Source organism: Alteromonas alvinellae (assembly GCF_902705805.1).
Genome location: NZ_CACSIH010000221.1, coordinates 1 through 57,671, shown reverse-complemented (window position 1 = coordinate 57,671; position 57,671 = coordinate 1). Strand labels below are relative to the sequence as shown.

At 45.6% G+C, this 57,671-nt stretch carries 45 protein-coding genes (1 of these 45 running past the window's edge); 21 read left to right on the top strand and 24 right to left on the bottom strand.

The annotated features are described in order from the left end of the window. Positions 1-485 carry the final stretch of a DEAD/DEAH box helicase gene (locus ACX5KA_RS17175; protein WP_458731744.1) on the top strand. The gene continues 940 nt to the left of window position 1, outside the view, so 485 of the gene's 1,425 nt are visible here — the last part of the coding sequence; its start codon lies beyond the left edge, outside the window; its stop codon occupies positions 483-485. Between the two features lie 182 nt (positions 486-667). Here ACX5KA_RS17175 and ACX5KA_RS17170 read toward each other — a convergent pair whose 3' ends face one another. The 3 genes from ACX5KA_RS17170 to ACX5KA_RS17160 form a co-directional block, all read right to left on the bottom strand. Next, positions 668-1,486 carry a thioredoxin family protein gene (locus tag ACX5KA_RS17170; RefSeq protein WP_156086933.1) on the bottom strand — a complete coding sequence of 273 codons (819 nt, stop codon included), beginning with the start codon at positions 1,484-1,486 and terminating at the stop codon, positions 668-670. An 83-nt stretch (positions 1,487-1,569) separates the two neighbouring features. Beyond that, positions 1,570-3,135 carry an ATP-binding protein gene (locus ACX5KA_RS17165; RefSeq protein WP_458731743.1) on the bottom strand — a complete coding sequence of 522 codons (1,566 nt, stop codon included), beginning with the start codon at positions 3,133-3,135 and terminating at the stop codon, positions 1,570-1,572. Beyond that, a complete protein-coding gene (locus ACX5KA_RS17160) occupies positions 3,135-3,791 on the bottom strand; it encodes a response regulator transcription factor (protein ID WP_049588829.1) in 657 nt (218 codons plus the stop codon). The genes ACX5KA_RS17165 and ACX5KA_RS17160 overlap by 1 nt, the downstream gene beginning before the upstream one ends. A gap of 278 nt (positions 3,792-4,069) precedes the next feature. On the opposite strand from ACX5KA_RS17160, the gene dld reads away from it, so the two are divergent. Further along, positions 4,070-5,803 carry a D-lactate dehydrogenase gene (gene dld / locus ACX5KA_RS17155; protein WP_370135859.1) on the top strand — a complete coding sequence of 578 codons (1,734 nt, stop codon included), beginning with the start codon at positions 4,070-4,072 and terminating at the stop codon, positions 5,801-5,803. A 122-nt stretch (positions 5,804-5,925) separates the two neighbouring features. Here the strand turns inward: dld and lldD are convergent, their stop codons facing one another. Then, a complete protein-coding gene (lldD, locus tag ACX5KA_RS17150) occupies positions 5,926-7,059 on the bottom strand; it encodes an FMN-dependent L-lactate dehydrogenase LldD (protein WP_061095850.1) in 1,134 nt (377 codons plus the stop codon). Positions 7,060-7,162: 103 nt separating this feature from the next. On the opposite strand from lldD, the gene ACX5KA_RS17145 reads away from it, so the two are divergent. Together ACX5KA_RS17145 and ACX5KA_RS17140 are read left to right on the top strand one after the other, a co-directional pair. Next, a complete protein-coding gene (locus ACX5KA_RS17145; RefSeq protein WP_458731742.1) occupies positions 7,163-8,062 on the top strand; it encodes a LysR family transcriptional regulator in 900 nt (299 codons plus the stop codon). 215 nt (positions 8,063-8,277) lie between these two features. After that, positions 8,278-10,314 (top strand): BCCT family transporter, encoded by a 2,037-nt coding sequence (locus ACX5KA_RS17140; protein ID WP_458731741.1) that lies wholly within the window; start codon positions 8,278-8,280, stop codon positions 10,312-10,314. A gap of 148 nt (positions 10,315-10,462) precedes the next feature. Here ACX5KA_RS17140 and mmsB read toward each other — a convergent pair whose 3' ends face one another. After that, on the bottom strand, positions 10,463-11,338 hold the full coding sequence (gene mmsB, locus ACX5KA_RS17135; RefSeq protein ID WP_458731740.1) for a 3-hydroxyisobutyrate dehydrogenase: 876 nt from the start codon (positions 11,336-11,338) through the stop codon (positions 10,463-10,465). Positions 11,339-11,352: 14 nt separating this feature from the next. Continuing rightward, entirely contained in the window at positions 11,353-12,852 is a 1,500-nt protein-coding gene (locus tag ACX5KA_RS17130) for a CoA-acylating methylmalonate-semialdehyde dehydrogenase (protein WP_014999516.1), read from the bottom strand. Between the two features lie 98 nt (positions 12,853-12,950). Between ACX5KA_RS17130 and ACX5KA_RS17125 the strand changes: the two genes are divergently transcribed. From ACX5KA_RS17125 to ACX5KA_RS17090, 8 genes are all read left to right on the top strand, one after another. Continuing rightward, positions 12,951-13,835, top strand: coding sequence for a LysR family transcriptional regulator (locus ACX5KA_RS17125; RefSeq protein WP_014950688.1), 885 nt, complete (start codon positions 12,951-12,953; stop codon positions 13,833-13,835). A 277-nt stretch (positions 13,836-14,112) separates the two neighbouring features. Continuing rightward, positions 14,113-15,429, top strand: coding sequence for a methyl-accepting chemotaxis protein (locus ACX5KA_RS17120; RefSeq protein ID WP_458731739.1), 1,317 nt, complete (start codon positions 14,113-14,115; stop codon positions 15,427-15,429). A 180-nt stretch (positions 15,430-15,609) separates the two neighbouring features. Continuing rightward, complete coding sequence (locus ACX5KA_RS17115) at positions 15,610-16,869, top strand: sensor histidine kinase (protein WP_458731738.1); 1,260 nt, start codon at positions 15,610-15,612, stop codon at positions 16,867-16,869. After that, positions 16,866-17,543, top strand: a complete 678-nt coding sequence (locus ACX5KA_RS17110; protein ID WP_458731737.1) for a response regulator — start codon at positions 16,866-16,868, stop codon at positions 17,541-17,543. Before ACX5KA_RS17115 ends, ACX5KA_RS17110 begins: the two co-directional genes overlap by 4 nt. Before the next feature lie 142 nt (positions 17,544-17,685). Continuing rightward, positions 17,686-19,203: an acetaldehyde dehydrogenase ExaC gene (gene exaC, locus ACX5KA_RS17105; RefSeq protein ID WP_239259479.1), complete on the top strand. Its 1,518-nt coding sequence runs from the start codon at positions 17,686-17,688 to the stop codon at positions 19,201-19,203. Positions 19,204-19,243: 40 nt separating this feature from the next. Beyond that, entirely contained in the window at positions 19,244-21,340 is a 2,097-nt protein-coding gene (locus tag ACX5KA_RS17100) for a 4Fe-4S binding protein (protein WP_458731736.1), read from the top strand. Further along, positions 21,309-22,499 (top strand): nitric oxide-sensing protein NosP, encoded by a 1,191-nt coding sequence (gene nosP / locus ACX5KA_RS17095; protein WP_458731735.1) that lies wholly within the window; start codon positions 21,309-21,311, stop codon positions 22,497-22,499. The genes ACX5KA_RS17100 and nosP overlap by 32 nt, the downstream gene beginning before the upstream one ends. Continuing rightward, complete coding sequence (locus tag ACX5KA_RS17090) at positions 22,486-24,999, top strand: hybrid sensor histidine kinase/response regulator (RefSeq protein ID WP_458731734.1); 2,514 nt, start codon at positions 22,486-22,488, stop codon at positions 24,997-24,999. The genes nosP and ACX5KA_RS17090 overlap by 14 nt, the downstream gene beginning before the upstream one ends. A 56-nt stretch (positions 25,000-25,055) precedes the next feature. Here ACX5KA_RS17090 and ACX5KA_RS17085 read toward each other — a convergent pair whose 3' ends face one another. From ACX5KA_RS17085 to ACX5KA_RS17015, 15 genes are all read right to left on the bottom strand, one after another. Next, positions 25,056-25,715: a response regulator gene (locus tag ACX5KA_RS17085; protein WP_014999507.1), complete on the bottom strand. Its 660-nt coding sequence runs from the start codon at positions 25,713-25,715 to the stop codon at positions 25,056-25,058. Between the two features lie 271 nt (positions 25,716-25,986). Continuing rightward, the gene (locus ACX5KA_RS17080; protein WP_458731733.1) at positions 25,987-26,847 is read right to left on the bottom strand and encodes a hypothetical protein; all 861 of its coding nucleotides are present in this window, start codon (positions 26,845-26,847) and stop codon (positions 25,987-25,989) included. A 198-nt stretch (positions 26,848-27,045) separates the two neighbouring features. Then, positions 27,046-28,275, bottom strand: a complete 1,230-nt coding sequence (locus ACX5KA_RS17075; protein WP_014977371.1) for a porin — start codon at positions 28,273-28,275, stop codon at positions 27,046-27,048. Positions 28,276-28,555: 280 nt separating this feature from the next. Beyond that, positions 28,556-31,045 carry a TonB-dependent receptor gene (locus ACX5KA_RS17070; protein WP_458731732.1) on the bottom strand — a complete coding sequence of 830 codons (2,490 nt, stop codon included), beginning with the start codon at positions 31,043-31,045 and terminating at the stop codon, positions 28,556-28,558. A 120-nt stretch (positions 31,046-31,165) separates the two neighbouring features. Continuing rightward, positions 31,166-33,022, bottom strand: a complete 1,857-nt coding sequence (locus ACX5KA_RS17065) for an insulinase family protein (protein WP_458731731.1) — start codon at positions 33,020-33,022, stop codon at positions 31,166-31,168. Between the two features lie 74 nt (positions 33,023-33,096). Then, on the bottom strand, positions 33,097-34,257 hold the full coding sequence (gene pqqE, locus ACX5KA_RS17060) for a pyrroloquinoline quinone biosynthesis protein PqqE (RefSeq protein WP_458731730.1): 1,161 nt from the start codon (positions 34,255-34,257) through the stop codon (positions 33,097-33,099). Continuing rightward, a complete protein-coding gene (gene pqqD, locus ACX5KA_RS17055) occupies positions 34,247-34,636 on the bottom strand; it encodes a pyrroloquinoline quinone biosynthesis peptide chaperone PqqD (RefSeq protein WP_458731729.1) in 390 nt (129 codons plus the stop codon). Before pqqD ends, pqqE begins: the two co-directional genes overlap by 11 nt. Further along, a complete protein-coding gene (gene pqqC, locus ACX5KA_RS17050) occupies positions 34,636-35,391 on the bottom strand; it encodes a pyrroloquinoline-quinone synthase PqqC (RefSeq protein WP_458731728.1) in 756 nt (251 codons plus the stop codon). The genes pqqD and pqqC overlap by 1 nt, the downstream gene beginning before the upstream one ends. Positions 35,392-35,393: 2 nt before the next feature. Beyond that, on the bottom strand, positions 35,394-36,314 hold the full coding sequence (gene pqqB / locus ACX5KA_RS17045) for a pyrroloquinoline quinone biosynthesis protein PqqB (protein ID WP_039225988.1): 921 nt from the start codon (positions 36,312-36,314) through the stop codon (positions 35,394-35,396). Between the two features lie 72 nt (positions 36,315-36,386). Further along, positions 36,387-36,458 (bottom strand): pyrroloquinoline quinone precursor peptide PqqA, encoded by a 72-nt coding sequence (gene pqqA / locus ACX5KA_RS17040; RefSeq protein WP_071953288.1) that lies wholly within the window; start codon positions 36,456-36,458, stop codon positions 36,387-36,389. 104 nt (positions 36,459-36,562) lie between these two features. Then, complete coding sequence (locus ACX5KA_RS17035; protein ID WP_458731727.1) at positions 36,563-38,431, bottom strand: leucyl aminopeptidase; 1,869 nt, start codon at positions 38,429-38,431, stop codon at positions 36,563-36,565. Further along, positions 38,428-39,210 (bottom strand): ABC transporter permease, encoded by a 783-nt coding sequence (locus ACX5KA_RS17030; RefSeq protein WP_061095573.1) that lies wholly within the window; start codon positions 39,208-39,210, stop codon positions 38,428-38,430. Before ACX5KA_RS17030 ends, ACX5KA_RS17035 begins: the two co-directional genes overlap by 4 nt. Beyond that, positions 39,210-39,932 (bottom strand): ATP-binding cassette domain-containing protein, encoded by a 723-nt coding sequence (locus ACX5KA_RS17025; RefSeq protein WP_202941942.1) that lies wholly within the window; start codon positions 39,930-39,932, stop codon positions 39,210-39,212. The genes ACX5KA_RS17030 and ACX5KA_RS17025 overlap by 1 nt, the downstream gene beginning before the upstream one ends. Next, complete coding sequence (locus ACX5KA_RS17020) at positions 39,923-40,906, bottom strand: PQQ-dependent catabolism-associated beta-propeller protein (protein WP_202941943.1); 984 nt, start codon at positions 40,904-40,906, stop codon at positions 39,923-39,925. The genes ACX5KA_RS17025 and ACX5KA_RS17020 overlap by 10 nt, the downstream gene beginning before the upstream one ends. Further along, a complete protein-coding gene (locus ACX5KA_RS17015; RefSeq protein WP_458731726.1) occupies positions 40,903-42,252 on the bottom strand; it encodes a type 1 periplasmic-binding domain-containing protein in 1,350 nt (449 codons plus the stop codon). The genes ACX5KA_RS17020 and ACX5KA_RS17015 overlap by 4 nt, the downstream gene beginning before the upstream one ends. A gap of 184 nt (positions 42,253-42,436) precedes the next feature. Between ACX5KA_RS17015 and ACX5KA_RS17010 the strand changes: the two genes are divergently transcribed. The 3 genes from ACX5KA_RS17010 to pedF all read left to right on the top strand — a co-directional run bounded on the left by ACX5KA_RS17010 (position 42,437) and on the right by pedF (position 46,305). Then, positions 42,437-43,345, top strand: coding sequence for a substrate-binding periplasmic protein (locus ACX5KA_RS17010; protein WP_458731725.1), 909 nt, complete (start codon positions 42,437-42,439; stop codon positions 43,343-43,345). 380 nt (positions 43,346-43,725) lie between these two features. Continuing rightward, the gene (locus tag ACX5KA_RS17005) at positions 43,726-45,513 is read left to right on the top strand and encodes a PQQ-dependent methanol/ethanol family dehydrogenase (RefSeq protein ID WP_014977357.1); all 1,788 of its coding nucleotides are present in this window, start codon (positions 43,726-43,728) and stop codon (positions 45,511-45,513) included. 294 nt (positions 45,514-45,807) lie between these two features. Beyond that, positions 45,808-46,305 carry a cytochrome c-550 PedF gene (pedF, locus tag ACX5KA_RS17000; RefSeq protein ID WP_014950662.1) on the top strand — a complete coding sequence of 166 codons (498 nt, stop codon included), beginning with the start codon at positions 45,808-45,810 and terminating at the stop codon, positions 46,303-46,305. Positions 46,306-46,449: 144 nt separating this feature from the next. Here pedF and ACX5KA_RS16995 read toward each other — a convergent pair whose 3' ends face one another. Next, positions 46,450-47,382, bottom strand: coding sequence for an AEC family transporter (locus tag ACX5KA_RS16995; protein WP_458731724.1), 933 nt, complete (start codon positions 47,380-47,382; stop codon positions 46,450-46,452). Positions 47,383-47,566: 184 nt separating this feature from the next. On the opposite strand from ACX5KA_RS16995, the gene ACX5KA_RS16990 reads away from it, so the two are divergent. From ACX5KA_RS16990 to ACX5KA_RS16975, 4 genes are all read left to right on the top strand, one after another. Next, the gene (locus ACX5KA_RS16990; protein ID WP_458731723.1) at positions 47,567-47,917 is read left to right on the top strand and encodes a hypothetical protein; all 351 of its coding nucleotides are present in this window, start codon (positions 47,567-47,569) and stop codon (positions 47,915-47,917) included. Further along, positions 47,914-49,125: a sensor domain-containing diguanylate cyclase gene (locus tag ACX5KA_RS16985; protein ID WP_458731722.1), complete on the top strand. Its 1,212-nt coding sequence runs from the start codon at positions 47,914-47,916 to the stop codon at positions 49,123-49,125. Before ACX5KA_RS16990 ends, ACX5KA_RS16985 begins: the two co-directional genes overlap by 4 nt. A 105-nt stretch (positions 49,126-49,230) precedes the next feature. Then, entirely contained in the window at positions 49,231-50,349 is a 1,119-nt protein-coding gene (locus ACX5KA_RS16980) for an adenosylhomocysteinase (RefSeq protein ID WP_458731721.1), read from the top strand. A 188-nt stretch (positions 50,350-50,537) separates the two neighbouring features. Then, positions 50,538-51,743, top strand: coding sequence for a M24 family metallopeptidase (locus ACX5KA_RS16975; protein ID WP_039223681.1), 1,206 nt, complete (start codon positions 50,538-50,540; stop codon positions 51,741-51,743). A 26-nt stretch (positions 51,744-51,769) separates the two neighbouring features. On the opposite strand, the gene ACX5KA_RS16970 is transcribed toward ACX5KA_RS16975, so the two are convergent. After that, positions 51,770-53,479, bottom strand: a complete 1,710-nt coding sequence (locus tag ACX5KA_RS16970; protein WP_458731720.1) for a protein adenylyltransferase SelO — start codon at positions 53,477-53,479, stop codon at positions 51,770-51,772. 270 nt (positions 53,480-53,749) lie between these two features. On the opposite strand from ACX5KA_RS16970, the gene ACX5KA_RS16965 reads away from it, so the two are divergent. Then, entirely contained in the window at positions 53,750-55,423 is a 1,674-nt protein-coding gene (locus ACX5KA_RS16965) for a Na/Pi cotransporter family protein (RefSeq protein ID WP_039223465.1), read from the top strand. A gap of 1 nt (position 55,424) precedes the next feature. Further along, entirely contained in the window at positions 55,425-56,840 is a 1,416-nt protein-coding gene (locus tag ACX5KA_RS16960) for an MBL fold metallo-hydrolase RNA specificity domain-containing protein (protein WP_039223463.1), read from the top strand. A gap of 26 nt (positions 56,841-56,866) precedes the next feature. Here the strand turns inward: ACX5KA_RS16960 and ACX5KA_RS16955 are convergent, their stop codons facing one another. Next, positions 56,867-57,424: a DUF1439 domain-containing protein gene (locus tag ACX5KA_RS16955; RefSeq protein WP_458731719.1), complete on the bottom strand. Its 558-nt coding sequence runs from the start codon at positions 57,422-57,424 to the stop codon at positions 56,867-56,869. Between the last annotated feature and the right edge of the window lie 247 nt (positions 57,425-57,671).

Here is a 57,671-nt window from a genome sequence, read left to right as displayed (position 1 = left end):
TTGTTGTTAACTTAGACTTACCTAATACACCTGCCGATTATGTTCACAGAATTGGTCGCACAGGCCGTGCCGGCGCTAGCGGACAGGCTTGGTCATTTGTGTGTGCCGAAGAGCTACAAAATCTGAAAGATATTGAAACGCTTATTCAAAAGCTGCTGCCGCGTGAAACGTTGGAAGGTTTTGAGCCACAGCAGGCCGTGCCTGCTACCACGCTTTCTAAGCCGAAAAAAACTAAAAAGCCGAAAAAGCCGAAAGCACCACAAGGTGAGGACCTTAGTGAAGGCAAAAGAAGTGGCGATAATAAGAAAGCGGGTCAACGCCAAGGCAACCGTGGCGGAAATGGGGACTCGCGTACCGGTAAACCGAATTCGCGCAACAATAATGGTGGAAAGCCTGTAGGTCAAAGACGTTCAGGTAGCGAAGGTAATGCGGCTAGACGACCAGCTAAACGCAGAAGTAATCCGTCAAATAACGCAAAAGCGTAAACAGTTGAACTGCGCTTCATAAAACCGAGTTTATTAAAAAAGGGCCGTTGGAAAGGCCCTTTTTAATGTCCGTATTCTTTGTTGCGTCACCTTGATGTAGAACCACTATACTTGCGATAACACGCCGCGATTACGAACATCTTAAATCTCGCTGAGTAGGTAATGAATTATGTGGACTGGTATTAATTATGTTCCCACGAAAACGGATTGTAGTGTCGCAATGCTGGCGTGGTGTTGACTCCGTTGCCATTCTCAGAATCTAACGTAAGCTCGGCGCGCTTTATCAGCGTTTTTTGCAGTTCAGTGCGAAACCCTTTGGTCTCTTTCCATAGCTCGTTTAGCCCTTGTGGGGTATTACCTTGTAAATCTAGCGCAAGTAGCGGACCGAGTTTGTCATAAGCGCTTTGTAATCTGAGTGCTTGCTCTTTATTGTAAGCTTCTTCTTCATCTGTCGCTTCCCAGTTAATAAACGGGGCTTTTTGCGCAGTTGTCATTGCAGGAAAGCGAGAGAAATACTGAATGTACTCCCATAAGGGAATGCTGTCAGCGCGCCCCCATATATCCATTGACGTTCTGTTTAACAATGCGCTGGTTTTAGGTTCAACCACCATTACTGTTGGTGTGGCGTAATAAATGGGGTAGTCAAATCGCTCGGTTATATTTCTTCTGTCTTCAAGTGTTCCCACATCAACAAATACGGTTTCATAATGAGCGCGTAGAATAAGGTCCATTTCCTTTGTCGCAAAACGCTCAGCTAAGCCAGTACTGTCGTGGCACCACTGAGCACCCAGAACAACCAAAAGTAATTTGCTTTGTTCCACAGCTCGCTGCTGTGCATTGACCACATCTTGATAGGGTGATGCAGACGGAGCGTAAGTGTAAGGACTTTCATTTTGAGTACTTACACAGCCATTTAACGTGGTGAAAGTGGCAATTAGGACAGCAATGTTCAGGCACTGTCTAAAAAAACGGGCTCGGCGAGTAATGAAATTTTTTTGCATACGGTTATCAAAATAGTAGTTAAATCAACAGCAATGTAGCATAAAAAGGATGCAGCGACGCACCTAAAACGCAGTGGAGTAACTTAAGCACTGTAGGGCAAAGTCAGGCAAACTCGGGTGCCTGTTGGTTTGTTCTGGGAAATATCAAACTCACCATTTATCAACTTTGCGCGTTCTCTCATCGACAGCAGGCCGAGTGTGGGTTCAGCGTTTGCTAAGTGGGCAAAATGCTCAGGGATGCCGCCGCCGTCGTCAGTGACGATAAACACGGCACTGTGTTGCGCATAGTTGATATCAATACTGAGCGACGTCGCATTGGCATATTTTATACTGTTTGTCACCGCTTCCTGCACAATGCGATAGATATGTATTTTCTGGTCTGAATCGAACGGTACTGGCGTGCCGCTAACGTTAAACGAATAGTCTATGTTTGCGCGCTTGAGCGTGGTAATGATCTCTGAACGTTGGATCACGCTTTCAATGGGAAGTGTATCAATACCGGACGGACGTAATCCTCCTAAGCTTTTCTTCATTGCGTGGTATAGAGCATCTATCTTATTGAGCATCATGTCGTTGTCGCTTTCTCTGCTATCTAGCGACAGTTGAAGTTTCAAATCGACTATGCGGTGACCAAAGTCGTCGTGTAAATCCCGCGATAAGCGCTTTCGTTCATCTTCTTGCACTACCACTAATTGACTGGCCAGTGCCTGAGCGCTTTGCACCGATAGTTCAAGAGCCTCGTTTTTCTTCGCAAGCTTCATATTCAGCAAGGTAGATTGGTTAATTGACGCACCCAATATGAGGCAACTTGTACATGATGCTAAGATGTAAAACTGATGCTCAATGGGAGGAAGTGCGCTCTGGCTTGCCACCACGAACGCAGTAATACCTATGAGTAAACACGAAAACGCACTGCCAACTATGGCATAGCGATACGATAAAAACAGCGCGGGGAAAACCGCTAGATACTTAACCTGATAGCTGATGTTAATTTGTTGGGAGTAGGCATAGCTGCTCAGCATCAGCAAAACTAGCCAAGCGATTGTTGTAAGGTACAGTACTAAGTGACTCTTAGGGATAGATGGCCGTTTATATAATGCGAAAAGAAAAGGACAAAGAACGACAATTCCTACAAAGTCACCTAATGAAAAATCAAACAAAATAGAAAGAAAAACCTCTATGCCTGTTTGCAGTTCAATAGCCCTTCTGCCCAAAAATACCGCCCCAAGAGCAACACTTATAAGAACACCAAAAGCCAACGTGGCAAGGGTGCTGGAAACATTGTCTATATAAGGTGCGCTAAAGCGACGTCTGAATAAATAAACGCATGTACAAATTACCGCGGGTGACAGCACTAAATGGACTAAATACCAACCTATGGTTCCACTTAAAAACGCCGTATTGTCGAGAATGCCACCGGGGTGAAATAAAATGAAGTGGGTTGATTTTTCTGCGATGAGTAGCAGTGGCCAGCTGTAAATTGGCAGTAGTAAAAACGCCGCCAGGCGAACTCCAGCAGGCAAATACCAGCTCACCGTACCTGAAATAATTTCAAATTGGGTGCTGAACAACCACACGCCGTGAAATAGCGCGGTATAACCTAATCCCATGAGTAAATAGGTAACGTTGAAATACCGCGTTAAATTCATCAATTTGCTTTGACTAGCGTGTCGTCGTAGATAACGTCAGAAACGTCGAGGTACCCAGTTTCTAACGCAATTCTAAGTAAACCAAATTGGGAGGTTACATTGAGTTTCTTGTAAATATTAGTTCTATGAACCATCACTGTTTTCGGGGCAGTATCTATGTAGTAAGCAATCTGTTTTGGCTGGAATCCTTTTGCTAACAGTAAGAAAATTTCCTTTTCCCTTTCAGTAAGGATAGAGGTTAGCTGTTTATCACCGAAAGCTAACTTTTTACTAATATCAGTGCTTAGATAATTCTCGTCTTTTTCTAGAGCTTCCAACGCGTCCATTAACTCTTTGGTGGCGGCATTCTTTGTAACGTAGCCATCGGCGCCGAGCTCAAGCGCTTTACTAATATAGCCTACATGATCATACATGCTCAGCATTAAGCACTTTATAAACGGCGCGTCTTTCTTGATTTTTATCAGCGTGTCGAAACCACTTTCCTGTGCTAATGAGATATCTAGAATGGCAACGTCAATATCGTCTAACGTAGCGAAGGAGGGAAGAGCATCCAGAGAGCTTACTGCGTAAGAAACATGCCAGCCATACTCTTGCTCGATGAGTGTTTTAATGCCATCCCTTACAATTTCGTGATCGTCAATAATGAGTATGTGCATGAAAAAAATGCTTATTATTTCTTAATGCATCAAGTGCACGTTGTATTTGGCTTATAGTGAATAAGCCGATGGCTTAGAGTTGGGACATATTTGTTGAAATACGACGGTTAATATCGTTTTGTAATGTGCTAAAAATAGCCGATTTATAAACGTTCAGTAAATTAAATATAAGTAAATTATCTCGATAAAAGCGGCTTACCCCCTTTGTTAATAATGGTGTTAGTGTATAGTTCAACACCAAGTCATTCCTTCCATTATTTCAACACACAGAGAGAACCATGACCGTAAACGTTGACACTCAGTCTTTGATTGCATCAATGCGCGATGTAGTAGGGCAGGCCTATTTGTTAACTGATAAAGCGAAGAAGCAGCCTTACACTAAAGGGTTTCGTTTTGGTGCGGGCGAAGCGCTTGCGGTAGTGCGCCCAGGAACGCTTGTCGAAATTTGGCGAGTGCTAAAGCTGTGTGTTGAAGCAGATGTTGCGGTTATTATGCAGGCGGCCAATACAGGGTTAACAGGCGGCTCTACGCCAGATGGTAAAGATTACGACAGGCCTCTCGTTATTATCAGTACTATGCGTATTGATGATATTCAGTTAGTCGACAATGGAAAGCAAATTGTTGGCTTGGCTGGGAGCACCTTGTTTGGATTGGAAGAGACGCTTGCGCCTTATGGTCGCGAACCTCACTCTGTGATTGGTTCTTCATGTATTGGCGCATCGATCGTGGGCGGAATATGTAACAATTCAGGTGGAGCTTTGGTCAAGCGAGGCCCTGCCTATACTGAACTAGCGCTTTTTGCCCAAATTGACGCCAATGGCAATCTATCTTTGGTAAACAACCTGGGGATTAACCTAGGTAGCGAGCCAGAAGAGATTCTGAATAATCTTGAGAACAAACGTTACAAACAAGCTGACGTTCAGCACCCTGACGCCCGTGCATCAGACAACGAGTATGATGCACGAGTTCGAGACGTTGATTCAGACACACCTTCGCGCTTCAACAATGACGGCAGAAGACTTCATGATGCTTCAGGCTGTGCAGGTAAGCTTGCCGTGTTCGCAGTGAGGTTAGACACCTTTCCTATTCCTGAGAAAAAGCAGGTATTTTATGTGGGGTCTAACGACGCCGCAGTGTTTACCAAAGTGCGTCGCGACATACTTTCTACTTTCAAGAACTTGCCTGACTCGGGTGAGTACCTTCACCGTGACTGCTACGACGTATCAAAGAAATACGGTAAAGATATGTTTATCGTTATCAGCAAGCTTGGCGCCAAGTTTATTCCTAAGCTGTTTGCATTTAAGCGCAAATTTGACGCATTTACTGACAAACTGGGCTTCTTACCCAACAAGATGTCAGATCGCGTTATGCAATATATGAGCTACGTTTTTCCTAACCACTTGCCTAAGCGAATGGAAGAGTACAGAGACAAGTATCAGCACCATTGGATATTGGAGATGAGCAATGACGGGGTAGATGAGGCCAAAGCCTACCTTGATGCTTTCTTTAAAACCAATGAAGGTAGTTATTTTGAGTGTACAGAAGAAGAAGCTAACAAGGCTATTTTGCATCGCTTTGTTGCTGGAGGCGCGATAGGTCGTTACCACGTGATGCACAGCAAAGACGTGGGCGCTATGATGACCATCGATGTTGCACTTCGCCGCAACGATCCCGACTGGTTTGAAGTGCTGCCTAAAGAAATAGACGACCAGATAGACACAAAACTGTATTACGGCCATTTATTCTGCCACGTAATGCACCAGAATTACGTGTTGAAAAAAGGGGCGGATGCCAAATTGTTAAAGGGTAAAATTCTGGAAACTTTTGATGCGAGAAGCGCTGAATATCCAGCAGAGCACAATGTGGGACACGAGTACTTTGCAAAAGATGCGCTGAAAAACTTTTACCGAGAATTAGACCCAACCAATAGTTTTAACCCGGGAATAGGCAAAACCACCAAACTTAAAAATTGGGCTGAGCATGATGGAAGTTGTTGTGGTGGGCATCATTAAGCGCAACTAACGCTTCCAGCCACTTGTGCATTGATAAAAGAGCCATAAAAAATGAAGTGACCCCCAATAGTTGGACTATCCAATTACTGGGGGTCTTTTTAGTGGCCTTGGTGCCAGCGATACTAAAAAGCGAGAGAGTCGAGGTTAAGTTCACTGACTGATTTTGCACCGCATAGTGTCATCGCGACATGCATTTCCTGTTTGTACAGCTCGAGTAAGGTCTCTACCCCTTGTTGGCCTTCAGCAGCAAGTGCATAAATAAAAGAGCGCCCTAGTAAAGTACAATCGGCACCTAGTGCCAGCATTCTCACCACGTCCAAGCCGTTACGAATACCTGAGTCTACGAAAATACTTAGATCGCCTTTCACCGCGCTAGCAATCGCTGGAAGGGCTTTAGCGGTGGACAGCACGCCATCTAGCTGACGACCGCCGTGATTGGATACTACAATGCCTTCTGCGCCAAAACTCAGCGCATCTTTGGCATCTTGTTCAGTTAAAATGCCTTTGATAATCATTGGGCCGTCCCAAAACTCTCTGATCCATTCTAAGTCTTTCCAACTGATAGACGGATCGAAATTAGCGCCCAACCAGCCAATATAGTCTTCCAACTGGGTCGGTTCGCCACGATAAGTAGAAATATTGCCAAGATCATGAGGCTTACCGAATACGCCTACATCAAATGCCCAACGAGGATGAGTCATCGCTTGCAGTACGCGACGGCTTGCAGCAAATGGCCCACTCATACCTGAGTGTTTATCGCGATAGCGAGCCCCTGGTACAGGCATATCTACGGTAAAAACTAACGTTGTTACACCCGCTGCTTTGGCGCGCTCTAGAACATTCTTCATAAAGCCGCGATCGCGAAGTACATACAGCTGAAACCACATTGGACGTTCAATGGCTGGTGCGACTTCTTCAATAGGACATACTGACACCGTCGACATGGTAAACGGTATGCCTTTGTTTGCTGCCGCTTTAGCAGCTTGCACTTCGCCACGTCGCGCATACATTCCAGTTAATCCCACGGGAGCAAGGGCAATAGGTAAAGCCAATTGTTCACCAAAGACCGTTGTAGAAAGGTCAAGCGACGACATATTTCTCAGCACTTGCTGCTTTAATGCAATGTCAGCCAAGTCAGTTTCATTGCGTTTAAGTGTATGCTCTCGATAGGCACCACCATCAATGTAGTGAAATAGGAACGGCGGTAATATTTTTTGCGCAGCGCGTCGATAATCAGTCGGCGATGAAATAATCATGTCTTTAATCGATTGTAATTAACTTGGTAAAAATATAACGTTTCTCGCCTTAGGGATATACGGCAACAATGAAATTTATCTTTTCCAAAAGTGAAGTAATAACGTGAGAGCAGACGATTTAATTCTCTTTGCACAAATTGCGGAGATGGGCAGTTTTAGCAAAGTGGCAGAGGCGAACAACATTACCAACTCGGTAGTCAGTAAGCGCATAGCAAAGCTTGAAAAAGAGCTGGGAACGCAGCTTTTGTATCGCACTACTCGCAAACTCACGCTTACCGAAGCGGGTCAAGCTTTGAAGCAAGGCGCCATGAATGTAAAGGCGTCCACGCAGGAAGCTATCGACACAATTTCTGGATACAGTGAACAAATATCCGGACACATTAAAATGTCGGTTCCAACTATTTCGGGCGATTTACTGTTAGCCGATGCGGTAGCTGAGTTTTGTACCCTTCATCCAGGGCTAAGCGTTGATATGTCTATGGATAATCGATTTGTGAATTTAGTCGAGGAAGGGTTTGATCTCGTTATTCGAACGGGATATTTGGAAGACTCAAGTCTAATCGCGCGGCACTTTTTAGATTCCCATTGGGTGGTTTGCACATCGCCAGATTACATTAGACGAAAGGGCAGGCCCAAAGCACCTGAGGATTTGAGCTTTCACAACTGTTTGTTGTATTCCTATCACACATCCGGCGCAAGGGAGTGGGAGTTTACGTCGTCTCAAGGCAGTTACACCATTACCGTAGATGGCGCATTTTCAAGTGACAACGCAGGGGCGCTTCGCAAAGCAGCCCTTACTGGTAGAGGTATTGCCTACGTACCTAAATGTTTGGTGTTCGAAGATTTATGTAATGGAACACTGGTCGATTTGTTTCCAGAGCGGGTAGGTAAGGTGTTAGGCGTTTATGCCGTTTATCCTTACAGCCGCCAGCCATCTCGAAAAATTAAGCTGTTAATTGAACATATCAGGCAGCGCTATTTATCTATGTCTGATTATTTTTGATAAGCCAGAGGCAATCACGCCCGTTAATCTCTTTTTTCAGATCAGGTCGTTGCCGCTTGGAGCGCCTTATTTACTTGAAATCACGGTCTGTAGCGCCAAAAAAAGAATATATCTGGGTAATTATCTGAACCAAAGCAAATCCTCACTAGTAGAAAAAAGCAGCTTTTAAGTTTTCGCAGGGTTTCAACTTACCTGTCAGTGAAAAGGGATTTGCTATGAAAGGCCAAAAAAACAACTCAACCATACTTATTCCGGTATTTCTCCCCGCCGTTGCCATTATTTTGCTGTTGGTCATCGGTACAATAAGTAACCCGGAACTTGCCGGTGAGGCGTTCGATAGTACGTTGGCTTGGATAACGGAAAGTTTTGGCTGGTTCTACATGTTGTCAGTGGCCATCTTTTTAGTGTTTATTGTATCGGTGGCCTCATCAAGTTGGGGGAACATAAAATTAGGCCCTGATCACGCAGAACCCCAATACAGTTTTCCGGAATGGTTTTCCATGTTGTTTTCGGCAGGTTACGGTGTTGCGCTGCTTTACTTTGGTGTAGCAGAGCCGGTACTGCATTACTCATCGCCGCCTGCTGGGGCTGCTGAAACTGTTGATGCGGCAAAGCAGGCAATGCAAATTGCGTTTTTTCACTGGGGTTTTCATATTTGGGCCATCTATGGCTTAGTGGGCTTAGTCCTTGCCTATTTCGCATTCCGACACGGTCTTCCGTTATCCATTCGCTCAGCTTTGTATCCGCTCATCGGAGATAAAATATATGGTCCCATTGGTCACTCGGTAGATGTTTTCGCGATTTTAGGTACCTTATTTGGCATCGCTACCACGCTTGGCCTGTCTGTTACCCAAATTAATGCTGGGCTTAACTATCTTTCCGGTGACATCCCCATCGACATTATGGTGCAGGTAGGCACTATCGCTATTGTAACCTTAGCGGCAACCATATCGGTGATTGCAGGTATGGACAAAGGCATCAAGCGCCTTTCTATTCTGAACATGCTTTTAGCGGTATCGCTGATGGGCACAGTCTTTATCATGGGAGAAACCGTACACATATTAGAGACCTTCCTGCAGAACACGGGAAGCTATGTTAACGGTATTATCGAGCGCACGTTCAACCTTCAGGCGTACAGTCGCAGCGATTGGATTGGGAACTGGACGCTGTTTATTTTTGGTTGGACTATCGCATGGGCTCCGTTTGTGGGCATGTTTATCGCCAAGATAAGTCGGGGCAGAACTATCAGACAATTCGTGTTTGGTGTGATGCTGGTGCCTACAATGTTCACTTTCCTTTGGTTCTCAGTATTTGGTGATACAGCCTTAAATGCCATTATGAACCAAGGCGTTTCGACGCTTATCAATGATGTTCAGGAAAACGAAGCCGTTGCTTTATTTAAGCTTTATGATTTGCTTCCTGGCTCATCCATTATGTCTGGCTTAACTGTACTGTTGATCATTACCTTTTTCGTCACCTCATCTGACTCAGGGTCGCTGGTTATCGACTCGCTTGCCTCTGGTGGGAAAGAGGAAAGCCCGGTATGGCAGCGTATCTTCTGGGCGTGTTTGGAAGGAACCGTTGCAGCAGTGTTGCTGTTGGCTGGTGGACTGAATGCCCTACAAACCATGACCATTGCGAGCGCATTACCATTCGCCTTCATTATGCTAGCGTCTGCAGCAGGTCTATGGCGTGCGCTTGTCATTGAAGGCTATCGAAATAACAGTTTGAAGGCGAATACACTGAATCGAAACCACGGTCGCTCTGCAAGCCTAAAAGGGCGTCTCGCAGCCATGGTGGATTACCCCAGCCGAAATGAGGTGCATGAGTTTATTGATAAAACTGTGATTGCAGCGATGAAAGACGTACAGGCTGCTTTGAAAGCGAGAGAGTGGGAGGCGTTTGTCAAGCTTGATGAGGAAACGGGAAGGGCCATCTTCACTGTTGAGCGTCACGATCACATGGATTTTATCTACGATATTCGTATGACCGAGTATTTAGTCCCAGGCTTTAGCTACGCAGAACTGCGTTCAGAAGAAGACGAGTCAGAAAAATATTTTCGTGCTGAAGTATTCCTTCGCCGCGGAGGACAAGCTTACGATATTTACGGATATGACAAAGAGAGTATTACTAAGGACATCTTAGATCAGTTCGAAAGTTATCTGCACTTCCTCGATACCAGCCCAGGCGAACTGCCTTGGGAAATGGATGCGTATGATGACATGTTGACGCAGCCTAGAGGAAATGATTAAACCGCGGATGGCTTAGAAAGAAAATCGGAGAGAAAAAGCGTAGACGCAGTTTGTTTAAAAAAAAGAGCGAGTAAAATCCTTTACTCGCTCAGTAAGAAGGCCACCTCTTCTGAGGGAAAGTAGCCGTCGGAGAACTGTTAGTTTTCTCTTACGCTAATCGGTTGATTATTGAAGAGAAATCCATCCCTGCATTGCCTTCTTCGCAGTGCATTTCAAACCACTTTGCAGCAAGCTCACCCATAGGTACTTGCGCGTTGACGCCCTTCGCGCCTTGCATGGCAAGACCTAAGTCTTTAAGCATAAGTGCAGAGGCGAAGCCGCCAGCAAAATCGTTATCAGCAGGGCTTTGTGGCCCCACACCTTTTACAGGACAATAGCTGGTCATTGACCACGTTTGACCTGATGCATTAGACGCAATATCGAAGAAAACTTGCGCGTCTAAACCAAGCTTTTTGGCCAGTTGAAAGCTTTCACACGTCGCAATCATGGTTGCGCCAAGTAACATATTGTTACAAATCTTCGCTGCTTGCCCTGCACCATGGCCGCCCGCATGAACAATTTTTTTGCCCATTGCGTTCAACACGCCGTGAGCTTTGTCAAACGCGTCAGCGTCGCCGCCCACCATAAACGTAAGTGTGCCGCCGGCAGCTGCCGCAACACCACCAGAAACCGGCGCATCAAGCATTTTAAGGCCTTTTTTCTCTGCCAGTTCTGACACACTCTTTGCCGTTTCTACGTCAATAGTAGAGCAATCAATAAGCAAAGTGCCTTCGCGTACAGAAGACAGGATCTGATTTGAATAGATATCTTTTACGTGTTTGCCTGCAGGCAACATTGTAATAACGATGTCAGCTTCAGAAACAGCCTGCTCGGTACTTTGTGCAATGGTACAGCCGGCTTCTTTGGCTTTGGCCAGCGCCACTTCGCTTAAGTCGAAAGCCAATACGTTGTAATCGCTTTTAACCAGGTTATTTGCCATACCTGAGCCCATATTACCTAGGCCAATAAATGCAACTGTGGTCATGATTGTCTCCTCGCTTAGCCCATGGTTGGAATAACAAAAGCGTTGTCGTTCGTATCTGAGCCATCAGGCCAGCGCTGAGTAATCGTTTTAACTTTGGTCCAGAATTTCACACCTTCCATACCGTGCTGGTTGGTGTCACCAAATGCAGAGCGCTTCCAGCCCCCAAACGTATGGTAGGCAACTGGCACAGGAATAGGCACGTTAATCCCCACCATGCCTACGTTTACACGCTGAGCAAATTCGCGCGCTGCATGGCCATTACGGGTGTACATAGCAACGCCATTACCGTATTGGTGGTCGCTTGCTAAGTTGACTGCTTCGTTGAAATCTTTCGCGCGCACCATTTGCAGTACTGGACCGAAAATCTCTTCTTGGTATGAACGCATGTCCTTAGTCACGTGGTCGAAGAAGGTTGGGCCGATGAAATAGCCCTGGCTGTCGCTAGGAATTTGGCTGGTTCGGCCATCGTAAACAAGCTCGGCGCCTTCTTCTATGCAAAGGTCGATATAGCCTTCAACGCGCTCTTTGTGAGCAGCAGTAACCACGGGACCATAATGGGCGTTAGGATCTTCACTATGACTTACCATAATGTCTTTAATAGCTGGAATAAGCTTGGCTTTCAGTTTTTCAGCGGTTTCATCGCCCACCGGAACAACAACTGGCAGCGCCATACAGCGTTCACCAGCACTGCCGTATGCAGCACCTACCAGGTCGGTTACCACCTGATCTAAATCAGCATCAGGCATCACGATGCCATGGTTTTTAGCGCCGCCCATAGCCTGAACGCGCTTACCAGCACGAGCACCGCGCTCATAAACATAGTTGGCAATATCAGAAGAGCCTACAAAGCTCACAGCCTTGATAGTTTGATGATCCAAAATACCATCAACCACTTCTTTATTACCGTGAACAACGTTTAGCACACCTGCAGGAAGGCCAGCTTCAATCATAAGCTTTGCCAATTCAACAGGTACTGACGGATCGCGCTCTGATGGCTTTAGAATAAACGCGTTACCGCAGGCAATGGCAACGCCGAACATCCACATTGGGATCATGGCCGGGAAGTTAAATGGCGTAATACCTGCCACTACACCCAGTGCTTGGCGCATGGAATACACATCGATTCCTGGGCCTGCGCCTTCGGTATATTCACCTTTTTGCGCATGAGGGATACCACAGGCAAATTCGATAACTTCAAGGCCGCGCTGAATATCACCTTGCGCATCAACCAACACTTTACCGTGCTCGCTTGATAATAGTGCCGCTAAGCGATCGCGGTTTGCTTCAACTAACTCTTTAAACTTGAACATAACACGAGCGCGTCGTTGAGGATTTGTTGCTGCCCACTCAACCTGTGCAGCTTGAGCTGTCTCAATTGCATAGGCCAAAGTTGAAGTGTTAGCCAAGCTTACTTCAGCCTGAACTTCACCTGTGTTGGGCGCAAATACCGACGCGGTATTTTCGCTGCTATCCTCAAAATCTTTACCGGCAATAAAGTGAACAATCTTTCTCATGACATAGCTCCTGTAATTTTTAACAATATTGAAACCTTGTGTTTGCAAAGACAATACATATACTTGCAGCATGGTGCTGTAAAAATGCAGGTGTTTAAGTGAATTGGGACGACATGCGTTTGTTTCTTGGTTTGGCAAGAAATGGTCGTGTAGCTATTGCAGCTAAAGGCTTGAAGGTAGACCCTACGACATTAATTCGTCGTGTAAAAAAACTGGAGGACTCATTAAATTGTAAGTTGTTCGAGCTAACAAAAAAAGGGTATGTGCTAACCACACATGGCAGTGAGTTAGTCACGTATATCGAAAAAGCAGAACATTATTTCTTAGAGGCACAAAATGAATTAGGTGATGAACGCTCGCATTTGGCAGGTACGATCAGAGTGAGTGTTTCTGAAGGTTTCGGTAGCTGGTTTTTAGCGCCTTTACTACCCGATTTTAAAAAGCAGTATCCGGGGATCAGTATTGAGCTTGTGGCAACCAGCGGCTTTTTAAACCTGAACAAACGAGAAGCCGATATGGCTATCTTGTTAGAAAAGCCCAGTAAGGGCTTGCTGGTTACACAAAAATTAACTGACTATAACCTCTATCTTTATACCCACCAGTCCCTTATCAGCGACAACGAACCACGAACATTACAAGAGCTCACCGCGTTCAATTTAGTGAGCTACGTGCCCGATTTGGTTTACGCCCCCCAGTTGAAGTTCATTGAAGAGACCGCGCTGTCACAGTTAAGTGCCCTTCGCAGCACCAGTATTAATGCGCAGTATCAAATGCTTGTAAATGGCGCAGGGGTAGGCATTCTGCCTAAGTTTATGGCTGAAACTCAGCCAGGCTTAGTTAGACTCATTGAAAACGAGATTCATATTAAGCGTACGTTCTGGCTTGCTACACACAAAGAGACTCATTCTCAGGCACGCTTTCAGGTATTTACAAAATGGCTTACAGATAAAGTTACGCAATACCATTCAAAATTTCTCGACTAAAAAATTAGACGTTTATCTACTGTCTTTTGCAGGGTAAATATGTAAAAAATAGCGTAGCAGCGTCGAAAAACTCTCCACGCTTTAATGCAAGTGGCTGAATGTGGTCTAGGCTTTACATAGCACATACCAAAACTAGGACAGCACGCCCTGGCGAACAGGCACATTTTAGCGTGACGATTGCTTAACCTTGTATGCATTTATCAATTTATCGTTAAGGCAAGGTTGGTTACTGCCGATATACGGCATATTACTGTAATTCTCTGTCAGGGAAGGCCCTATGTTCAATAAACACTTAGTGAAAGAAAACGAAGCGCTTCGCGAGAAGCTACATATACTCAAGCAAGTGCGAGATGGCTTGCGCGAAGAAATGATCTTTCTCAATCTTAATGAGCGTGGTGAAATTGAAGCAGTCAACGAGGTGTTCGAGAAAGAGCTGGGTTACTCACTCTCTCAAGTGAAAGGGCATCGCTTCTTTGAATTTGTTCCCGAGATTGCCAGAAACACGCCACACTTCAAAAAACTAAAAGATTCAATTGAGCAGCGCGTCCATTACTGGGGGGCGATTGAATTTCTTCGTGAAAACGGCGAGGAAGCGTGGTTAAGGGGGGTGGTAGAGCCGATTTTTGACATTAACGGCAATATTCACAAATTCTCAGTCAACCTCAACGACCTCACGCGCACTATAGCCAACTCGAAAGAGCACGAAGATTTGGTGGCCGCGTTACACAAGTCAAATGCGGTGATTGAATTCGATTTAAACGGAAATATTCAGGACGCAAACGAAGCTTTCCTAAAAACCGTTAAGTACAGCCTTAATGACATTAAAGGTCAGCATCATAGAATCTTCTGTGATACCGAGTATGCGAATTCCCGCGAATATAAAACGTTTTGGGAACGACTTGCTCAGGGTGAATTCGTCGCAGGAAGATTCGAACGCTTCGACGCTCACGGCAACACTGTTTGGCTGGAAGCCACCTATAACCCGATTTGTGATTCTCACGGTCGTATGTATAAAGTGGTTAAGTTGGCTACTGATATTACTGAGCAGGTGGCACGAGAAAATGCCGTGTCCAGTGCTGCTGATATCGCCTACCGTTCTTCAAACACAACGGATCAAATCGCCACGCGAGGAAAGGAAGTCATTAGCGAACTGCTTTCTGAAATGTCTTCGTTGTCGCAGCAAATGGATAGGGCAAAAGAGGGGATTAATGCGTTGGACGCTCAGTCTCAACAAATTGCCACTATTATCGGAAGTATCAGTGCTATTGCCGAACAAACCAACTTGCTTGCTCTAAATGCTGCGATCGAGGCGGCACGTGCTGGCGATCAGGGGCGAGGTTTCGCTGTAGTTGCTGACGAGGTGCGTCAGTTAGCATCGCGTACAACAGAAGCCACAGAAGAAATCATCAATGTGGTTAAACACAACCAGACATTGGCCACCGACGCAGTAAATTTGGTTAATGAAGGTGATGAAAAGGCGCAATCAGGCCTCAACTACGCCAGAGAGGCGGGTGAAGTTATCGAACAAATTCAAGACGGTGCAAAAGAAGTCGTTGATGCAGTAGGCCAATTCAGCAGTCGACTGGGAAGCTAGTAGCACAGAGAAACAGGCTTACCGATAAGTGTAAAACAGTCTACATTCTTACCAAGAAACACATCTTTAAAATTTAATTCATCCTACCTTGGTAGGATGAATTCACCTCTAATGCAGGATGTGCTTTTTAACGTAGCCTGTATAGCATAACCCTGTAATAAAAGGCTTGCAGGGGCGATTATGTCGGGTTTTAGAAAAATATCTACAGCTATAGTAGCCGTTTTTATCGGCTGCTTTTTGGCATTTACCTGTTTGGTCTATTTCCACATACAAAATAATATTGAGGAGGAGATGACGGGTGCACTTAATCAAGTGCGAGAAATGGTCAACCTCAATATCTCTGTTGCTGATATCGAAGCGATTGTAGAGCCTAGCCCTCACTTATCTGCTCACTATTTCACGGGCCGTCTTCAGGCAGACTACGCTTCAGCGTATTCTAAATCCGAAGGAACTGCACTGACGCCAGTTATTATCCCTATTCAGGAAAACCAGTATCTTATTGTTACGCCTTTTGATGCTACTGAACTCACCCAGAATCTCACTTTTTTTGCCTTGGTGGCGGGACTGTTTTTCGCAACCTTCGTGCTGTTGCTGTTTACGTTAAAAGTGGCGGTTAAGCAAAGGTTAGTGCCGCTAAATCAGCTCGCTGACGCATTATCTGAGCTACGAGAAGGCAAGGAATCACAGCCCCTGCCACATTCAGATATCACCGAAATGAACAGGGTGTTAGACCAGTTCAAGCACCTGCAAAATGCACTTAAATCAAAAGAAAAGCAGCTCATAAAAATAGATAAGCAGTTAGCGCTTCTTCAAGAGCAAGAGCGTAATTACCTTGCCAGAGAGCTTCACGATAACGTGGGGCAGTTACTGACAACGATTAAAGCCCACGCCTATATTTTGGTTAACGCAAAAGAGCGCTCGGTTGTTGAACTGTCGGCGCAGAAAGTTCAAGTGATGTCACATCAAATAAGTGATGCAATTAGAAAGCTTACAGCTCACCTTCACCCCCTGATACTAGACAAAGTACCTTTGCAATCGTCGCTTGAGAGACTGGTGTACGAACAAGAAGTGGCGCAGCCCGATACGCAGTGGGACGTGTCAATTAATCTAAAGCGCTATCAAGAAGATAATGAGCGAGATATTCACCTTTATCGGTTTGCTCAAGAAGCCATTAACAACGTGATTAAGCATGCAAAAGCCACTAAAGTTTGCATTCAAATTTATGGCGATACTCACCGGGTCTCTGTGATGGTCAAAGACAACGGCAGGGGGCTGGGAAATCACATCGTGGAAAACATTGGCATGTCATCAATGCGCAGCCGAGCGCGTTGTATAGGAGCAAATTGCAGTGTGACGTCACCCGATGATGGCGGCGTTGCTGTATCGCTGTCCCTTACCCTTAAAAAAATGCCTCCTCTTATGGGCGCTAACGTCGCATGAATATTCTAATTGTCGACGACCACGCTGTGGTGCGTGAAGGATACAAAGCATTGCTCAATGCTATGATGCCGGATTGCCGTATTTGGGATGCTGAAAACGGCGCGCAAACCCAGCGTTTATTAGCCAGTAGTGACATTGAAATTCTAATCCTCGACATAAACCTTTCAAATGAAAGTGGCCTTGTTTTAGCCAAGATTTTTTTAAAGCGACATCCAGATTTAAAAATTATCTTTTTCAGTATGTTCGAAGACAGCGTCATATTGCACCGCGCCATGCAGACCGGTGCTATGGGGTACATCAGTAAAAGTAGTTCGCCTGAAATACTGATCTCGGCAATTAAGGTCGTCGCAAAAGGGCAAAAGTATATTGAGCGAGGCCTGGCGGTAAATTTAGCCAATCAACTTCTCGATACCAATGTGGACATTGCTGCCAAATTAACAAAACGTGAGTTCGAGATATTTATTGCGATAGCGATGAATAAATCCCGCTTTGATGTTGCTGACGAGTTGGGCCTATCGGCTAAGACTGTCTCTAACGCACTTACCGTCATTAAGCGAAAGCTTGATGCAGTACCTTCCCAGTTTTCAGCCATTGCGGCTAAACACGGTTACATCGGTGATGCAGAGCTTTCAGCGTCTCAATCGGTGTCTTTTGTCGAGAAGAGTGAGAAGTAGCCATAGGTTTCCCCTCCTAAAGTAGGAGTCAAATCGGTCTATCGCATCATGGTAGGTACAACGTAAAAGTACCATTATCAAACTACACAACAAACCAAGTTAGTGCGCGTGGTACGCGCAAAGTTATCAAAAGGTACTTCTTATGATTTATGCAAAGCCAGGTAGTGAAGGTTCGGTCGTAAGCTTCAAAGAAAGCTACGGTAATTTTATCAATGGCGAATGGGTAGCACCGGTTAAAGGTGAGTACTTCACCGCAACATCTCCAGTAGACGGCAGCGACATCGCACAAATCCCACGCTCAACATCTGAAGACATTGAGCTTGCGTTAGATGCAGCTCACGCTGCGAAAAAGGGCTGGGCAGATAAGTCAGTAGCTGAGCGTTCTAACATTCTTCTGAAAATAGCCGATCGCATTGAAGAAAACCTAGAGCTACTTGCCGTTGCGGAAACATGGGACAATGGTAAAGCCGTTCGCGAAACGCTTAATGCAGACATTCCGCTGTGTGCAGACCACTTCCGTTATTACGCAGGCTGTATTCGAAGCCAAGAAGGCACCATCGGTGAAATTGATAAAAACACGGTGGCGTATCACTTCCATGAACCTTATGGTGTTGTTGGGCAAATCATTCCATGGAACTTCCCGCTACTTATGGCTGCATGGAAACTTGCGCCAGCACTTGTTACCGGTAACGTAGTGGTGCTAAAGCCAGCAGAACAAACGCCAGTATCTATCTTATTGTTCGCCGAACTAATCCAAGACCTGCTACCACCGGGTGTACTAAACATCGTTAACGGGTTCGGGGCAGAAGCCGGACAGGCTCTTGCAACAAGCACAAGAATCGCAAAAATTGCGTTTACTGGCTCTACACCTGTTGGCGGACATATCCTTCGCTGTGCTGCTGAAAACCTTATTCCATCTACCGTTGAGCTTGGCGGCAAGTCGCCAAACTTATTCTTCCCAGACATCATGAATCACGAGCCTGAATTTATTGATAAGTGTGCGGAAGGTTTAGTGCTTGGATACTTCAACCAAGGTGAAGTATGTACGTGTCCTTCTCGAGCGATTATTCACGAAGACATCTATGATGCATTCATGGAAAAAGTGTTGGAAAAAATTCAGAAGATCAAACGTGGCAACCCACTAGACACAGATACCATGGTAGGTGCACAGGCATCTAATGAGCAGTTCGAAAAGATCCTTAAATACATCGATATCGGTAAGTCAGAAGGGGCTCAGGTTGTCACTGGTGGTGAGAAAGAGCAGCTACCTGGCTTTGATGGAGGCTACTACATTCAGCCGACTATCTTGAAGGGTGAAAATCACATGCGTGTGTTCCAGGAAGAGATTTTTGGTCCGGTCATCGCTGTTCAAACCTTCAAAACCGAAGAAGAGGCCATTGAGATTGCCAATAATACAAGCTTCGGACTTGGCGCTGGTGTATGGAGCCGCGATGCGAATGTAGCATTCCGCGTAGGTCGAGCGATTGAAGCAGGTCGCGTATGGACGAACTGTTATCACTTGTATCCTGCTCACGCTGCGTTTGGCGGCTACAAGAAATCGGGCATTGGCCGCGAAACCCACAAGATGATGCTAGATCACTACCAGCAGACAAAAAATCTATTGGTAAGCTACGACATCAACCCACTTGGTTTCTTCTAAGTAAACCTGAGGGCGGCGCCTACCGCCGCCCGCTACTTTTATGCGCATCGCATTTTCCTCAATCATTTTCTTGCTGTTTCTCAGCACCAATGTGTTGGCGCAGTCTGACGCGACAGACATTCCACAAGACATTTACAAAATATTTCCCAACGCTACACGAGTGGGGGAGATGCACACTGACATCAAGGTAACGCCTGTCTATCAGCTTCAGCAACTACTCGGATATGTTTTTGAGTCGAATGACTTTGTCGACTTCATAGGCTTTTCAGGCAAACCAGTTAATGTAGTGATTGGGCTAGACACACAAGGCAATGTGGTCGATCTTTTCGTCAAGCAGCATAGCGAGCCGATTTTTTTGCACGGGCTTGGCGAGAAATCCATGTTTGATTTCGTTGCTCAATATCAAGGGCACAGTGTCAAAGAACGTTTTATCATTGGTGGTAAAAGCAATGTAGGCAAAGACGCTACCTACTTTGATGGGGTTACGAAAGCCACCGTATCGGTGCTGGTTATCAACGATACTATCGTGACATCTGCACTAGCCGTTGCCAGAGCTAAGCTAGATGGCTTTGTTGCGCCTAGCAATAATATTATCAATCCAGACTTTTACGAACCTCTTACTTTTAGCGAATTGGTGGACAAGGGCTACGTTCAAAAACACCAGATTACTCGACAGAATACCGAAGGCCTTTCGAGAGAAGTGGTTCGGGCGGTTGACGATATTCAGAGCGAGTTTGCCCTTGACGGTGACATCATCGCCGAACACTACTATGCGTTTTTAAGTCTTCCTATTGTGGGGAAAAACCTGCTGAATGAAGAGGAATTTGCTCGGTTACAGGAAAATCTAAATCCGGGTGAAATGGCACTGATGGTGCTGAATACGAAAGGTTTCAGTTTTATCAGCGATGAGTTTATTCCTCAAACCACACCTGAGCATTTACGGGTGTCTCAAGGCGGCTTTCCCACAGCTATCCGCGATATCGATTTTTATAGCTTCTATGACCCCGCATTTTCACAAGCATTGCCCGACTACAACGAGATCAAAGTACTTCGAGTAAAATCGAAAGGCGGGCTGTCACTTGACCAAGAAATGGAAATAGCGATTAGTGTGCCGTTTAAGCCAAGTTTCTTCGAGCAAGATGAGCATCTGTTCCCTTTCAAAGTGACACTGCCTAGTGAACTATTTATGGAAAATCCTGAGGCTCAGTTAGCGAAGCCCATTCCGTTGTGGCAGAAAATTTGGAGGGACAGAACCTTAACGATAAGCATCACCGTTGTTTATCTTGTAGCGCTGTCGTTGTTTTTTGCATTCCAGCAAAGGCTAACGCCTTACACCAAGTTTGTGCACACAGTGCGGGCATTTTCCCTTGTGTTCGTGCTGTTTTTTATTGGCTTTTACGCTCAAGGGCAACTGTCTGTTGTCAACATATACACGCTGCTACTGGATATTGTCGATGGGTTTTCGATAGAGGTATATCTTCTCGACCCGGTCATCTTTATTTTGTGGAGCTTTGTATTTGTCTCGTTGTTTATCGTTGGACGGGGACTATTTTGTGGCTGGCTTTGCCCCTTCGGAGCACTTCAGGAAGTGATGGGAATACTGGCTGAAAAGTTCAGGATAAAACAAATTAGAATTAAGCCACAGCACCACAAACGGGCGCAAAAAATTAAATATGGGTTGCTTATAGGGCTTGTTGCGTGCTCATTCTATTCGCTAAACCTTGCAGAGAAGCTCGCTGATATAGAGCCGTTCAAAACGTCCATAACTCTACACTTTGTTCGATATTGGCCCTTTGTACTGTATTCGGTTTTATTGCTGCTACTTAGTTTAAAAATTCATAAAGTGTACTGCCGCTATTTATGTCCGTTGGGAGCGGGGCTTGCCATTTTGGGGCGTTTCCCTTTAGTTAAATTGCTTACACGTAAAGATGCCTGTGGTAATCCGTGTCAGCTGTGCAAACAAAAGAAATGTGGTATTGATGCTATAGAACAAGACGGCAGCATCGACTATGCTGAATGTATTCAGTGCCTTGAGTGTGTGGTTACGTTAGATAACCCTGACTTGTGCAAAATCGATAAATATAAAAAGAAAAAGGTGCCAACGCGTGTCAAAAACCTCAATCCTGTCCGCACTTAGTCAACCTGCTAATAGCAAGGTTAACGATGACAACCATTCTAGTTTATACGGTGCTAAAGAAGCCTGCCGTGATGTGGCCAATGAGATTTTAGCCAACGTTAAGTGCGATGAAATAGAGCTATTACTCTTTCATACCAGCACGCTGTTTGACTTAGACACCGTAGCAAAGGAAATCTCCGCACGTTTTCCGCACGTGAATATTGTTGGCTGCACCAGTGCTGGAGAATTTAATAAAAATGGCTACGGAACAGAAAAGCTCTTGGCCGTCGCGTTTTTGAAAAACGAATTTTCTATTGCCACAGCATTGGTGCCTAATTTAGGCGAAGTAAACTTTGATGAAGCCCACGATATTGCCAGTGCTTTGCGCCGAGCCTTACAGGGGAGAGAGCGCCGTTACGATACAGAGCAGCACTTCGTTATTTCTGTGCTCGATGGACTTACCCGCCATGAGGAACATTTTCTAGAAACCTTTGCGACCGCATTTGGCAATATTCCACACTTAGGCGGTAGCGCTGGCGACGATTTAAAGCTTGAAGCCACTTATGTGTTTTACAACGGTGAATTTCATCGAGACGCAGCAGTACTGCTGCTTGTTGGCACGGGAAAGCCCTTCACCGTGTTCTCCATTGATCACATTAACTCTCCCGTATCGAAGCTGGTGGTCACCCACGCCGACCCTGAGTCGCGAACTGTGTATGAAATAAACGGTGAACCTGCTGCGCAGTATTACGCCAGTTTATTGGGAATGAAAGCTGAAGACTTAACGCCGGATGTGTTTTCCATGTTTCCCCTTGCAGTGATGGTAGGTGGCAAATATTTCATCCGCTCTATTCAAAAAGTAGATTTGGCCACCAACGCCATTACCTTTTACTGTGCGGTAGATATTGGCATTATTCTTACGTTTGTTCAGCTGGGTGACTGCATTGAAGCATTAGAAAGTAAGTTGGACAAACTGCGCGCTCAGCTTGGCGAGCCCGAATTTGTCTATGCTTGCGATTGCTTTTTGCGAAGGCTCGAAATTCAACAGGGCAAAAACGACCACGAAATAAGACGGCTACAGCAAAGGTACAATGTCGCGGGCTTCAATGCCTATGGCGAGCATATTCATTCGGTTCACTTGAACCAAACGTTTACGGGGGTGTATTTTGCAGCCCAATAATCAACTTACCGACGTGGAGGCGCTTCAAAAGGCGCTGCTAGAACAACGGCGTGAAAACGAAAAGCTTGAAAAAATAAACGCAGCGCTGATGTATCGCATGGAAGAGGGCGGTTTTAATCATCACAGCTACCGCGCCTTCGAACATTCGGTTCAACTTTCTGAAAAAGTGAGTCAGAAAACCGAAGAACTACAGTCAGTACTGCAAAAGCTGGAGCAGTCAAACGCCGAACTGGTGCGGGCTCACGAAGAAACCCATCAGGTTAAACAGCGTTTACACGACGCCATTGAAAGCACTAATCAGGCGATGGTGTTGCTAGATAGACTGGGCGGGATCATCTTCTTTAATCGGCACTTTGAAACTGTTTGGGATGACCTTTCCATTACCCCTAAAATTGGCGATAACTATTACGATATCACCCAAGCTGCCAAGCATTCCGGGGTTATTCGCCGCGCCCTGCCTGCTGATGTCGAAGGCAGGATGATCTATCAGTTGTCGAACCGGCGATGGTATCAGCTGACCAATCGACCCACGCAAGAAGGCGGGAACGTTATTCTGTTTAACGACATCACTGAAGTAAAACTGCTTGAATCGAATCGTTACGAGCAAGTCATTAAAGAGAAAAACAAGCTGTTGCAAAGCCTTATCGATAATATTGATGTTGGAATATTGCTCATTGATAAAGAAGGTGGCATTGCGTTTTGGAATAACACGTTTTTGACCCAGTCAAACGTGCCCCAGCACGTACTGGTAAACAGTAAGAATATTTATGCCCTTCAAAATAACCGTCACTGGAGCGGGCTCAACTTAAACCCGGTGGGGCCAAGTACCCAGATTATCCACGAGCAACTGGTGGTTGAACGCAACATCACTACACTGCCCGACGGCAATACGCTGTGCACGTTCACCAATGTTACATCGCAGCATCACTACGCGGAAACGCTGAAGCAAAACGAAAGCTGGATCCGCATGATAACCGATAATGTACCGGCGCTTATTGCTTACATTAGTACCGATAAAAAGTTTCAATACACCAATAAAGGTTATCGCGATTGGTATGGCGTTAGTGAGCAAGACATTAATGATATGCCTATGGATCGAAGCCATCTGAAAGAGGTTTACCCCAATCTTATTCAGTACTTGCGCCGTGTTAACCAAGGCGAAGTGGTGAGCTTTCAAAGCAAAGAAAAAAATGCGCATGGCGACGTTGGCTTTTTACAGAAAGTTTATTTGCCTCATTTCAATGAATCTGGCGATATCACCGGGCACTTTGTCTTGGCAACAGACGTGTCGCAGCAGGTAGAAAGCCAACTCCAGCTTAAAGCGGCTAAAGACCAATTAGAATCGAATGTAGAAAAGCGTACCCGTGAACTCAATCACGCCAACATCGCCCTTCAAGAAGCGATTGATTCAAAGAGCAAATTTTTGGCAGCTATTAGCCACGATCTTATGCAGCCCCTTAGCGCTGCGATCTTGTTCAACGAAACATTGAAAGATCAAGTGGATAGTTCATCCAGCCCCATTGTTGCCGCCCTCGATAATTCACTGTCTGATTTACATGGCCTTATTCGCACGCTTATTGAAACATCCAAACTGGACGCGGGGGTGTTACAGCCCGATAAGCAGCAAGAAAATGTATTGCCGTTACTTATGCAGCTAGCCGAAGAGTTTACGCATATCAGTAAAGACTACAGTGTAGATTTTCGCTATCGCTTGAAAGAAGCCTTCGTGGTGACAGACGTGAACTTACTTTCTCGAATATTGCGAAATTTATTAATAAATGCAATGAAATACGGTGCCAACGGCAAGGTATTACTGGCAGCACGAAAGGTGAATGAGAACCTAGAAATTAGCATCTATGATCAAGGTGTGGGTATAAGCGAAGACGACCAGAAAGTTATTTTTAAAGAGTTTTCCAGATTAGAAAACGATTTTAACTACTCTTACAGTTTGGGTCTTGGATTATACATTGTAGATAAAATGAGTAAGTTGCTAGAGCACGATATTCGAGTGCGCTCGAAAGAGGGCGTAGGCGCATGTTTCACGGTGACCATTCCTATTACCGAAGTGTGTGATACGAGTCAGGAACAAGACTATCTTTATACTTTGGAGCCATCGTTACCAGATTACGTTTTGGATAAGCATATATGGCACATTGATAACGATGCGAATATGCGCATTGCTATGCAAACGTTGTTCGCAAACTGGGACATGGAAGTAGACACTTTCTCAGGTTTTGAACAATGCAGTGCTGTAAATAATGGCAGTTTTGACGAGTGCGACATGCTTATTGTCGATTACCACCTAGATGAAGAAGAAACCGGTTTAGACATTGCGAAACGCGTAAGAAAAATCGCGCCTTCAATGCCCATTATGATTTGCACCGCTAATCACTCAAAAGCGTTGGCGAATGAACTTGAAGGCACCGACATTCAGCTGCTGCACAAACCTGTTAACTCCGCGGTGCTTAAGGCGGCGCTAGTCTCAAGCTTGAATGGCTAAAAGTATTGGAACATGGGGCCTGTTAATCTTCAATGTACAGCAAAGATCAACAGGTCTTAATTAAATACGTATTGGTTAAAGTCGATATTCGCAGCACTGGCCACTACCTTTACTCGGTTGCTGGCGCCTAATTTTTTAAGAATAGATGAGACGTGAGACTTAACCGTGGTTTCGGAAATATTAAGCTCGTAAGCAATCACTTTATTGGCTAACCCTTGAGTTAGGTATTTCAGTACAGTCAGCTCTTTTCGTGTTAATGAACGAATTTGCTCAGGCGAAATACCGTTGTCATTAGTCATGCGTGTTCTGGTAGACGGCGTTCTCAATATCTCTGATGGTAAACACACGTTTCCTTCAAAAATACTTTCGACAGATGTAGCAATTTCTTCAATCTTACTGCTTTTTGAAATAAAGCCAACGGCACCATAAGAAATGGTTTGCAGTATATTTTGCTTTTCCGTTTCAGCGGAAATAATCACTACAGGTACGTTAGGGTGTTGGTTTCGAATTTCTAAAAGTCCGTTTAGGCCACAGGTTTCCGGCATATTTAAATCAAGCATGATTAAGTCGAACTTCGCGTCTTGCTCTAGCAACGTTAACGCTTCAGAAATTGAATTGGCTTCGAGGGTTTCTGAGTCGGGAAACTTTTTCCCTAAGATAGTAATCATTGCGTGACGAAAAATAGGGTGGTCGTCAATTATCAAGATACGGTGCATGGTCTTTCCCTCAGCTAAAAAAGCGACATTTGCCGCTGGCCTTGTGACTTATTTGGGCTGGCGTTTTGTTCACACATAAGCCTTTTAGTAAGCAAAATTATGGCGTAAATGAAACGCTTCAAAGTGACCAAGTTCCCCGAAATATTAAAAGCTAAACAGTCACTTCACGTGTTTACAATGTTAACATTAATATAACATTAAATCAGGCCTAATAAGACCAATGGCTTATAATAAAAAAGCACGTAAGACCAGTACTGACGGGACTTTCGTTCTATAACTCGTCAAGTAACTGCCTTCTTTTTTCGGCGTATTCTGTTTCGCTAATTAGGTTTGCCTTTTTTAGTGCGTCTAACCGTTTAAAACGAGCAACGATATCGTTTTCTGATGGTAAGGTGGCCGAACCGGATACTTCTTTCTTACTGGGTGTGTTTTCCCTATTCGCTGGGGAAAGTGTTTCCTTTTCTATATGTGCTTCAAATGCCAGTTGAGTCGGTGCGACCACCCAATCGAAGCGACTTTTCGTTTTTAGTTCTATGCCAGGTGCGGAAAAAGAGAGTGGGGAATCGAATGAGAACTTTGCTTGTTTGCGATTACCAAAATCAAAGTCGTATTTTACCAAGCCCTGAGAAGTAGGATCATAAGCCATTTCGTAGGCTTTATTGGCTACTTTGTCGAACTCGCCAATAAGAATATTGAGCTGATCGTCTGCAACGAAAATACTGCCTGCAACGTAATACGTTTGGGTTTTAAGGCCTGCCAAATAGCGCTTCTCTTTACTAAGGGCAAAAATTACGTCTTGCTGAGCAGTCGCTGTTCGCAGCGCCTCAGGCAGATAGGCGGCAAGTAACGCAACCTGTTCGTTGGAAAAAAGCGGTGTTGACGTATTTTTGTTCTTAACCACCTGAATAGCGCTAAGTATGGCGGATACATCCTGCTCTTGCAGCGTAAAGGGGTGCTGGTTGGCACGCATGTCACTGTCTGTTTCGTTTTGCTTTTCAACAAGGCGAATAAAATTGTTTTTGTCCTCCTGAAATATGACCTGTGCGTCTGCGATATGTACTGTCGTTATGAAGAGTAGGGCTAACAGAATGGGTTGAGCTGAACGTAATGAAAATAGAGATGTATTTTTCATGATCTTTCCTTTTTCAATAGGAAAAGCGAGAGTGAATCTCGCTTTTTATGTCATATCTTTTAGCTTAATTTTAATTTCTTATTTAAGTGTAAAATTAATCAGTTTTTTATCATTAATTAAATGAATCGAGTAATTTTAAATTTCAGAGTAATTAGATATAAGTTCAATGTTAAAATATGACTGATTTTTAATTCTCAATTAAAAGAACACAGTGCCACCTAGTTGAATTAGGGTTAAGTCTTCTGCGCTGTTATAAATTCCTTGCGCAGATTCTGAACCATCAATATCTAAACTTAGGTTTTCGTATTTCGCGTACACCAAGAAGCGCGAGCCAAAATATTGTTCTGCTGCAACACCCCACTGACTAAGCTCTGAGCCGGTAACGCCATCTAAATGAGCCATGCCGTATTGGTCGTTATAACTGGCATATTCAGCATAGAAAGCAGAATCACCAAAGCGATTAAACTGTTTTCTAATACCTGCTTTAAAGTAATAGGCATCCGTATCGTCACCCGACCCAACAATCGCGTCGTCAGCCTCTTCCATCTGATAAGTGGCTACCCCAAATACACCTGACTCAATATGCATGAGCCCTGCTTGCAGTTGTAGCGTAGTTGAACTGTTGCCCCCAACATTGCTACCGCCATCTTTATTCACTGAGTAACCTGCATGAAGGTTAGTTTTGAAGCCTTCGTGCTCAGCCGCATACTTAACCGCAATATCGTAAATTTCGTCGTTTGCATAACCTACTGCAATACTCACGTTGCCCATTTGAGGGAGATCGTAGCGCACGCCGTTGCGATATATACCGTTACAGTCAATACCAATACCCAAGCCAGGCGTAGCTAAGCACTGAGCAAATTGACCCCACGCGACATTGGTTGAACCTTCTTCTACGCCTCGAATAAAGAAGCCATTTGCTCTAAATAATGGAGAAATTCCCGACCAGATTGTGCCAGAGGGATCGGCTAGAACGGCAATGTTATCGGTGGGAAGGCTTTGTAAACCAACGGTGATTTTACCCCAGTCGCCACCAAAGTAGAGGCTACTGCCCAACAGGCCAATGTCGCCGCCATTGAAGGTGTCTAAGTTATCCTGATTGGCAAACAAAAGCGGGGTTTGATGGCCACCACCGGCGTAGTTCGGTGCGCCTGAAAGAGGTTCAATAATGACCTCAAAGCCCACGTCCATACCTTGTTCTTCCAGTTTATAGTTTCCTGAAAGCGTAATACGGCTGCCTAGCGTTGTACCATTGTCTGAAAGTTGTGCCACATCACTACCCACACCGTCGTCGTAATAGGTTAAGCCTTCATTTATCCATCCAGAGATATTCCATGAATAGGGCTCGTCCTGGGCAAAACTATGGCTACTGACTGTGCTTAAAATGGCAATAGATAAACAGGTTTTTGTAAATGTATTCTTTTTCATTTTACTGTCCCAATATTGGTAGTGTTGATTAATTACAGTGGCTTTTTATTTTTATTTTTGACTGGTTTTAATGCTTTCGGTGTCCAGTAAATTGATAATAGGTTCTATTGAATTTTGAACCATCGGCCGTAAGGCGTGTTAATCTCCTTCTTTAGTAGCGGGAAAATTAAATGTATAAATCATAAAAAACGCGACTACTGTAAAAAGTAAGTCGCGTTTTTTTTATTTTTTAGCAGCTTTTGTGTGGATAAAAGCGCGTGTGGTAACAACTGCTATCTGATTAGAATCTCGCTTTTAGATTTACACTGACCATTCGCGGTTGTGCGGGGCCCACGAACTCTGCACCTTCTACGTCGGGATAAATGTCTTCTAATACCTCATCAGCCTCGCCATACGTGCCAAAGGTTTCATAGTCTTTGTCGAACACATTGTTCACACGTAGCGATGCGGTAAATGTGTCGTTGAACCGGTACGATGCATAAATGTTTGCAATAACGTATCCGTCAATCTTTTCGTTTTCGTTAGCCTCATCGCCCCTAAAGTACTGACTAGATGCTGAAATAACTTCTGCGCCTAAACGCGCTTTATCCGTTAAGGCGTAATCTGCGTAGAGCTTGACTAAATGCTCTGACTGGCCTGGAATTTTGTCACCTGGTGTTACGAGTCTGTCTGGACCCTGAGGGTTAAAGGGGCTAAACGACGTGAATGTTGATTCATAGGTTGCGTTAAGATAGTTGTAGTTTAACCGGTAGGTTAGTTTTTCCCACGTTGAACCTACGCTGAATTCTACGCCCTGACGCTGGGTTTCATCAACGTTAATAAAGTATCCGCGAGAGGCAACAGCGCCTGCTTGTTGGAAGATAATGTCATCCTTACTTCTACTGTGAAAAACATTTAGCATCAGGTCGATGTTATCAATGCGTGTGGTGTAGTTCGCTTCAATAGTTTGGGTGACCACTTGATCAAGAGGAGGATCGGCCACAAAACCGTTCGGTAAGCGGCACGGGTCGTCTTCATCTGCACAGCTTAACTCTGCTGGGCTTGGCGTTCTTGAAGACTGGCTGATTGCAAGATTCAACTGGCTTTGCTCATCAATAGTAATGTCTACCCCTACCGCTGGGTTAAATTGGGTAAAACGGTGATTGCCGTCCAATGAACCTTCACCATCATCAATCAGGTCTTCCATAACAATATGGTCTCGGTTAAAACGTCCACCAAGATTGAGTGATACGGCTGAAGAGAGCTGTGTACTATTCATGAAAAATAGCGACCATGCGGTGGTGTCTACATCTAATCTAACCCTGGCTTCTTGTGCCATGAGCCCGTCGATGGGTAAAACGGTGCGTGAGTCTTGTGCAGATTCGTTTTCCAAAATACCAAATGTAGTATCAGCGGCGTAGTTAACATCTCCTTTGGTGTAGCTGGCACCAACAATTAACTCTGAACTGAAGCCGCTTAAGGCATATTGTTTTGCTAGCTGAAAAGATAACCCAGTAGCTTTGGCGTCTGTCCGGCCCGTATTGTATGTTCCATCAAGTTCATCTGCGTCCACATCTGATATTTCACCAAGCGCGGTGTCGTCATCAAAGCCAATAAATTCAACCGCTTCTATATCGTCGCCTTCGCCTACAACAGGCAAATCATCGTCATCATCGTCGTCGCCATCATCATCACTATCAAGCGGATCATCATCGTCGTCATCATCTTCAAATTCACACAGTGTTACGCGTCCATCAGCGAACTGGCAGGCACCAAAATCACTGTCATCGCCGTTGATTGATTGAGTTTGTGTGTCGCGATAAAACATATTGGCGGTTAAAGATAAGGTGTCAGTTAAAACGAAATCACCGGTTATATTAACGTGCGTAAGTTCGTTGTTGGTCTGATCGGGGTGGGTGTAGACCGCTTCTCTGCCTTCAATATCCAGCAGTTCAATAGGCGACGCACCATTTCCGAGTAACTCGTTATCGGCCATAAAGAGGTTCATGTCGAGATGCATTTTGTCACTTTTATAGGCAAGCGATGTGAATACTTGCTGCACTTCAGATGGCGAATAGTCGCGCCAGCCATCTTCCTCATAGTGATTCAGGTTCACATAATACGCCCAGTGATCGTTATGACCACCTGATTCTACAGACGCGGCTTTCTGGCCGAATTGTCCAGCCTGTAAATCTATTTCATTGGCGTTGAAGCTAAACCCTGTTTTCGTTCTTAGCGCAAGGGCACCGCCTAGCGTGTTTTGACCAAACAGAGGGTTTGAACCAGAGTACAAAGAAACGGTATCTATAGCATCTAGAGGCATGAGGTCCCAATGCACAGTATCGCCAAACGCTTCATTAACCCGACCGCCGTTCAAGTACACCGAAATGCCCTGAGGTAGACCAAGTAGCGGAGAGGCAGTAAACCCGCGGTATTGCAGATCGGGTTGGAACGGATTGTTTTGAACATCGTTTAGGTTCACGCTTGCCAGCTGAGTTTTGAGTAGCTCCGGTAGTGAACGGTTGACGCTCCCTTCAATGTCGTCTTGAGTGAGTGTCTGAACGTTACCAAATACGGCAGAGTTATTGCCATTGGCATTAAGGGAGGTGACTCCTTGTACCTCTATGACCTCGTAGTGGTCCATTGCATCGTTAGCTTCTGCAGCAGAGCTAAACGCATAGGTTACAGCGCTTGCAATAATCGCAAGAGCAAAAGGTGAACGGTTAAGTTGATGTGTTGGGAATTGTGCAACGTTTTGGCTAGAGCTTTTAGTAGAAATTCGCGTAGGCATGGTCTTGACTGCTTCGTTATTATTTATACTTTCAGTATTGCCTTAAGCATTCCCTAAAAATATCCTCCTTAAGGGGGAGGAAGTATCATAAATTGGTAGCAGTGTTTTTTCCCGAATTCCCTACGAGAGAATCGATAAAACCTTATGACACCAGTTTTCACGCTCTGTGATATTTGTATCGCTGGCACCAAATAGAAAAAGGTTATTTTCATAGGTTGCAGCGCCTAGTGCGTAGCATTCTCCCGAGGTTCTTGGATGCCAGAAAAGGTGGTGTGCCAGCACCGCTTGTAGTCTTGACTGTTGATAGAACGCGATGCGATACACCCAGTGTGAGGCCAAATAACCAGAAGCCGAATTTGGAGAAGCCGACTCTAGAGTTGTTGAGGGCGATTGGATGGAAAACGGCGTAAAGTGCGAAGCAATGTGTTCAGCGTTAAAGCGTTTCAAATTGGTGGTATTGTTGGCGAGTGGCCGCAATAAACGTGGAAGTGCAGGCAAGTGCTCTAACGCAATAAAATGTCGGTATTTAGAGGTAAGACGCGGTATTAAACGTGACTGTTCGCTATTGGAGGCACTGGCCTGCGCGGAAAATCCCTTACGTGCCTTTCTAATCCGCTCGCGAGCGACTGACTTTTCTGGTGAAGGTAGAGCCCCCAAATAGGAGTGCGATACCTTATTAGCACTCGCTAAATAAGCGCTTTTGGTGGCACAATCTTTGGCGGCACCCTCGTTCGAACCCAACGCATCTGTTAGTTGTGCAAAATAGCGAATAGCCGCCCCCACACCTTCTGCGTGTTTATCAGTGTCTGGCGTCGGCTTTGAAGGTCTAATATCAAATGAGGCAAGACACGCGGATACCACATGTTTTAGTTGTCGCAGCCTTTTATCATAATCATCGCTCACGAGCTTATGTGTCAGATTTTGTGAAAGCTTTGGAAGTGCTTCTATCGAAAGCTCGCTTGCTACTTCCTTCATCGCTTCGTTTGTGACGAGGCGAATTGCAAAGTTACCTTGTTGATTGATTTCGGGGTCGATAAATAAGGTGTTTTCAAGGCCTGCTACGGTGCTAAGTGTTGCTTCTTGCTGTTGTAAACCATTTAAAAAGCACCGAGGAAACCACCAGGTTAATACATGCCTTATTGATTCGTTTTCGCCTTTTGTCGTTTGCGCATCAAGAGAGGCTTCTTTGTCTAAATGTGAGTGTTCACGTTGAGATGCGTGCTGACTCAGAGAGGCGTTTCTGTTCAGTGTTGATTCTTCGCTCGAAGCTGCTTTCTCGCTCAAGGCTGTTTCAGCGCTCAGGGCTGTTTTTTCGCTCAAGGTTTTTTCAGCGCTCAAGGCTGTTTCCACGCTCTGCGCTTTCATTGCGCTCACGGCTATTTCTTCGCTCAAGGCTGTAACAACCTCCTTGCACTGTTCAAAAAAGTGGGCTGAATTACTATAAACCAGCGTGGTGATATTGCTTGGCTGATACCACTGGCGCTTGTAGTCTTGAAGCGCTTGAATGCTGTTGCTGCCTATAGTTTGTGTAAAACCACCCGCGTGTTGATAGGCATTTTTATTGGTATCGGTTAATCGAATAGCGGCGTTTAATGCATAGTCGCTGTTTGCCTCTAGCATGGCGAGCTCGTTAAAAATAACCCCGTCACGCTCTAGGGTAACCTCATCGGTACCGTAATCCCGGTTAAGCAGGCCACAGTACAGGTAATTTACAGCATCAAGCAGCACGTTCGCTTTTTCAGACGAAGCGAAAAAGAAGGTGTACTCGGCGAGTGTGGTAGCGTTAATAGTGACGGGCAGAAGTGTATTGGCCGTAAAAAGCTCGTGGGCAGCAGGGTATGGGTGAGAGCGTCGAAAGCTCATGTGCTCAGCTAAATGAGACAACCCAGTGTGGCCTGCTGCAGGGGTTTTTAGCGCAAAAACAACGCTATGCATCTTTGACCCAGAGCCAGCATCAATGAAATGAAATTCAGACATACACTTTTATCATTGCGGTTTAACGGTATCTCTTTTTATTTTGTACTTATCGCAGCCCATTTATTGCCTAGTACTTACCTCGTAGCACTTACTTCTAGGATGGGAATCGGCTTTTCCACCTTCCGATACTGTAGTGCCTTCGACGGTGCAGTACCTGCTTTATCGGTAATGCCTTTCATCAAATGGTGGTCGGGCGACTTGCTGCAAACCGGATCCGTCTTATACATATCACCTGTTAGCAGGTAGGCCTGACATCGGCAGCCGCCAAAGTCTTTGTCTTTTTCATCGCAGTCCCTACAGGGCGACGGCATCCAACTATCGCCACGGAAATGATTAAAGCTAAAGTCTTGGTGCCAAATATCGTGCAACGAGCGTTCTTTCACATTAGGAAAACGAAGGGGTAATATCTTTGCACTGTGACACGGAAGGGCACTGCCATCTGGCGTTACGGTTAAAAACGTTGTGCCCCAGCCATTCATGCATGCCTTAGGGCGAGATTCGTAGTAGTCGGGCGACACAAATATGAAGGTTGGTCCTTTACCGTTTTGCTGCGCGCGGTAGCGGTTCACTGCGGCCTCAGCTTCCTGTAGCTGCTGTGAGGTAGGTAACAGATGGTCTCTATTTTCATAGGCCCAGCCGTAATATTGCACGGTAGCTAGCTCGACAAAATCAGCGTTCAGCTGCTCGCTGAGCGCCATCACGTCTTCTATTTCGTGAATGTTCTGCGCGGTAATACAGAAGTTAAGCACCATAGGGTAGTTGTATTGTTTTACCAGCTTCGCAATTTTTAGTTTTTGTTCAAATGAGTGACGCTTGTTGCCTATTAAGTCGTTTACTTCAGCATTGGCTGCCTGAAAGCTCAGCTGAATGTGGTCGAGGCCGGCTTCTTTGAGTTTGGCAATACGTTTTTCTGTCATGCCAATGCCAGAGGTGATCAAGTTGGTGTAAAAACCCAAAGTCCGCGCATAAGCAACTAAATGCTCTAAGTCTTTTCGAAGCAATGGCTCTCCGCCAGAAAAGCCCAATTGCACGGCGCCCATTTCCCGCGCTTCACGCAGCACACGCTCCCAATGCTCAGTAGAGAGCTCATTAAATGTTTCTTCCATGTTTACTGGGTTTGAGCAATAGGGGCAATGCAATGGACACTGATAAGTAATTTCGGCTAGGAGCCACAGCGGAGGCGCTATGGTATTTGGTACGTCGGTTTGTAAATCAACGTCTGTATTATTCGTCATAGCGGATCCACTTCTTTTGCTCGGCATGGACCAGAAATGCATGAACATCTTCTTCTAAATCTTCAGGTGCATCAGGGAACGCTTGGCGAAGCTCAGCACAAATGGCATTTTCCGTATTGCTGCCATCTACTCGCTTAAGAATTTCTGCCGCAGAAGGATTAAGTTTGATCATTCCTTCGGGGAACAACAAAACATAACAACCCTGAGCTTTCTCGTACTGCATGCGAAAAAGCGGATTTAAAGAAGCTGTTTTGTCTCTTGTGCGGCCGCCCTCGTTGTTGTGACTGCTGCTATTTTCAATGTTAACTTCCACGTTATCAGCACCGACGCTATCAGCATCTAAGTGGTGTTCGGTTTGTGATTGTAAATTCGACATCATTAAAATCTCCCTTTATGGCACACCCGCTGGTCGGCAATACCATCAAACGGCTTTCTCTTGTATTCATAGGCAAAGCAAATGGCATCAGCAATGCTCCACAAAATATCAATTTTGAACTGCAGTATATTGAGCGCATGTTCTTGCTGTTGTCGGGTAACAAAGTGGTCAAGGGTAATCTGCAGGCCATGCTCTACATCACGGCGCGCCTGACTTAACCGCATTTGAAAGTAGGTAAAGCCTTCCCTATCAATCCATGTATAGTGCCCAGGCCAGGTATCTAATCGGCTTTGATGTATTTCAGGGGCGAACATTTCAGTTAACGATGAGCAGGCAGCCTCTTCCCACGACGCACGGCGGGCAAAATTCACATAGGCATTTACTGCAAATTTAACCGCTGGCAACAGGTGGGTTTCATCAAGCAATTCACTGCGGTTCAAGCCTACCGCTTCGCCCAACCGCAACCAGGCTTCTATGCCGCCCAGTCCATCTTCACCTTCCCGTCCATCATGATCGATTATTCGTTGGATCCAAGTTCTGCGTACCGATTGATCTTCGCAATTTGCTAAAATTGCCGCGTCTTTAACCGGTATCGCCATTTGATAATACAGTCGGTTGGCCACCCAACCCTGAATCTCATCAACGCTGCAGTGTCCTTCATTCATACGTTTATGAAAGGGATGATGAATATGGTAGTAAGCGCCTTTTTCTCTCAGTTTTTGTTCGAATTCTTGTCTAGACCATGCGTGTTCTGTCATTACTACACCTCAATTTCCATACCGTCGTAAGCCAATTCAATGCCTTGTTCACACAGGCTGTGATAAGCACTGGAATCTTCGTCAAGCACGCGATTTGTGTTGTTGATATGAATAAGTACTTTACGCTTAACGTTAAATTCATTTAGCAGCGCAATGGCTCCGCCCTTTCCATTAACCGGCATGTGTCCCATATCAGTGCCCAGCTTGTTGCTAAAGCCGTGATCTATCATTTCTTCATTGGCCCACAGCGTACCGTCAAATAGCACGCAGTGAGATTCGCGCATCACCTGTTTTACTGTGTCGTTTGCCTGCATACATCCCGGCGCGTAAAAAAGCACGTTGCCCGTGGTGTCGTCAGTTATCTTCAGGCCGATATTGTTGCCCGGCACAATGTTGTCGCGATACGTCGAGTAAGGGGGCGCATTAGACTCTAATACCACGGGTTGGAAAGTCAGGCCTTCTGCCCCCTTTGGTACAAAGCGTTGATGATAATCGGTATTAATTGAATGCTGCTGTAGTCCGCCGTGCCAGTGTTTTAATACGGTAAAAAGCGGGAAGCTGGTGGTTAGGTCTTCGGCCACAACATCGGTACAATAAACGGGAAGGGGTAAACCTTCGCGCAAAGTTAGCAGGCCTGTAGTATGGTCTATTTGACTGTCGGTAAGCACAATTGCACTTATGCGTGTGCCGCGAGAAACATGGGCGTCGGGCCACAGCTGCGGGTGGCTATTTATCTGCTCCCGTAAATCGGGGGAGGCATTAATGAGAACCCAATTTTTACCATCGCTACTGACAGCAATGCTCGACTGTGTTCTGCCTTTCGCCTTTATTTTACCTTCGCGTAAACCCTTACAATTTGGGCAGTGGCAGTTCCATTGCGGAAATCCACCCCCGGCGGCAGCACCAAGAATCAATACGTGCATAACAACTCCATACTACAAGTAAAAAAAGGCTGCGTCGGCAGCCTTTTTGTTCATCATCCCAGAGGGCGTTGCCTAGCGGTTATTGATGTAAAGAGTTACTTCAAAACCAAGGCGCATTTCTGTGTATTGGGGTTTAGTCCACATAATTGTTCCTCTTCTTTATGATTAAACGCATGACTGAGTATATGTTGAATATGTGTTAACAGATATCCTCCTAAGGGAGGAGAACTGTCATGAATTTTGATGATTTATTGATTATTTTTGATTACGCAGCTGCTTAAGTAAGATAACAGCAAAGGAATAGGGCGGCCGGTCGCCGATAACGATTTGGTGTAGGTAAAAGCGGTTCCTGCTACATCGAGGTGAGCCCACGGGGTGCCGTCAGCAAAGCGAGAGAGAAAGCAGCCTGCCGAAATAGCACCGGGAGAGTTTATACCCGTATTCATCATATCCGCGTGCTGAGAGGTAATGGCGTCTTGATATTCTGGCCAAAGTGGGAAAGGCCAGCACCTGTCGTTAGCCAGTTCACCCGCTTCAACTAACGCACTTTCAAGCGCTGGAGCGTTGCTAAAAAGTGCAGTGGCTTTGTGCCCCAGTGCGCTAATAGCCGCGCCGGTTAGGGTTGCAATATCAATAATAACCGAGGGGGAGAACTGTTTCGCGTAGCTGATTGCATCGGCCATAAGCATACGCCCCTCTGCATCAGTGCTCATAACTTCCACGGTTTTTCCTGAGTGCATAGTAATGATGTCACCCGGGCGATAGGCTCTGCCATCAATCGCATTATCGGCGCTCGCCACAATACCAATAATATTTATATTTAACCCCAGTGTGGCAACCGCCTGAATGACGCCCAATACACAGCCAGCGCCTGCCATGTCGTAAATCATATGGCGCATATCAGGGCTGCGCTTTAACGTTATGCCGCCGCTGTCAAACGTTACGCCTTTGCCGATTAACACTACCGGCGGTGAATTCTCTAAACCTTTGGCTGTGTAGCGAAGAATAGGCATGGTGGCAGCAAACTGTGAACCTGCATTTACCGCTAAATACCCGTTCATGCCTAACTGCTTTAGCGCACTTTCATTGAGGATATCGCAAGACACCGTATTAAAGGTTTGCGCCAGATGCAGAGCTTGTTCGGCCAGATAATCTGGCGTACACAAGTTGGCTGGCATGTGGGCGAGATCTTTAGCCCACGTCATCGCGGCATTCAGGGCTGATTCATAGCGGATAGTGTGTGAAACGAGATGCTTTTGCGCGTTAGTAAAATGCTTGGCATCTAATGCAAGAGACAGCGTGCCGTTATTATTGTACTCACTAATCTCGACATTATTTTTCTCTTTGTCAGTGCTACTCCCGGGCGCACTGACCGCGTCGCTATTTGCATCGCGAATTTGATTATCGAGTTCCGACATTTTATTCGTCTTATAGCCCTTAAAGTGATAGCCGTGCTTGAAATAGCTTCTAAGTAGCGCACTCAGAAACTGTGAGTGGCTCGCAATGATGTTAACTGGATCACTGCTTACTGTTTCAGTGGTAGAAAGCGCCATTAACGACAGCTTTTCCAATGTTACCGACACGCTTTTGAGCTTTTTAAACAATGCATCGAACTGCTGTTCTGCATAGCGAAATGCTGGCGCGTCATTTTGGCTCAAGTCACTGCTGCTTTTTGAATTAAACGCAGAATTTGAATCGCTAGCGTAGCTTGAGCGGTTAACCATGGAGGGGTCATTAGTTTTAGATAAAGTCGAGGCACGGCTAGAGACGTTGGGTGCATCTGACGCTTCAAAGAGCGCAAAGTCGACACCATAAAACAGCACCCGTTTTACTTCAGCTAATTGTTGGCTAATTTTGTTTTGTCCGCTGTTTTCAGTGTCTGAGATGTAACTTGTTCTAAACGCCTTAAGGCCTTGTACGAATACACATTGGCCTTTATTTCCTGCAAAACCTTCATCGTCAAAAACCTGCTCAATGTATGTCTTAGCGGGTGTTGAAAAGTGAAAGAGTTGGCTCGCTAATAACTCGGGCGTAGTTAAAATAAGTAAGCAGTCACTATCCTCTAACGTTTCAACTTTATTGCTTTCATTAGCCCAGATTAGGTTTGCTTTTATCACGAGAAGCGCCCTTTTGAGGCTTTGGGACGAAAGCTTCTCACAGCGAAAATAAAAGTGATGGCTGTAAGGCTTAGTACAACGGCAAGCGCGTTGTGTTCGAGTTTTTCATAGAGCGCAAATCGCAGTAATTCTACGCCGCTACTAAAGGGATTAAAGGCACAAATCTGATACAGCCATTCGCTGGCCTCTCGCATTTTCCAAAGCGGGTATAGGGCGCTTGATAGAAAGAACAATGGGAAAATGACAAAGTTCATTACCCCAGCAAAGTTCTCTAGCTGCTTAATATAGTTTGCCAATAATAATCCTAACGAACCTAAAAACAATGACAGTAGCGCAATAACAGGCAACGCATAAACGTATCCCAGCGCAGACAGACGTACATCCAGTAAAAGCGCAAAGGCAAAGAAGATGTACACCTGAATAGCGCTTACTAAGGTGTTGGCAATAAGCTTGCTGCCTAGCAGGAAAGGGCGGGGAACCGGGCTTAACAGCAGTACTTTCATGCTGCCCATTTCTCTGTCGTACACCATGGACAGTGAACTTTGCATACTATTAAAAAGTACTATCATGGCGGCAAGCCCAGGTACAATGTACTCTTCGTACAAAATATAACTCTCGTAAGGCTCGGTCATTGAAAGACCCAAGGCCGAACGAAACCCCGCGGCAAAAACAAATAGCCAAAGTAATGGCCGCACCAATGCACTCAACAGGCGTGTGCGCTGCTGCCAGAACTTCAGCATCTCTCGGGTAAGTACGCCCACGAAACAGCGCCAATACATCAGGAGCCTTCCTGCATCAAATGCTGCCAAAGGTGCTCAATATCTTGTTGATGATACTTGGCTAACAAGGCTTCACATTGGTCATGGGCTAACACTCGCCCTTTTGATAAGACTATCAGATTGTTATTGTGCTTCACTTCCTCAAATAAATGCGTGGCCCACAGTACACTTACGTTTTGGGAATGAGCGAGTGCTTGTACTACCCGCAAAATAAGATGACGGGATTCTATGTCTAGGCCAACGGTAGGCTCGTCTAGTAGGAGTAAGGATGGCTTGTGAATAAGGCAGCGAGCTAACTCGACCCGACGTCTGTGCCCGCCATTTAAGTTTCGAATTTTTGTGTTGAGCTTGCTCGTAAGGTCGAGTTCGTCGAGCAAACCTTGAATATGCGATAGCGCGCTAGCGGTGCTTATGCCGTGAAGCGAAGCAAAGTAAGACAAATTTTGTTTTACTGATAAGTCGATATCTAAGGTACTTTGCTGAAATACCACGCCCATTTTCGCCATAATACTTGTGCGAGATTGAGACAGGCTAGCACCATCAAAGGTAATGCTACCTTTTGTGAGTTTTTGCAGGCCCGTAATAAGCGCAAACAAGGTGCTTTTGCCTGCGCCGTTAGGCCCAAGTAGCATAGTCAAGCCTGGCTTTAGGCAAAGGCTTATATTGTCCAGCGCGTTGTGGCTGCCGTACTGATGTGAAACCGCCTGAACCGCTATTTCCATTTAACCGCCACGCCCCAAGGGTAACGCCCCACTTTTACCGTATGCTCTACGTTTAACGTGTGGGTATTGATGACAGAAACATCACCGCTCACACCGTTAGTGGTCAGCAATAAAGACTGATCTTGGTTAAACGCTAACTGCCACACTCGTCGCCCAACCAAAATGTAGTCTTCCACTTCAAAGGTATCGGTATTGATGACCGCTATGCGATTCGCAGGGCCAAGCGCCACGAAGGCGTAGGGCCTATCTTTCATAAGCACAATACCCACTGGCTGAACCTTGTCGCGATAAACGCCTTTAATGGCAAAGGAAAGGGTCTTCACTTTTTGCTTAGTAGCAGTATCGAAAATACTGACAGTTCCACCTATTTCCGAGCTTACCCAAAGGTACTTGTCATCTCTGGTAAAGTGAGCATCTCTGGGTCTTGCGTCAACCAAGCTATTTGCAATATTTTCGTGCGTTTTGGTATCTATCCAGTGCACCATGTTAGTGGTTTCTGATGTGACTACCATCATGCTGCCATCGTGACTCACAGCCAGCCCCTCAGGCTCTACGCCCACATCTATCTGAGAAATGACCTGAGCCGTTGGAATGTCGATTACAGTAAGAAGGGCATCATCTTCATTAGCTGTGTAAATAGTGGTGCCGTTAGGATGTAATGCTATGGTTTCAGGATCTGCACCTGAGGGAAGATCGCCCACTATGGAATGGGTAGACAAATCCATAATTTGAATGCGATCAGCATCAGAGGCACAGATATACGCGTGGGACTGGTCTGCACTTAAAATAAGCCCTCGGGGTCGCTCTCCAACCTCGATAGTTTCAACCACATCAAATGTCGTCATATCAATGACAGATAGCGTGTTGTCTTTTTCGTTAGTGACATACGCTTGAGGAAGTGCAAAGGCTTGAGGAAGTGCTATGGCAAAGGCTGCCATTAAACTGCCAAGCAAGAGTGCAAAGCGATAGCTCATAACTTGTCCTTACAGGTAGTGTGTGTTGCGCCTAATGTGTCCAGTTCGTTGGTTTGGTGCAGAAAGCCTTCAAGGGGCGCATGAGTCACCAGTGCGTCTTCGTGGGCCAGCGCAATAGGCTGACGAAATTGGTGGGTGTAGGGGCGAATAGAAAGAGGGCGACCTTTATAGGCACCCAGCGTATAGTGGTCGCTAAGCAAGGTTTTAAGTATTCCCTGCTGCGTTAAATCGCTTCCTTGCTGCGCAGCATTTGCCACCGCCGTTACCGCAAGATACGCGGCGAAGTCGACTTCATTCATGTGTCTGTTAAACCCGTCATCAAAACGGCTTTGAAGCTGACGGGCGCCCCATTGTTCGTGGGTAAAATGCCAACCTAGTGCTTTTAGGCCGGCAGCGCCTACCACAGGTACGGGATGATAGGTGTTAAAGGGTAGGCTATACGCGAATTGCGCCGCGCTATCGGCGGTAAAAACAGCCTGATAAGTTTCTCTTGTTCGCGTAAATTGAGGAATTTCAGCAAAGGCAGCCCTGCGTAAATCAAAACTGTCCTGCCACTGTTTAGTTTCAACCAGTGAAAGCTTGAATTTTTTAGCGCTGCGTTTGAACGCGGCTAGGTATCCAGCATCGTCAGCGGTTTTTCCGTAAACTGCAAATATCTTGTCAATACGCTTAGTGCGAAACCACTGGGCTAGTGCGTCGGCTTTCATTTGATAACTGGGGATTGTATGAAACAAGGGCAGGCGACATGAATTTTGTCTAAGTAAATCATCGCTATTAGCTACGTTAAAAAATACGGCATTAGGAAGCGTGCTTTGAATAGTGGCAATCAACTGCTCAATTGAGGCAGCCTTTACCTCATCACTGCTTTGCATATCCAGTAGTACAACAGGCGCAATGTTGCCTTGTTGATTGCTACTTATTTCTATGTGATTTGTGTTAGCACTTGAATCAGAGTGCTGGCATGTTTTAGCTAAAGAAGCTTGCAGTTCGCCGATAGAAGGCACACTGATTTCAGTTAACTTAAACTGATAACCAAGAAATTTTCCGGTGATATTGGCATCCTTTATCGCCACACTTGCACCAGCTGTGCCCTCATTGCTGGGGGACTTTAAATAGCCTGGTGTGCCTGGTGGAGATGTGCCCGCAACTTTAATGTAAATGACCACAATAGTGGCAAGAGAGGTCTGTGGTGCAGCTTGTTGAGCCTGTGAAGATTGCGCTTCATTAAACGCGAGCGCGCTGTTTAAAAACGACAACAGAACGCAGCAAAAAAGTGACGCTACACACTTTTGATAACGCTTACCGGTTAATCGTCTTTCAACCGTGCTTTTTACACACTTTGCCATATACCACCCCGAGCTCAGCTGCATGCTTTTGCTGATATCTGTTTGTCTGACATAAGGGTATATGGCAATTTTCCCGAAGAACATCCTCCTAAAGGAGGAATGCTATGGCGCTAAAGTAGCATTAGTAAAATCACGCTAACCCCTTAGTATGCTTAAGAAGTTCGATTGAATAAGTGGGTAAGCTGTGCAGTTAGTTAGACCTTTTCGAGTTATTTTCATTTCACTCTGCCTGATAACGGGTTCTGCGCTTTCTGCTTTCGGGGAAGCAAGATCGTTAGACGATATTAAAGACAGCGGTTTAATTAGAATTGCGGTGTACACCGACTATCCTCCATTTTCATTTATTGAAAACGACAGCCCCACTGGAATTGATATTGATATCGCCCGTGAAATCGCGAGCGCCCTTGGTGTTGAGCTAGAACTGATATGGATGACACCAGGTGAAACGACAGAAGACGATTTCAGAAATTACCTATGGAAGGGCCATATTATCCACCGAATTAAGGCCGATGTGATGATGCGCGCGCCTTACGACCCCAGTTTTTCTCAAAAACGTGACGACGTGGGCTTGTTGGTTAATGAGCTTGTTCATATGTTTGCCCCTTATCAGCGTGAAAGCTGGCAAATCATTCACAACACGCACACCTTGCCCGAAGTGGAAACCATGAGCATGTTTCAGTATCACACGATTGGGGCGGAAATAGACAGCATTCCCCACTTTTACTTAACGTCAGCGTTTGGCGGCCGATTGCGAGAAAAAACATCGCACTATGGTTCAAACGCAGAAGCGATTGACGCAATGAAAGCAGGAACCGTCGAAGCGGTAATGGGATTGCGCTCGCAAATATCCTACCTCAGTCAGTTTGTTGATAATGAGCAATATCGCCTTGCAAGCAACGCGTTTCCGCTTATTGGAAAGCAAAAGTGGGATATAGGACTTGCTGTTCATACTAATTATCGCGCGCTAGGCTATGAAATTGGTGATGTAATTACGCGAATGGTGGTCGAGGGCGATATGCAACGGCTATTTGAGAAATACAAAACCATTTATGAGATGCCGCCTTATTTTGCGGGGAATGAAAGTTCAGAATAAGATAATTCAGTATAAAAGCATCTGACCAAAAGCGATCAGAACATTAGCACTTCAAACAATAGCACGCTGGTTAACAGGCTTCGAATTACAGCTTTTCGAACACTAGCATGTTAACCGGTAGCACTTTAGGCAATAACTCTATTGCCAGCAGCCTTCATATTTTTAGCACCTATCAGTATTGGAAGAACGCATTTCTTTAAAAAGACGTGAAAGCGTAAAGGTGTTAATCAAAAGGGAAAATAGCCCTTCATTCCTCCTCCTAAAGGAGGAGTCAAATCACTCCGCTGTTGCATAGGCATCGACATCCCCCCTAGCTATGCTAATCCTAACGAATAGTCTGAAACAGACCATTTATGGCCTACATGCAACTAGGAACCGTTATGAATAATAATATGCCAATTAAAAAACTTGCCCTATCTATGCTGGTTTGTGCAAGTGCGTTAACTCCTGTCCATGCTGTTGTCACCGACAAAGATATTCAAAATGACCACGTTACCACTGATGACGTAGTGACGTATGGAATGGGCTTGAAAGCTCAGCGCTATAGTCCGCTAACCGCTATCAACCGCGATACAGTAGAAGAAGTACGTCCTGTGTGGGCGTTCTCATTAGGTGGTGAAAAGCAGCGGGGGCAAGAATCGCAGCCTCTGGTAAAAGATGGCGTGATGTATGTAACCGGATCTTACTCTCGTGTGTGGGCCATCGATGCGAGAACTGGTGAAGAGCTATGGCAATATGAAGCGCGTTTGCCAGACGGCATTATGCCTTGCTGTGACGTGATAAACCGTGGCGTTGCGCTTTACGATAATCTGGTCATATTTGGCACCTTGGATGCCAAGTTAGTAGCACTGGATAAAGACACGGGAAAAACTGTTTGGAAGAAAAAAGTTGAAGACTACCGAGCGGGCTACGCCATTACTGCAGCGCCTATTGTAGTTGACGGAAAAGTCATTACAGGAATTTCCGGTGGTGAGTTCGGGATCGTCGGTAAAGTGTATGCTTACGACGCGAAGTCTGGCAAACAGCTATGGGTTAGACCTACCGTTGAAGGGCACATGGGGTACTTATGGAAAGACGGTAAGAAAACCGAAAATGGTATTTCAGGTGGTGCGCCAGGTAAAACATGGCCTGCTGATTTATGGAAAACCGGTGGTGCAGCAACGTGGCTAGGTGGTACTTACGACTCAGATACAGGCTTGCTATTCTTCGGTACGGGTAACCCTGCACCGTGGAACTCTCACCTACGTCCGGGCGATAACTACTTCTCGTCGTCGCGCTTAGCTATCGATCCTAATACCGGAAAAATTGTGTGGCACTTCCAAACCACGCCGCACGATGGCTGGGACTTCGATGGCGTAAACGAGCTTATCTCGTTTGACTACCAGGAAAACGGCAAGACAGTGAAAGCGGCGGCAACCGCCGACAGAAACGGCTTTTTCTACGTCCTTAACCGCGAAAACGGTGACTTCATTCGCGGCTTCCCGTTTGTTGATAAATTAAACTGGGCAAAGGGACTGGATGAAAAAGGTCGACCTATCTACATTGAAGAAAATCGTCCAGGAAGCCCAGCGCAATCAGCTGATGGTAAACAAGGTGCACAGGTTGTCGCTCGCCCTGCGTTCTTAGGTGGTAAAAACTGGATGCCAATGGCCTATTCAAAGGATACTGAACTCTTTTATGTGCCTTCAAACGAATGGGAGATGGACATCTGGAACGAGCCAACCTCTTACAAGAAAGGTGCAGCGTACCTAGGTGCGGGTTTCACTATTAAATCAGTGAATGAGGACTTCATCGGCGTACTTAAAGCGATTGACCCCAAAACAGGTAAAACCGTTTGGCGCTATAACAACTTCTCTCCACTTTGGGGCGGCGTGTTAACTACAGGTGGTGGTTTGGTTTGGACCGGTAACCCTGAAGGTTATCTGATGGCCTTTGACGACAAAACTGGCGAAATGGTTTACAAGTTCCAAACTGGCTCAGGTATTGTTGGATCTCCAGTGACATGGGAAATGGATGGTGAGCAGTACATCTCTGTACTATCAGGATGGGGCGGCGCAGTGCCATTATGGGGCGGTGAAGTTGCAAAACGCGTAAAGCACTTCAACCAAGGCGGCACCGTGTGGACGTTTAAATTGCCGAAGCGCTATCAGCAGGTGGCAAAAAACTAACCTTAGCTGAGCAGTAAATAGTGATTAATACATGGCCAGCGCCTACGTGCGCTGGCCTTTTTTCTTCACCTATTCATTAACCTGTTGGCAAGGTAAGGCTTCATCATTCTTATGGGCGTTATTTCGACTCTGACTTTAGCACTAGCGTTGAAGCAGCAACGGTAAAGCTTGCGCTTTCAGTGGCTATCATTGTGGCCTCCTACCAAAGGAGGAGCCTTTCAAAACCAAAGTAGAGTTACCCCTTATTTCCTCGTACGTATACTTAATTCATAGTCTTTTGAGGATGTATGAATTATGAAAACAAAAATATCGATGTTGTTTGCGGCACTCGTGGTAACTGGCTTGTCTGGCCACGTGCTAGCACATGGAAATGTTATCCCTCAAGGCGCAGATAGCTCAGCTATGCCGCCAATCACTGATGGCGATGAGTCTGAAAATGGCTGGGTGTTTGAAAACCCATATCGAAGCCTTGATGAAGAAACCAAAACGAAGGTCATCAAGTTTGGTGAGTCAGCTTATGCAAATAACTGTGCAGGTTGTCACGGCTTGCACGCGCAGTCTGGCGGAATAAACCCAGACCTTCGTGAACTCGACCCAGAAAGCTTTGAAGACGACGAATGGTTCGTTGAGCGCTTGCGTTTTGGCTCGGCGAAAGGCATGCCTGCACTTGGTGGTATTCCTGAAGGTCAAACCGATCCTATCTTAGATCAAGAAACACTTTGGGCTATTAAAACCTACGTTGAAGCACGTCGCGTTGTGGCCATTGAAGAGGGTGAGATAGAAGCAGATTAGGGCGACGTCTGTTACGCCTTTTTCGCCGGGTTAACGTCGAGTTACCCGGCGCTTTTCGTTTCCAATACCGTCTAACAATACATCAATAGCCTCACTCTTCACTGTTTATAAACTTAAAATGCGCTTAACAAAGACGTATTTTCATCACACCAGCCGTAGTTTACTTAATATTCCAAAGGCGAGGGCGGTAATAGGCAGAGATGCCAATGTGCTCACTGCGATGATACTTGCCGCCAAACGATAATCACCGCCTAAGTTTCTAACCATGACATAGCTTGCTGCAGCAGTAGGTGAAATGGCGAGAAGAAGAACAATGCCCAGTTCCATACCTCTAAATCCAAAAGCATAGGCAAACGCGACTAATATGGTGGGATAAACCACGCATTTACTGGTTGTGCTAAGCACAATGTTAAACCAGTCACTGGAGAATGAGCGGAACTGTAGGGAAGCACCGGTACAAATAAGTGCAAGTGGTAGTGTTAGCTGCGCAAAGTATTCACCGGTTTTTATCAAGGTGGTGGGCAATTGCCATTCGAAGTAAGAGAAGGGGAGCGCTGCCGCGATAGAAAGAATCAGCGGGTTTTTCGCCATGCCAGTAACTTGACCCAACAAAGAACGCGACGTGCCTTGATAAAAATTAAGAACAAAGCCAGACAATACGTTAAACAATATAGTAATACACCCCATATAGACCGAGGCTACAGCAAGCCCTTCTTGCCCATAGGTATTGGCACAATAAGCAAGGCCAATAATGCCCATATTGGCTCTGAAACCGCCTTGTACAACCACACCTCTGGCTTTGTACGGATGTACGGTCAGATGAGAGGTAATCATCAGAGCGGCAAAAACAATGAGCGTGCCCATAACTCCAACGCCTATCAGCGATAGGTTGGCGGCTTTAGAAAAGTCTGCTCGCGCTATCGATAAAAATAATAGCGCAGGGAGCGCAACGTTAAATACCAGTTTAGAGCCAGCTTCTATGAACCCTTCATTGAGCCATTTAATGCGAAAAAATAGCCATCCCATTAACAGAAGGATCAAAACAGGAATCAGCGTGCTGGTAATAAAACTAAGCATAAAAGATACGTAAGCCTTTACATGTGGAAACGAAACAACATAAAAACGCATTTGTAGAATATTGATGAATTTAACCTATTCACAAACGGTTTTGATAAGCGTAACTTAATATTTATATAAGAAAGGGTTGCCGATACAAAAGCTAGCCCTGTGTTTAAAAGCCCCTATTCAAAAGAATTGATGTATGAAAGCACTTCTTTTATTTATTGGTTTTGTAATAGTTAATTGCTTGTGGGGCGGGCTCTCTCACGCTTACGCTAAAAGTACTGCGTCTCTAGATAAAATGCAGTTAGTTAACGACAAGCTGTGGATGTATTACGAGGAAGGTAGTCAGCTTACTGCTGAAGACATCCTGACTAAATATCAGCAGAATACACTTATAAATAATACTAAAGGGCGCGTTAGTTATGGGTTCACTGGTAACACGGTTTGGGGTGTGTTGGCTGTTGAATTAGATACATATGGTGTTCTTGTTACTCGTATTGCTAAAAATAGCCCAATAAACGTACCTTTTCTTCCTCTGAAGATCCTATGACGATCCCCATATACGTAGGGCCACCAGTAGTTGCTAAAAACAAGACAACGGAAAATGCGTATTTTTATGGCGCGTTGTACGGCGCACTCGTTATTTTATTGGTCTACAACTTGGTTCTATACTCCTATCTCAAAGAACGGCGCTACCTGCTTTATTCCTTATACCTTCTCTCGTTTTTGCTATTTAACTTCACTTATACCGGTCATGGTTTCTGGTGGCTTTGGCCAGAATCGATATTCCTTCAACAGTGGCTTTTGCCCGCGCTAATGTTTTTGTATTTGTTCAGTGCGGTTAGATTCACCATCGAATTTCTTAATACCCAACTCTATCTACCAACGCTCTATCGGTGTAGGAAGTATATCTATGGCGCATTGGGCGCACTCGCTGTCACCATTGTATTGATTGGAAGTCGCTCTTTCGCGGTGATGTCGCAGCTTGCCGTTTTAACCACAATAGCGATTTGGATGTTGTTGATAGGAATTTTTGCTTACCGTAATGGCGACACATTAGCTAAATTTTTCCTTCCAGCCATTTTATGCGGAACCGGCGGTGCGATGGTGTCGAGTCTAGCCACATGGGGGCTTATTCCATACTCGAAATGGGCATTTAGAGGCATTGAAATCGGTATGGTGTTGGAAATGTCTTTGCTATCTATTTCACTGGCATTTAACTACAAACAAGTACAGCAAGCGCGCAGAAACGCCGAGCGTGACGCAAGGCTCGATCCACTTACGTCGCTTTATAATCGGCGAGCTTTTGAAGACTTAGTTTATCCTATTTGGGAGATGGGAAAGCGCAGTAATAAGTTCATGTCGGTTATGCTCATTGATATTGATTGGTTTAAAGGTATCAACGATAAATATGGTCATGACATGGGTGACAAGGTGCTGAAAAAAGTCGCTGAAGAAATTAAAGGGCAAGTTAGGGGCTCTGACATTACCTTTCGCTGGGGCGGCGAAGAGTTTTTGGTATTTTTGCCCAATACTCGGGTGCACTACGCCAAGCAAATTGCCGAGAATCTCCGCGTACACCTTTTCACCCACGACATCAACAAATTCATACGAGTGACAGTAAGTATAGGTGTGGCAGGAACCTCGCTAGGCGAAGAGAATATAAATGTTCTCATTAAACAGTCAGACCAAGCCTTGTACCTAGCGAAAGCGAAAGGTCGAAACAAAGTGGTGCTTTGGGAGGAAGATTCAGAATAAGAGAAAAAAACCGAGAGGAGAAATAAAGGGAAGTATCTAGCTGATTTATAAATACAGCATTCTCACGTATGATTCTGCTTTTCATTTTCTCAGAGTATCCTTTTCATGTACCAAGATTTTCAAGCAGAGTTGGCGTGGGCTAGCCTTCATATGCCGCGCACTCGTAATGCCATTGCATCACTTCCCGATCTGTCGAACGTTAAACTTGCTTGCAACATGCATTTAGATTTGAAAATGGCGCCTTTGGTTGAAGGGCTACTCTCACGAGGATGCGACATTTTTCTTACCACGTGTAACCCCACTACAGTGCAAGATGACGTGGTATCTTATCTTGTTGATAAAGGCGCAACGGCCCATGCATGGCGTGATATGAGCGAGGCTGACTGGTCTGAGTCATTCGATAAAGCGCTGGCGTGGCAGCCTACCCATTTGTGTGAAATGGGCGCTGATCTGACAACTCGACTACACGAAAACATAAAAGCAAATAAACCAGTACCGAGCATTGTATCGGGCTTAGAAGTAACGGGCTCTGGCATTAACCGTTTAAATGGTATGGCGCCAAACTATCCAATATTTAACTGGGATGATTTGCCGGTAAAAGAAGGGCTTCACAACAGGCACATGGTGGGCTTAAGCGCATGGCAAACCTTCTTCCAAACCACTCATCTAACCCTGCACGAAAAAGTAGTGGTTGTTATTGGCTATGGTTTGGTGGGGCAGGGTGTTGCTGCCTCAGCAAAGGCCTTCGGAGCACAGGTTCAAGTAGCAGAACTTGACCCAGCAAGAGCGCTTCAAGCGAAATACGACGGCTGGCCAGTGGTTGATTTAAATGAAGCGGCTAGCCAGGCTGACGTTATTGCTACTGCAACTGGTGCGTATGGTGTGGTGAATTCGAATCATCTAGACAACATGAAAGACGGAACGTTTATTTTAAACGTAGGCCATGTAGCCCAAGAAATTGATGTGCCTTACCTTAAAAACAACGCTACCCACAGTGAGCCAATGCCTTATGTAAATGCCTATAAACTGGGCGATAAAACACTGTATCTTTTAGCCGATGGCTCTATGTTTAACTTAACTGCGGGCTATGGTGACAGCATTAATGCCTTCGACGTAACCTTGGCCGTCATGGCTGCAGGCATCGGCTTTATCGTGAATGAAGGTGCAAAAAGCAAAAAAGGCTTGTACTTGTTACCAGAGGCCGCGTGGAAAAGTGCGCTTTAAAGCGCAGCAAATCATAAGAGAGTGTTTATCTTTAAGTACGCAGTACAAAAGGTCCAGCCAGCTCTGCTTATCTCGACATTCCTATTGAATGTTGTACAGTGAGCCCGTTTTAATAAATTCATAGTTAAGGCGGGCTGATGATCATTCCAATAGACAATCAGCCTTACGCCAGTGTAGGGACGAAAAAAATGGGCAAAATAATAGGTACAAAAACACCACAGCAGGCTTTAGATAGCCTTGTCAACATGACAGGCGATCTGCGCCCCATAGAGCTCTCTGAATACAAAGCCCGCATTGCCAAGGCGCAGCATTATATGCAGGAAAATGGCATTGGTGCGCTTTACTTAAACGCTGGTACTAACTTAGCGTATTTTACCGGAATGCAGTGGTACGCCAGTGAACGTTTAGTCGGAGCGCTTTTGCCTGCAAAAGGTGACCTTGTATATCTGGCCCCTACCTTTGAAATCGACTCTTTAAACGAACGCAAATTAGTGGAAGGTGACATAATTGGCTGGCAAGAGCACGAGAGCCCATACGCGCTTGTCATAGCTATGCTAGATAAGCTAAATACCGCTGGTGGCGATAAACTGGGTGTAGATGAGTCGACCCAGTTTTTTATCGTAGATGGTTTGAACAAGATGCTTGGCCAATCTTGGCAAATTATCAATGGTGCAGAGGTAACAGCACACTGTCGCATGCACAAATCTGAAAGTGAACTCGCGCTTATTCAACGCGCTATGGACATGACCCTAGCTGTGCACAAAGCGACTGCCAGTATGCTTTATGAAGGCATTACCACGACAGAAGTTGAAGCATTTATTAACGATGCACATAAGAAAGTGGGGGCTGCTGGTAACTATTTTTGCATTGTACTTTTTGGAAAAGCCACGTCGTTTCCCCACGGCGTTAAAGACCCTCAAGTACTAAAGAAGAACGACTTAGTATTGATTGATACTGGCTGTAAGGTGCATGGCTACCTCTCTGATATCACGAGAACCTATTGTTTTGGTGAGCCAACCGATAAGCAACGAGCATTATGGGAAAGCGAAAAGCGCGCGCAGCTTGCCGCATTTAACGCTGCAAAAGTTGGTGTTCCCTGTGGCGATGTGGATAAAGCCGCGCGAGACAGCTTAGCTAAAGATGGCTTAGGACCAGACTATAACTTACCAGGTTTGCCCCATCGAACCGGGCACGGCATAGGCATGGATATTCACGAATGGCCGTATTTGGTAAAAGACAATCCTCACCCGCTAGCATCTGGTATGTGTTTTAGTAACGAACCTATGATCGTAGTACCAAACGAGTTCGGTATTCGCTTAGAAGATCACTTTTATATGACCGAAGATGGCCCTGTGTGGTTTACTGAGCCTAGCGAATCGATTGACTCTTTATAAGTAAACTAAAATTAAGCTGCTCTTTCTTACGAAGAGCAGCTGTAGTGCGCCACACCGCCCGCACTGAAAAATTCAAGTGGGCGCAGCTGGTAGTACTTATTCTCTACCTCTTTTGATTGCTCATCATAAGGTGCAGTAAGTATCTTCTGAAGTTCGTGAATTTGTGTGAAGTCACCGTTTTCGGCGGCTTTGTAGGCAGGCACAATTAGCCATTCGCGCCATGTGAATTTAGGGTTTGCTTTGCGCATATTCTCTGCGGTAGCAGCAATAGCGTTTGTAACATCACCTTGTGTTTCGGCGTCCTTTTCAATGCGCTCACGCCACGTTTGTAGCCATGCTTCCCATTCTGTCATGACCTCTGCTTTAGGCGGGTAGTAAAAGCTTTTCGTCAAGCTCGCCATATCTTCTGGTATTGACGATAGCTCTCGGAAAAACAGATTGTAGTCCACGCCTGTGCGCAGCATTAATTGCAGCAGCTTAATTAGCAAGTCGTGGTCGTAGCTGGCAATGCCAAGCTTTGTTGCCCACATACTCTCCATGGCGCGTTCCATCACGCCAGAAAAACCGTCGTTGATCTCGTTAAGTTTAGAGAGCTGTTCAGTGTTACCGTCAATTAGCGGCATCAGTGAGCGGCAGAACATATCAAAGTTCTTTTGCGCAGCAATGGGCTGGTTTAAAAACGAGAAGTGACGACCGCCGCCTGTCCAAGGTTGGTAGTCTGCTTCAAAAAACTCACAAAAGCCGAATGGCCCATAGTCGAGAGTAAATCCTCCTGCGGCGCAGTTGTCGCTATTAAAATTGCCCTGACAGTAACCCACGCGAACCCACTCAGATACAAGGTGAGTTAATCGGCCTCTAAATAGCTTAGCCAGCGTTACCACTTGCTCTTCAAACGGCGCAGTTGTGTCTATTTCACTTGAGTACTCTCGCTTGATAAGGTGCTTAACAATGGCTTTTAGTTCGTTTAGCGCTTCGCTGTGTTCGTTGCAGCGAGCACGCCTAGCAAAAAGCTCAATTTGCCCAACGCGCAAGAAGGAAGGGGCGACGCGGGTGGATATGGCCGTGATATTTTCGACCATCACTTCAGGTTCATAGGAATGAGAGCCTTCGCGATACCAGGGTCTGTCTACTGTGTCTGATTCAGACATAAACAAGCTCAGAGAGCGTGAGGTAGGAACGCCAAGGGCGTGCATGTGCTCTTGCACTAAAAATTCGCGCACGCTAGAGCGCAATACGGCGCGCCCATCGGCGCCACGGCAGTAAGGCGTGCGACCCGCGCCTTTTAACTGCATTTCCCAACGCTTGCCATTTAATACTGCTTCAACAATAGAGATTGCTCGTCCGTCACCGTAGCCATTCCCCGTTCTAAACGGGCACTGCTGTGTATATTCCGTCCCATAAATGGAAAGTGCGTAGCCAGTTGCCCAGCCGTAAGGTTTCATTGGGGCGGGTACACCCGACATATCACCTGAAAAAAGCTGGGTGAAATCTTTCGATGTAGCGAAGCTGTCGTCTAAGCCTAATTCGGCAAACAGAGTTTTGCTGTGCGCAATGTATGTCGGTGCAGTTAATGGGGTCGGAGTAACCGGCACATAGTGACCAGAGAACACTTGGCGCGGGTCATGGTCGTTACCATCAAGGGTTGCTTGTGGATCTGGACTGAGCGTGTCGAGCAAAGAGTAATCTACATGCTTTGCGAATTCATCTAGCGTTTTGATACGTTCTGTCACTTCCATCACCTTTTGTTGCGTAGCCGTGGTTTATTACTCATTTGCCGAGTGCTCAATCATCAAGTTGAGCCCCTGAACGGCTGTGCATTGCGTTGCTATATTTCTTCATTGTTTGACCAAGAACAAACAATGAGACTTACGCGCATTGTACTCTTATCTATACTTTTATGAAGGTATGAAGCGCCAACCGCGACTTTTATTTATTGGCGAAGTGCTCAGGAGAAATGATCAGAAATAGCGAATGGTCGGCGATGAATAAAGCAAAGAGGCTGGTAGATGGAAAGTGTCGTACTGCTGGGTAGTATAATTGGTGGGTTAGGTCTGTTCTTACTTGCCATCGGAATGATGACTGAAGGGCTTAAGTTAGCAGCAGGTAATGCGCTGCGCACCTTGCTCGCTAAATGGAGCAAAACGCCATTTAGAGGCGTGGTGTCGGGTGCGGCAATGACAGCTTTGGTGCAGTCCTCAAGTGCAGTCACCGTGGCATCTTTAGGCTTTGTTAACGCCGGTTTACTGAGTATGCGCCATGCCTTAGGTATAGTGTACGGCGCCAACATCGGCACCACCATGACAGGCTGGCTTGTCGCAATGGTAGGCTTTAAATTAAATATTCAGGCCGTTGCTTTGCCTATGATAGGCGTAGGCATGATCCTGAAGTTATTAAAGCCCAATAGCCGTTTAGCGTCAGTCGGTATCGCCATCGCCGGCTTTGGCCTTTTCTTTGTAGGGATAGACAGTTTAAAAACAGCCTTTGAAGGAATAGTAAGTACCTTTGATCTTAGTCAGTTTAAAGCTGAAGGCGTTGAAGGTTTTCTTATGTACCTAGTGATTGGCTTTGTAATGACTGTGCTAACCCAGTCATCTAGTGCATCTATCGCGCTTACCATCACCGCGGCAACTTCAGGCATGGTGGGTATTTATGCCGCCGGCGCAATGGTTATTGGTGCAAATATAGGCACAACCTCTACGGCTATGTTCGCGTCAATTGGCGCTACCTCTAGCGCGAAGCGCGTTGCCGCTGCACAAGTTGTGTTTAACGTAGCGACCGCCGTTGTGGCTGCGCTTATTTTACCGCTATTGTTTGGGCTAATTCATTGGGTAACGGCGGTTGCAGAAATAGACGCTGACCCAGGAATCACCTTAGCCATTTTCCATACACTGTTTAATTTGCTGGGTGTGGCACTTATCTTTCCTCTGAACGACAAGCTTGCAAGCTTTCTTGAGCAGCGGTTTGTGTCTCTTGAAGAAGAGGCCTCAAAACCTAAGCATTTGGACAAAAATATTGCTCAAACCCCTGACCTGGCAGTAAACGCGCTCATCTTAGAATTGTTGTCAGTATCTGACCGCTTTTTACATGTTTACCCCAAACTATTTTCTCAACAAAGTAGTGAAATAACTGCTGTTGAAAACGACATACATGGCGTTGAGGCGCTATGCCAACACATATCGCAATTTATTGTAGACGTAGAGCGTGCAGCTTTAAGTGAAGAAACCACAAAAGCATTGGCCTCGCTCATGCGAGTAGAGCACTACATGCTATCTAGCGCGCAAAAGGCACTCGCTATTTCTGCAGTGAGCAGGCGTCGGGATGTCCTCACTAAGGCTGAGCTGGAAGGTCAACTGCTTAACTATCTATCGGTAACTAACGAGTTCATGCGTATGGTGCGTTGGAGACAATTTGATAGTAGCGATGCGCTAAGTCTTCAGTTTGACTTACTCGACAAAGAACACCACAAAGTTAAATCAGCACTTGTGATGGGGGCAACACAAGGTGACATTGCTGTTACCCAAATGACAGATGCCACTGAGTGCATGGAGTGCCTGCTGCAGATAGTACAAATGTGGGTCAAAGTCTTTGTGCGTATTCAACAAGTTGAAGACAGTATAACAACAGCAAACTTAATACACGGCGACAGTCAGAATAACTCGAAAACAATTGAAGGAGTCTGATATGGCATCACTTACTTTTTTAGGCGCAGTGGAAGGTGTAACAGGGTCTATGCATCTACTCAAAACTGAACATAGCACCTTGTTGTTAGATTGCGGCCTATATCAAGGTAGGCGTGATGAAGAGGCGAAAAACCATAAACCCTTGCCAGTGGATGTCAGTCAACTTGATGCGGTTATTCTGTCACACGCCCACTTAGACCATTCCGGGCGATTACCTATATTGTTGAGAGAGGGCTATAGCGGGCCTATTTATATGACACGGCCAACGGTTGATCTCATTGAAGTGTTGCTAAAAGATGCCGCTTCTTTGCAGGAGCGGGATGCTGAGTGGGAGAACAAGCGGCGGCAGCGTTCGGGCAAGCCGCTCATCGAACCCCTGTATCGCCAAGAGGAAGTGGACGGTGTGATGAAACTATGCATACCAACTCGCTACCACACCAAGCGTAAAATCACGCAAGACGTGGAAATTAACTTCGCTGATGCTGGGCACATTCTTGGTTCAGCAATAGTGGAAATATTTATTACTGAAAACGGTCAGACTAAAAAGCTGGTCTTTTCTGGCGATCTTGGTAATTCGCAGGCTGCATTGCTCCGCGACCCAGACATAGTCACTGATGCTGATATCGTGCTTTTAGAGTCGACCTATGGCGATCGCAACCACCGCTCAATGAAAGACACCCTTGATGAGTTTGAAGAGGTGATTTTGCAGGCCAGTGAGAATGGCGGAAACATCCTCATTCCGTCATTTGCGGTTGGGCGAACCCAAGAAATCATTTTTCGTTTAGGTGAGCTCTATCAACAGGGGAAATTGCGTCATCAAAAAGTATTTCTAGATAGCCCGATGGCCATCGCGGTTACCGAGATATATCACCGTTACCAAGATGTTTATAATGAAGAAGATTTAGACGCTATTGAAGATAGTGCTGAGCGTGCGCATAGCCACAACCAAAGCTTACATTCCTTACTGCCCATTTTAAGTTACACAACGTCAACTGAAGAGTCTATTGCCCTAAATAAAGTTGTTAGCGGCGCCATTATTATTGCTGGTAGTGGCATGTGTAACGGAGGAAGAATTCGGCATCACTTAAAACAGAACCTATGGCGCAAACAATCTCACGTGGTATTCGTAGGCTTTCAAGCAATGGGTACGCCGGGACGAAAAATTATCGACGGGGCGACACATATTAAAATGGCTGGCGAGGACATTGTAGTTCGCGCTCAAATTCATACGCTAGGTGGGTTCTCGGCACACGCAAGTCAAGAGCAGCTCATCGGCTGGCTATCGCATTTTACTAAGCAACCGAAAGTTTACCTAGTTCACGGTGAGGACGGCGCTAAACAAGAATTGCAAAGCGCCATAAGAGAAAAAGGGTGGAATGTTACTATTCCACAACTAAACGACACGATACGCTTTTAACCGGCTTGGAAGTAACAGCCACTGTGTTATTGCTTCGGTCTAAGCGCCAGTTGGCCTTGCTCAACCGTGAGCTGTAAAGGCACGCTTGATAGCAGGCTGACGGCCCTGTTTGTTGAATCTAATCGGTAAATAGGGTTGGACGCCAGGTAACCGTTAATGAGCTGCATGAATTCACTGCTAACTGGCGCTAAGTTACCTCTAAAGCCACCCGCATCAATAGTGCTATCTAGCAGCGACAGCGAACGCACAAATATCGCCTTTTCTTCACTGTCGTAGTAGGGCGTACCCTCTAGTGCAAGACTTACCTTTGCAGGGTAATTCAAACCAAAAGCACTTATACGAGCTGTGGCAATAGCGCCGAGCTGGACCACGTCTCTACCATCTGGACCTATAGTTGCTGTCATATCTTCCACGTCTAAATAAAGTGGAATACCGGCAAGTGACGTCCGTTTTTGTAACTCGGTTACTTGGCTATCAAGTACTTGCTCTAACTCGGCATTGGAAATGGTATACACCGAAAGCTGTGAAAGGGTAGAGCATCCAGCGATAGTTATAGCGAAAACCACAGAAAGTAGAAGTCTCATAAAAGGTCTCTTTTAGCAATAAGTTGTTGAATTACACAGCGTGAGCCTTGAATACTCATGCTGCAACAACGAAGTGCTTGTATTGTAAGGGCTCAGGTAAGGAATAAACACTGAAATCGTTAAACCGCCAAGACAGCGGCTTATTCGGGGAATCCATAAGTAGGAGAGAGGCGCAAAGCGTAACGCTTAAAAAATACTGGGTTGCCAACATTTAATAATACCAATCCGCATAGATCATTGCCCACTC

Excerpts from the sequence above, each read along its gene's own strand:
- ACX5KA_RS17170 (WP_156086933.1), bottom strand. The coding sequence starts at position 1,486 with ATGCAAAAAAATTTCATTACTCGCCGAGCCCGTTTTTTTAGACAGTGC.
- ACX5KA_RS17165 (WP_458731743.1), bottom strand. The coding sequence starts at position 3,135 with ATGAATTTAACGCGGTATTTCAACGTTACCTATTTACTCATGGGATTA.
- ACX5KA_RS17160 (WP_049588829.1), bottom strand. The coding sequence starts at position 3,791 with ATGCACATACTCATTATTGACGATCACGAAATTGTAAGGGATGGCATT.
- dld (WP_370135859.1), top strand. The coding sequence starts at position 4,070 with ATGACCGTAAACGTTGACACTCAGTCTTTGATTGCATCAATGCGCGAT.
- lldD (WP_061095850.1), bottom strand. The coding sequence starts at position 7,059 with ATGATTATTTCATCGCCGACTGATTATCGACGCGCTGCGCAAAAAATA.
- ACX5KA_RS17140 (WP_458731741.1), top strand. The coding sequence starts at position 8,278 with ATGAAAGGCCAAAAAAACAACTCAACCATACTTATTCCGGTATTTCTC.
- mmsB (WP_458731740.1), bottom strand. The coding sequence starts at position 11,338 with ATGACCACAGTTGCATTTATTGGCCTAGGTAATATGGGCTCAGGTATG.
- ACX5KA_RS17130 (WP_014999516.1), bottom strand. The coding sequence starts at position 12,852 with ATGAGAAAGATTGTTCACTTTATTGCCGGTAAAGATTTTGAGGATAGC.
- ACX5KA_RS17120 (WP_458731739.1), top strand. The coding sequence starts at position 14,113 with ATGTTCAATAAACACTTAGTGAAAGAAAACGAAGCGCTTCGCGAGAAG.
- ACX5KA_RS17115 (WP_458731738.1), top strand. The coding sequence starts at position 15,610 with ATGTCGGGTTTTAGAAAAATATCTACAGCTATAGTAGCCGTTTTTATC.
- ACX5KA_RS17110 (WP_458731737.1), top strand. The coding sequence starts at position 16,866 with ATGAATATTCTAATTGTCGACGACCACGCTGTGGTGCGTGAAGGATAC.
- exaC (WP_239259479.1), top strand. The coding sequence starts at position 17,686 with ATGATTTATGCAAAGCCAGGTAGTGAAGGTTCGGTCGTAAGCTTCAAA.
- ACX5KA_RS17100 (WP_458731736.1), top strand. The coding sequence starts at position 19,244 with ATGCGCATCGCATTTTCCTCAATCATTTTCTTGCTGTTTCTCAGCACC.
- ACX5KA_RS17085 (WP_014999507.1), bottom strand. The coding sequence starts at position 25,715 with ATGCACCGTATCTTGATAATTGACGACCACCCTATTTTTCGTCACGCA.
- ACX5KA_RS17080 (WP_458731733.1), bottom strand. The coding sequence starts at position 26,847 with ATGAAAAATACATCTCTATTTTCATTACGTTCAGCTCAACCCATTCTG.
- ACX5KA_RS17075 (WP_014977371.1), bottom strand. The coding sequence starts at position 28,275 with ATGAAAAAGAATACATTTACAAAAACCTGTTTATCTATTGCCATTTTA.
- ACX5KA_RS17070 (WP_458731732.1), bottom strand. The coding sequence starts at position 31,045 with ATGCCTACGCGAATTTCTACTAAAAGCTCTAGCCAAAACGTTGCACAA.
- ACX5KA_RS17065 (WP_458731731.1), bottom strand. The coding sequence starts at position 33,022 with ATGTCTGAATTTCATTTCATTGATGCTGGCTCTGGGTCAAAGATGCAT.
- pqqE (WP_458731730.1), bottom strand. The coding sequence starts at position 34,257 with ATGACGAATAATACAGACGTTGATTTACAAACCGACGTACCAAATACC.
- pqqD (WP_458731729.1), bottom strand. The coding sequence starts at position 34,636 with ATGATGTCGAATTTACAATCACAAACCGAACACCACTTAGATGCTGAT.
- pqqC (WP_458731728.1), bottom strand. The coding sequence starts at position 35,391 with ATGACAGAACACGCATGGTCTAGACAAGAATTCGAACAAAAACTGAGA.
- pqqB (WP_039225988.1), bottom strand. The coding sequence starts at position 36,314 with ATGCACGTATTGATTCTTGGTGCTGCCGCCGGGGGTGGATTTCCGCAA.
- ACX5KA_RS17030 (WP_061095573.1), bottom strand. The coding sequence starts at position 39,210 with ATGTATTGGCGCTGTTTCGTGGGCGTACTTACCCGAGAGATGCTGAAG.
- ACX5KA_RS17025 (WP_202941942.1), bottom strand. The coding sequence starts at position 39,932 with ATGGAAATAGCGGTTCAGGCGGTTTCACATCAGTACGGCAGCCACAAC.
- ACX5KA_RS17020 (WP_202941943.1), bottom strand. The coding sequence starts at position 40,906 with ATGAGCTATCGCTTTGCACTCTTGCTTGGCAGTTTAATGGCAGCCTTT.
- ACX5KA_RS17015 (WP_458731726.1), bottom strand. The coding sequence starts at position 42,252 with ATGGCAAAGTGTGTAAAAAGCACGGTTGAAAGACGATTAACCGGTAAG.
- ACX5KA_RS17005 (WP_014977357.1), top strand. The coding sequence starts at position 43,726 with ATGAATAATAATATGCCAATTAAAAAACTTGCCCTATCTATGCTGGTT.
- pedF (WP_014950662.1), top strand. The coding sequence starts at position 45,808 with ATGAAAACAAAAATATCGATGTTGTTTGCGGCACTCGTGGTAACTGGC.
- ACX5KA_RS16995 (WP_458731724.1), bottom strand. The coding sequence starts at position 47,382 with ATGCTTAGTTTTATTACCAGCACGCTGATTCCTGTTTTGATCCTTCTG.
- ACX5KA_RS16990 (WP_458731723.1), top strand. The coding sequence starts at position 47,567 with ATGAAAGCACTTCTTTTATTTATTGGTTTTGTAATAGTTAATTGCTTG.
- ACX5KA_RS16985 (WP_458731722.1), top strand. The coding sequence starts at position 47,914 with ATGACGATCCCCATATACGTAGGGCCACCAGTAGTTGCTAAAAACAAG.
- ACX5KA_RS16980 (WP_458731721.1), top strand. The coding sequence starts at position 49,231 with ATGTACCAAGATTTTCAAGCAGAGTTGGCGTGGGCTAGCCTTCATATG.
- ACX5KA_RS16975 (WP_039223681.1), top strand. The coding sequence starts at position 50,538 with ATGGGCAAAATAATAGGTACAAAAACACCACAGCAGGCTTTAGATAGC.
- ACX5KA_RS16970 (WP_458731720.1), bottom strand. The coding sequence starts at position 53,479 with ATGGAAGTGACAGAACGTATCAAAACGCTAGATGAATTCGCAAAGCAT.
- ACX5KA_RS16965 (WP_039223465.1), top strand. The coding sequence starts at position 53,750 with ATGGAAAGTGTCGTACTGCTGGGTAGTATAATTGGTGGGTTAGGTCTG.
- ACX5KA_RS16960 (WP_039223463.1), top strand. The coding sequence starts at position 55,425 with ATGGCATCACTTACTTTTTTAGGCGCAGTGGAAGGTGTAACAGGGTCT.
- ACX5KA_RS16955 (WP_458731719.1), bottom strand. The coding sequence starts at position 57,424 with ATGAGACTTCTACTTTCTGTGGTTTTCGCTATAACTATCGCTGGATGC.